This window comes from Xanthomonas sp. WCS2018Noco2-27, from assembly GCF_031843525.1.
Taxonomy (GTDB): Bacteria; Pseudomonadota; Gammaproteobacteria; order Xanthomonadales; family Xanthomonadaceae; genus Xanthomonas.
This window is the reverse complement of record NZ_JAVTIK010000022.1, coordinates 1-57211: the sequence shown is the minus strand read 5'-3', so window position 1 is coordinate 57211 and position 57211 is coordinate 1. Positions and strand designations below refer to the sequence as shown.

Here is a 57211-nt window from a genome sequence, read left to right as displayed (position 1 = left end):
TCGCTGGCTGGAGTCGATGCCGGCCGACATGCAGGCAGAGGTCTTTATCGAAGTGGCCGATGCAGACGAGCGGCAGGAGTTGATCAGCGCCGCCGATGTCGCTGTGTACTGGCTGGAGCGCAACGGCTTCGATGCGGCCAGCAGCACCTTGCTGGAAGACAGCCTGCGCGATTACGAGCCGCACGACGGCGACACGTTTTACTGGATCGGCGCCGAATCGATGCGCGCGCGGGCCATGCGTAAGTTTGTGGAAGAGCACATGGGCGTGGACAAGGAGTGGATCCGCGCGAAGGGATACTGGAAGGCGGATCCGGCCGGGGAGTGAGGCATGTCGTGAGTGCGATCTATCTGGGTATCGCGAACCTGGATCACCCTCATGCGAATGCGCTAGTGCGATGAAGGTTTACTGATTTTGTTGCGTTTCGCGGGTGGGCCTATCGGTAGTGCGTTCGGGGCCGGGGCCGCTCCTACGGGTTGTCACCCCCGGTGCGTGGCATTTGGCGATCACGACGTTGCGTCACGTTTGCAAGAATGCGCGCTTGTGCGATGAAGCCTTATCGACCTGGCGGTGCATCGCCCGCAGGCCTATCGGTAACGCGTTCGCGGCCGGGGCCGCTCCTACAGGTGCAGCTTTTAACGGCAACGTGCTTCAAGCGCACAAACAAAAAGCCCGCCAATTGGCGGGCTTTTGCGTTCCGCAGACCGGTGTGATCGCTCACACCGGTCTGTATTTACCGCACTGCGCGAATTACTTCGCAGCAGCGTCGCCGGCCTTGGCCTGCAGGGCTTCGGTGGTGATGCGGATCTTGACCTCGTCGCTGACGTTCGGGGCGTACTGGCCCACGCCGAAGTCGCTGCGCTTGATCGTGGTGCTAGCGTCGAAACCGGCAGCCGCCACCTTCTTCATCGGGTGCTCGCCGGCACCGTTGAGGGTGACGTCCAGCACGACCGGCTTGGTCTGATCCTTGATGGTCAGGTCGCCGGTGACGGTCAGCTTGTTGGCGCCGGCCGATTCGACCTTGGTGCTCTTGAAGGTGGCGGTCGGGAACTTGGCCGCGTCGAAGAAGTCACCACTCTTCAGGTGCTCGTCGAACTTGGCGGTGAAGCTGTTCAAGCCGGACAGCGGCAGGGTCACCTGCACGGTGGACTTGGTCACGTCGGCCGCGTCGTACACCAGGGTGCCGTCGACATTGCCGAAATGCGCGCTCGGGTTGGAGAAGCCGAAGTGGCTCCACTGCGCCAGCACGTCGGTGTGGCTCGGGTCCAGGGTGTAGGTACCCGAGGCCACTTCCACCGCAGGAGCGGTCGAGGCAGCCGGAGCCGGAGTGGCGGCAGCGGCATCGGCCGGCGCGGTGGCGGCGGGGGTTTCGGTGGCCGGTGCGGCGGCGTTGTCGGCCGGCTTGGAGCAGGCGGCGATGGCCAGGGTCAGGGCGAGCGGCAGCAGCAGTTTGTGGGTGGTTTTCATTGGAACTCCATGTGATGAGAGACGCGTTGGATCAACGCGGATGGGACAGATGCAGACGGACGAGGACTGCAGGAAACTGTAAGCGGCAACCATATCTTGCACACAGTGGTCAGGCGACGAAGAGCGGCCAACACACCGTAGCGAGCAGTCGTTCGTTGGGTGTGGACGGCGCGCTCGGAACCGGAGTGTACCGAGTGGCACATCCCGCACCGAGCACCTGCCGCGCCCGTCTGGCGGCGAGCGCAGCGGTTTTGTTGACGACTCCAAGAACCGCAGGCTCGAAAGCGCAGTGGACATGTGGCATCCACCGTTTCCGAGCATCGGCCGCGCTCACTTGAGGGTGAGCGCAATCGCTTCATCGACGACACACAACAATGCAGAAAAAAAGCAATCGGCACCGGGTAGCCCACATGAGGACGGGCGATGATGCCGTCAGACGCGCCGCAGCGTCGATGTCACAACGCATGCGTCACACACGGCGCTACTCAGTGATGCAGACCATCACTCGAAGCGCGCAGCTTCGTCGAAGCTCAGGCGCGGCGAACGCGGGAACAACCCGGCCGGGTCGCCGTAGCCAAGATTGATCAGGAAGTTGGACTTGATCGGCGTACCGGCGAAGAACGCCGCATCCACCTTGGCGTTGTCGAAGCCCGACATCGGGCCGGCATCCAGACCCAGCGCGCGCGCAGCCAGAATCAGATAGGCGCCCTGCAGCGAGCCGTTGCGGAACGCCGATTCGGTGCGACCCTCGCGTGGGCCGTCGAACCAGCTCTTGGCATCGGCATGCGGGAACAGGTACGGCAGCTTTTCGTGGAAATCTTCGTCGTGCGCCACGATCACCGTGACCGGCGCGGCCAGCGTCTTGGCCGCATTGCCTTCGGACAGCGCCGGCTTGAGCTTGGCCTTGCCTTCGGCGCTGGTCACGAACACAAAGCGCGCCGGCGAGCTATTGGCGGCGGTGGGGCCCCACTTCACCAGCTCATAGAGCTCACGCAGCACGTCCTGGCTGACCGGCGTGTCGGCAAACGCGTTTTGCGTGCGGGCGGTACGGAACAGCTGATCCAGTGCGGCGGCGTTGAGCGAGTCGGACATGAGCACTCCAGAAGAAGGGGTGGCGGGACGGTAAGCTGCGGCGTCGGCACCAGTGTGAAGACCCGCAGTGTAGAGTGGCGCGATTGCCGCCACACGCGTTCAATCTGAAACAAATCTATGTCGGATCTGAAACGATGGCGGTGACCTGGGCGCTGAGCGACGGCCGCGCCGGCAATGCGCGCCAGGCCGAAGCGCTGGCGCGGGCACTGCAACCTGAGGCCTTCCAGCCGATCCATCTGCACACGCAGCCGCCCTGGCGCTGGGCGGCGCCGCGTCTGCTACCCGGCGCACAACGCGCATTTGGCGCAGCGTTTGCCCAGCAACTGCAGCAGCCCCCCGCCCTGGCCATCGGCTGTGGCCGCCAGGCAGCGCTGGCTACCCGGCTGCTGCGCGCGCGCGGCAGCCGTAGCGTGCAGATCCTGGACCCGCGCCTGGATGCCCGCCACTGGGATCTGCTGATCGTGCCCGAGCACGACGCGCTGCGCGGCAGTAACGTGCTCACCCTGCTCGGCAGCCTGCATCCGGTGGACGATGCCTGGCTGGCGGCCGGGCGCGCCGCGTTCCCGGCACTGGGCCGCCTGCCCGGCCCGCGGCTGGCGCTGCTGGTCGGCGGACCCACCGCGCAGGTGCCATGGACAACGCAGGAGCTGACCGCGCTGTGCACGCCACTGCGCGAGCAACTGCGCGCGGCCGGCGGCAGCCTGCTGGTCACCGTCTCACGACGCACCCCACCGGAGGCGATCGCTCCGTTACGTGCGATCTGCAGCGGCTTACCGCATCTGCTGTGGTGCGACGACCGCGACGGCCCCAACCCGTACGCCGGCCTGCTGGGCTGGGCCGATGCGATCGTGGCCAGCGCCGACTCGGTCAACCTGCTCTCCGAAGCCTGCGCCACGCGGGTCCCGGTGATGGCGGCGTTTGACGAACAGGCGCAAGGCCGGGTTGCCACGTACGTGCGGGCACTGCAGTCGCATGGCCGTTTATGCGATGCAGCGGATGTCTTCGTAACGCCGTCGCACCTTCAACCGCTGCGCGAAACTCAGCGCATCGCCGCGCTGGTGCGCGAGCGCCTGCACGTATGATGGTGCAGCCTTGGCTGTCACGGGGCAACCACACGGACGATCGACCCCATGCAACTCGAACACAAGCAGCGCAGGTGGCTTGCAACGGCGTCGTTGCTCATCGCCTTGACGTGCGCACTGCCCGCCATTGCCGCGCCGGTCTGCACCCCGCACTATCCAACCCCCGCCACGCTGGCGGCGATGTTCGACATGGCCAGATCCACCCAGCAGACGCTGGATGCAGTGGACGGTGCGCAGGTGGTGCTGCTGGCACGCGGCGGCCAGGATCTGAGCCGCTATGGGTTGAAACACAGCCATCTGGCCTTCGCCCTACGTGAGGACGACGGCACATGGCGGGTGAAGCACCTGCTCAATCACTGCAAATCGGACAACTCCGCGCTATATCACGAAGGTCTGAGCAACTTCATCGGCGAAACTGCCCTCAGTGCAGATCTGCGCGTCGGCGTGCTGGCACCGGCACTGCAGCGGCAGTTACGCACCTTGCTGCAGGATCCGGCCACGCTGGCGCATGCGCTGCACGAGCCGCGCTACAGCATAATTGCCTACCCGTTCTCCACCGATTATCAGAACTCCAACCAATGGGTGCTCGAGGTGCTGGCGGCGGCAATGGCAGCAACCACGGCAGCAGATGCGACACCTACGCCGGTGAGCGATCGACGCAGCGCGCAAGCCTGGCTCAAGCACAATGGTTACCAACCCACCCGCTTGCATCTCGACCTGAGCAAGCGCATTGGCGCACGTTTTTTCGTCGCCAATGCTGCGGTGACTGACCATCCTGCCAGCGAACGCATCTCCGGCAATTATTCGGTGATCACGGTCGAGTCGGTGTTCGATTTCCTGCAGCAACAAAAGGTGCTGCAGCAGGACCAGTCCATTCCACATCGCGTCGCCACGCACGGAGCGTCTCCATGAACATCCCTTCTCGATTTGCCTTCCTCGGGCTGTTGCTCGCCGTCTCGTTCGGTCAGCCGATGCCGGCCAACGCAGGCTTGACCACGATCACCCGCGGCGATGCCTCTGCGATGTCGGCGATCCTGGTGATCTCCGCACCGTACTTCGTGTCGTTGGCGCTGGGCCATAGCGCGATGGCAGGCTCGCAAGCACTCGGCGATGCATCGAACAAGGCCTCCGCAGGGCCGTTGCCGCCGATGCGGGTCAAGTCGGTGGAAAAAACCACCGACGGCGGTTGCGAAGTGCAGTTGCAGGATCCAGAAAAAGCGGACAACACCGCCCTGCTGCGCTGGCCGGCGCGCGAGGACGACCCGGCTGCGGGCTTTCGCGTTGGCGAGACGGTGACCTTCCAGCCGAGCCCGGCCGGTGCCGGCTGGACGGTGCAGTCGCCACAAGGCCAGGCGCTGGCGTTCGTGCCGACCGCAGATTCCGCTGCGCAGAACAGCAGCAAGACCTGGTGATGCCGGCAAGCTGCTTGTAGACGCTGACGTCGGCCAGGATGGGGCGCTACTGACGCCGCGCCGTCTGCGGATACGGCGCGGCGCGCGGCGCGCGCAGACACATCTTCCACCGTCTGCCGAACTGCCTGCCCGAAGGCGTGTGGATCGTCACCGATGCGTACGGCGTACGCAGTTGTAGACCCGTAGCGCACGATGCCTGGCACGTGCGCAGTTGCCAGCGTGTCAATCGCGCCGCAGGTGGCAACGGTGTGTATGCGAATTGGCGATGTCTCGGTGGCGTGTGCATGCGGGCGTTGCTGGCACTGGTGACGCGCCGCATGCGGTCAAACGACAGTGCTGCGGCACGGTGGATCGATCAGGCATCGCGGTCGCGCGAACGCAAGCGATTCATACGGCGCCACTCCAGCGTGCTGGCGGCCATCCCCTCATCAACACGCCATTTCAACCTGCAGCAGCCGCCGTGGCTTCTAGGCGTGGCTCTGCGCACTGGCCCGCCTGCGCCAACGCGCGGATAATCCGCGTTGTTCTGTCATTGCCGCACCGCCATGTCCAGCACCTCGCCGACGCCGTACACCCCACTCACTGCGCGCGCATTGGCGTGGGCGGTAGTGGCCATGGGCGCGGTGGTGCTGCTGTCCAACATCCTGGTGCAGTACCCGATCAACGACTGGCTGACCTGGGGCGCGTTTTCGTATCCGCTGGCGTTTTTGGTCAGCAATCTGATCAATCGCCGCTTTGGCCCACGCGCAGCGCGCACGGTAGCCTGGTGCGGGTTCGCGCTGGCGGTGCTGTTGTCGATCTGGCTGGCAACACCGCGCATTGCGGCGGCCTCGTGCACGGCCTTTATCGCGGCGCAGTTGCTGGATATCACCGTGTTCGACCGGCTGCGCAATGGCAGCTGGTGGCGTGCGCCGATCGTGGCCACCACCTGCAGCGCCACGCTGGATACCGTACTCTTCTGGAGCATCGCCTTTGCCGGTGCATCGCTGCCGTGGGTGAGCTGGGCCGCGGGCGATCTGGCGGTGAAACTGGGCATGGGCGTGTTCTTGCTCGGGCCGTTCCGCGCGTTGCTCTGGCGCAGTGCGCCTCGGGCGAATAGCTGAATCACGGTTGCGCTCTCTCACCTTGCGCGCATGGGCACCTGCGCTGTAAACGATTCGCCACCGCCGCAGACACCCAGTCTGTGTACGCGTCAGCACATACCGCGTGCATGGCAGCCAAGGCGACCCACGTCGCCATGCGCACGGCACATCACAGCACTCATGAAACGGCCACATGAAGGCATGCACGTGGCGGCAATGCTCTGGCGCATCGCTTGACCTACATTAGGCCACCGCAAGACGCACCACGGCGGCAGCAACGCCCACCGGCTGCAGCAGGTAGGCACGCAAAAAGCGCAGTAAACACAACAGCGGCGTGACGCTGCATGCATCGCGGCGTAGCGCTCGCACACGGTGATGCAGCGCGGTCATCGGCGACATCGCAAAGGGCATTGCTGCAGCCATGCCACTGCCCGCACGGCGTTGCCCGTTGTCCGCACACGTCATCCCTTCATCCACCGGCCAACGCAACCACAGCGGCACATAGCTGCGGGCAGCGTGCAACTCTCATGAGAGCCACACCATGCAACTGCGCATCTTCCTTCTGGTGCTCTTGCTTGTTTCATTCCCAACGCTAGGAGCAGACATGTCCAACGGTGCCGATAACTTCTACACCAGCGAGACGGTGACCATGCAAAAGGTCACCTTCAAGAATCAGTACCAGATGACCGTGGCCGGCAACCTGTTCGTCCCCAAGGGTCTGGACTCCGGCAAGCGGCATCCGGCCATTGTGGTGGGGCATCCCATGGGTGCGACCAAGGAACAGAGCGCCAATCTCTACGCGACCAAACTTGCCGAACAGGGCTTTGTGACGCTGTCCCTGGACCTGTCGTTCTGGGGCGAAAGCGAAGGGCAACCGCGCAACGCAGTGTCGCCGGACATCTATGCCGAAGACTTCAGTGCGGCAGTGGATTTCTTGGAAACGCAGACGTTTGTCGATCGCGAGCAGATCGGTGCGCTGGGTATCTGCGGCAGTGGCAGCTTTGTGATCAGCGCGGCCAAGATCGACCCACGCATGCACGCGATCGCCACGGTGAGCATGTACGACATGGGTGCGGCCAACCGCAACGGCCTGCGTCATGGGCTCAGCCTGGCGCAGCGCAAGCAGATCATCGCCGCGGCCGCCAAACAACGCTCGGTCGAATTCAGCGGCGGGCTGGTGGAATACACCGGCGGCACGGTCCTGGCGCTGACGCCGGAGTCCAACCCGATCGAACGCGAGTTCTACGATTTTTATCGGACACCGCGCGGGCAGTACACGCCCAAGGGCCAGTCGCCCGAGCACACCACACGGCCGACGCTGACCAGCAACGTCAAGTTCATGAACTTCTACCCGTTCAACGACATCGAGACCATCTCGCCGCGGCCGATGCTGTTCATTACCGGCGAGAAGGCGCATTCGCGCGAGTTCAGCGAAGAGGCGTACCGTCTGGCTGGCCAGCCCAAGCGATTGGTGATCGTGCCGGATGCAGGACACGTGGACTTGTACGATCGCGTGGATCTGATTCCGTTCGACACGCTCACCGCGTTCTTCCGCAAGCACCTGCAGTAATCCACGAGGACAGCGCCGATGCCGATCCTTCGCCCCAGCGCCTGCGTGCGCACCCTGTTACTGGGGTGCGCCGTCCTGGTCACCGCCTGCTCGGCTGCAACGCCACCAGCAGCGGCCACCCCACATACACCGGAGCGCACGATGCGTATCACCCTCACTATCGGCGATGACGTCGTCGAAGCGGAGCTGGTTGATCACTCGGCCACGCGCGACCTGCTCGCGCGGTTACCGATGACCGTGCCGTTCGAAGACTTCCATGGCAGCGAAAAGATCAGCTACCTGCCGTCCAAGCTCGACCTGAGTGCGGTTGGCCCTGCCGGCCCGGCACAGGTAGGCGACCTGATGTATTACATGCCATGGGGCAACCTGGCGGTGTTCTACCGCGGCTACACGCCATCGCGCGATCTGGTGCGGCTGGGGCGGATCGTGTCCAACCCGCAAGCGCTGACACGCTCGGCCAGCTTCACCGCGACCATCGCACGTGCGGCGCCCGCGGCTGCGGCACCGCCGCCGCACTGAGGCGGGCGATCACGACACGCATCAGCTGCGCTGCACATGGCGCGCTACCGTTGCTGCAGGCCTTGCCAGACCCGCTTGCCGACGCGGGCCTCAATCTCCTGCTGAGCCACTCCTGCGCCTGGCCTCCTGCGCCAGCGGCAGCACGCAGGTGGCACTGTGAATCACCTGCACACCACGGCGTAATGCCTCACCCACGCGGTGCGTCCCTACCGCGCGGAAACGCCAGGCCTTGCGCCTGCGCAATCGCAAAGATGCTGCCGGTGGCCTGCTGGATGGCGGCAGTTGGCGTGATCAGTCGCGGGCGCCGGTCGAGCGTGCAGGCCAGCCCGGCATCCACCAGCGTGGCATGTGCGTCGTGCAGCGCTTGCGCGGCAGACGCGGGCAACCACTGCGCCTGCACCAGTGCATCGATCAGTGCGGGCGTGTCGCAGACCTGCAGCAACGGCGGATGCTGCGCCGCCTGGCCGAGCACACCGGCCTGCAACAGGAATTCCAGATCGACCAGGCCGCCGGCGCCCTGCTTGAGATCCAGCCGGCCGGCATCGCTGCGATCGAGTTCGGCGCGCATGCGCGCGCGCATCTTGCGCACGTCTTCGTGCAGCAGCGCAATGTCGCGCACGCGCGCCAGGGTCTCGCGGCGTACCTGTGCAAACGCCTCGCACAGCGCGGCGTCGCCTGCGACCGCGCGTGCGCGCACCAGCGCCTGATGCTCCCAGGTCCAGGCGCGTTCGCGCTGGTACTCGCGGTAGCTGGCCAGCGACGACACCAGCGCGCCCTTGCCACCGTCCGGACGCAGCCGCACGTCGATGTCGTACAAACGGCCGGCGCCGGTTTCGGCAGCGAGCAACGCCATCACCTTCTGCGCAAACCGTGCGAACCAGCGCCCGGCTTCCAGCGGCCGCTTGCCGTCGGAGCTTTCCACCGCACGCGGATGATCGTAGAGAAACACCAGGTCCAGATCCGAGCCGAAGCCCAGTTCCAGCCCGCCCAGGCTGCCGTAACCGATGATGGCGAAAGTGCCGCCGGGCACCTGCCCGTGTGCGGCGACCAGCTCGACGCGCGCCAGCTGCAGGACGGTCTGCACCACCGCCTCGGCAAGCCAGGCCAGTTGCCGGGTGCTGTCCACCGCAAGTTGGCGGCCATCGAGCGTGGCCAGCGCGATGCGAAAACTCAGCGCCAACCGGCGCTCGTTGAGTTCGCGCAAGGCCGCTTCGGTATCGTCGATCTGCAGCGTGTCGGCACATGCCGCATGCAGGGCCGCGCGATCGGGCAATGGCCCGCTGATGCGGGTGTCGAGCAACTCGTCCAGCAGAAGCGGATAGGCGGCCAGGCGCTCGGCCAGCAGCGCACTGCGCGAGAGCACATCGACCAGGCGTGCCAGCGCACTGGGTTGTTCGTCCAGCAGCGCCAGATAGCTGGTGCGGCGCAAGGTGGCCTGCAACAGGCCCAGCATGCGCCGCACGGCGGCATCGGGCTGGCTGGCGCGCGTGGCTGCGTGCAGGAGTGCCGGCATGACGCGATCGAGCCTTACGCGCGCACTATCGGACAGTGCATGTACGCCGGACGACTGCGCAAAATCGCTCAACACCTGATGCGCGTTGGCGGGATCGTGCAAGCCGATGCCCAGCAGCGCCGCCGCATCGCCCTCGGGCAATGCGCGCCAGTAATCGGCCAGCGCATCCGGCGCGGTGGCACGCACACGCGGCGCCAGTAACTCGGCAAACTCCGCCGCCACCCGGCTGCGATGCGGGGCCAGCGCGTCCAGCAGCGCCGTCCAGTCCGCATGGCCCAGGCCCAATGCGATCCGCTCGCGGTCCAGCGGCGCCTGCGGCAACGCGTGGGTCTGCGCATCGCGCAACATCTGCAGGCGGTTTTCCAGACGGCGCAAAAAGCGATACGCCTCGGTCAATGCGGCACCGTTGTCCGCTTCGATCTGGCCTGCGGCAACCAGCGCCTGCAACGCAGGCAACAGCCGCCGCTCGCGCAGCGCGGGCTCGCGTCCGGCGCGGATCAGCTGCAGCGACTGCGCAAGAAATTCAATCTCGCGAATGCCGCCGGGCCCGCGCTTGATGTCGTCCAGCCGGTCGTGCCGCGCCACTTCGGCAGTGATGGCGGCTTTCATTTCGCGCAAGCCATCTAGCGCGGTGAAATCCAGATAGCGCCGGTAGACGAACGGCCGCAGCGTTTCCAGCCAGGCCTCGCCGGCAGCGATGTCGCCAGCCACCGCGCGTGCCTTGAGCCAGGCATAGCGTTCCCAGTCGCGGCCTTCGCGCTGAAAATACTGGTCCATGCCGGTGAACGACAACGCCACGCGGCCGGCGGTGCCGAACGGGCGCAGGCGCAAGTCCACGCGGTGGCTGAACCCATCGGCGGTGGTTTCGTCGAGCAACTTGGCCAGTTGCTGGCCCAATCGCGCGAAGTATTCTTCGGCCGCCAACGGGCGCGCACCGGTGGACTGTCCGCCCTGCGGGTAGGCGTAGACCAGATCCACATCCGAAGAAAAATTCAGCTCGCCACCGCCGAGTTTGCCCAGCCCGAAGACCACCAGCTGCTGCACGCTGCCGTCTTCGGCAATCACCTGCCCATGGCGGCTGTCGAACTGCTGCTCCAGCGCCTGCAGCGCACATTGCAGGCAGGCTTCTGCCAACCGGGTCGCACCGGCAAGCGTGGCGTCCACGCTGTCCAGGCCCAGTACGTCGCGCCACACCAGGCGGGTGGATTCAGCGGCGCGGTAACGCCGTAACTGCGCCGCCCAGGCCTGTGGCTGCGCCGGGTCGAGCATTGGCACCGGTAGTGGTGGCGGATCGGCCTGGGCCAGGTGCAGCAGCAGTGCCGGCTGACGCGCCAGGGTTTCCAGCGCGAAGTCACTGACAAGCGCGACCTGTTCGAGCGCTTGCGCAAGATCGCCGCCAGGCCACGGCTGCTCGGCAGGGACAGCCTGGCGGACACGCGCCACGGCCCGCTCGATCAGAGCGGTGAGCGCAGGAGAAGCAGATGTGATGGGCAGCGACATGCGTCGATTCTGGCATCCCTGCACGGTGGCGGCATGTGCGCGCGCCATCATCCGGCTGCGGCTTGCGGCCTGCGCATTCGCCTGCGCGATGCGTAGCGCAGGCGAGTGCGTCTGTAAACGCTGTACGACCAGGCCAGACCAGGCCCGGTGTGATGCGAGGCGCAACGCACGCTGGTGTGGAGCGACGTGGCGGGCCGCCGCGTGCTCGGTTGGCGCGAAGACGGCGCAGTGGACGTATTACTGGAAACCACCGCCTTCACCAACGGCGATGCGGTGGATGCGCAACGGGTGCCTTGCGCGCATGGCCCCCGCGCGATCACCCGCAGCGATGCGGCTGGACGGGCGCATTTCCTGGCCAGCGTTTCGAGGGCAAACGGCTGAAGTCGCCCAACGCGCCGAGCGTGGCGCGCGACGGCGCGATCTGGTTCGCCAACCCACCGTTTGGCCTGCTCAAGCCCAGCCAGGGCTGCCCCAGCCCGCAGGAACTCGACCACCACGGCGTCTACGGCGGCCGCCCGATGCTGGCTCGCTGCAGTGCATGGACAAGCTGGATCACCCCAATGGCCTGGCGTTTTCGCCCGACGCGCGCGTGCTGTAACCCCGGAGGACGGCCCTGGCGAACCGGAGATCACCGCATGGGATTGGTGCGATGGTGCACTGCACGATCGACGCCGCTTTGCAGGGGTGCCGGACGGCCTGGCCGATGCCTTCTGGGTGGACCGGCAAGGATGGCTGTGGAGCAGCGCAGGCGCAGGCGCGTGCATCTTCGTTCCGGAGGGACACCTGTTGGGACTGGTACCGACCCCGCGCACCGCGTCACTGCAGCTTCGATCAGGATCAGCGGCGACTGTTCATCGGCGGCGGCAGCACGCTGTGGATGCGGGAACTGCGGTAAATCCCGGGCCTTACGGAGCTGCAAATGCTTGACTAGTCAAACGTCAGAAAATAAAAAAGCCCGCTTGCAGCGAACTGCCAGCGGGCTTTGCTCCCTCCCCCACGTCGGGATGCAGGATCATAGTGCGCGCCCCGAATCCGACTTGCACGCTGCACTGCAAAACAACACCAGACGGTACAGAACTGGCCCAGTTTTCTTCACGCAACGCTGCCGCGTCCGGTTGTCATCGCAACAGATCCGGCTGCGCCTGATACCACTCCGGTGCCCGTAGCAGATGCCACTCGGGGGTGTCGTTGCGCAGGCCGACTGCCGCACTCACTACACCCCAGCGCGCAAGCAGGCTGCCGCTGCGCTGCGTGCCTTGCAGGCGCAAGCGTGCATCGACCTGGAAACGTGCGTTGCGCGCCTGCAGTCGATCGACGATGACGGTATCGCCTTGCCAATGCACACGACCGACGACCTGCGCCTGCCCTGCATCCACCAACCGCAGCATCCAGTTGGGAATGGAGCGGTCGCGCGCGTACAGCGCCATCAAAAACGCCAGGTCGCGTACCTGGATACGCACGCGTCCATCCACACCGACCGGCTGCCGCCACTGCATACGCGTGTCGTCCAGCACGATGCGTGCCCACCAGCCATCGCGGCGCTGTCCATCCGGACCGGTAAATCCGACATTGCGCAGCTGCACCGTACTGGCATCGAGGCGAAAATTTTCTGCACGCAGATCGCCACGCTGCAGGCGCAGATCGGCATCCACGTCGCCACGCAATGCGAGTCCGGCAAACTGCAAGCGCGCCGCGCGTGCACCGAGACGCAATCCGCCCTTGCCGATACGCCCACCGGGCTCGATCTGCAGATCGCCGCTAAGCACCCCGTTACCACCATCGAACCGCAGCTGCTGCTGCGGCAGATAGCGGTTGTATGCGCGCAAATCAGGCACACGCGCATTGGCAAAGGTCAGATGCGCACGCGTGGCATCACGCAAGGTTGCCAAGTTGCGTGGATCGGCGCGCGTCTGCAGATCCAGACGCAGATCGCGGCCTTGCACGAACGGACGCGTGGGTGCGTCGGTGTGGGCGATCGCAAACTGCTGCATCTGCAACGCGAGCGCGGGCAACAGCTGACCGTTGGCATCGGCATCCACGCGCAGATCCGCACTGGCCTGCCCATCGATCGCGTGCCCCATCACGCCGACATGCGCGCGTACATGCGGCACCCGCAGACGGCTGCCGGCACCGAGCTGGCCATGCGCGATACGCAGGTCCGCATCGACCAGGCCATCGCCCTCCAGGGTGAGCCAGTCCACATCCGGAAATAGCGCGGGAATCCAGCTGAGCGACGCCAGCTGCCAATGCAGCCGTGCATGCCCGGAGGTGCGCGGCAGCAGGTCGCGCAGGGAGCCCAGCGGCAACTGCCGGCCCTGCACGCGCAGGTCGGCATCCAGCGTCAGCCCGGCATCGGCAGGCTCGGGCATGCTCACGGTCAGGCGCATGTTGTCGTCCACCTGCAACTGCGCCGCCAGCTCACCCAACAACGCGGCAGGCGTGCGCGTGCTGTCGTGCAGAGGCGCACGCCAGTGCAGCTGGCTGCCCGGTTGCAACGCGCCGCGCGTCCAGCGCAACTCGCCATCCGCACGCCCCTTGCCCGGCCGCGTGGTCACCGTGTGGCGGCCCTGTGCGGTGCGGGTGACATCCAGCGCTGCGGTGTCGCCGTGCACGGCCACCAGCGCATCGGTCAGCTGCAGCAAGGCCAGTCCGCGCGCCTGGTCGGGCGCATGCCGCGCAATGCTCGCCTCCAGGCGCAGCTGCCCGTTGCGCAGCAGTTCGCTCTTGCCCCAGTGCACGCGTGCGTTGTCGAACACCGCACGCGATGGGAACAGTTCCATGGGCCCGCCGCGCAGCTGCTTGAACAGACCGAGCTGCAGCTGGCCGTCGCCTTCGATCCGCAATTGACGCAGCGATAGCGCGTGTACCTGCGCGGCATCGATGCGGTCGAACTGCAGTGTCCAGGCCGGCGCGGCGGGGTTTGGATTTGCAGGGGGCTTAGCGGATTGCGGACTGCGCGCCTGATCCGATGGAGACGACGCTGTTGCTGTTGTTGCTGTTGTTGCTGTCGGCTTCGCGCGTTCTGCGGCTGGCGCTGTTGTTGCTGTCGAAGGCGCTGCTATCGCGCGCGTTGCATTCGCTGCGGCTTGCTCGGGTGCAGCGGTCGCGGATGCATTCGATGTTGCGTCCATCGTCGTGGTTACCGGCTTTGCACCCACCGCGGCAGCAGCGGGAGCTGCGCCCACGGCATCCGCTATGGACGGGGCCGACTGCAGGCCGGCACGTACACCGTGCACATGCAGTTCCGGCACCAGCAGTTGCCGATGCAGCAAGGGCAATATCCGGATCTGCCCGCTCATGCGCTGCGCACTGACGCTCCAGCGGTTGCGGGTGGAGCGGCCTTGCAGATCGACATCCCACAACATCACCCGTCCCGGCAACCAGGTCAGCCCAGGGCCCCACTGCATGGCAAAGGTGTCTGGCTTGCGATTGAGCGCTGCCGGCCCGAGCGGGGTGTTGAGCAGCAGGTTGCCGAGCAACAGGTAGCACACATACAGCGCGATCACGGCCGATAACGGCCAACGCAGCGCGCGGGGCAATGCGCGCCAGCGGGCGCGAACAGGCATCGTCATGACGTCAGGCTCCTTCAAGACCGCGCAGGCGGCGCCGCGCAGTGTGCCAAGCAGACCGTGAGTGCGGTGCGCATCGTGGGCACATGGCTAAGCACGCGTATGCGCGTGGCGATGGCGACCGCGAGGCCTGGCGCTTGGCGTGGACGCTACGCGTCGAACGCCCCGCTCAATGCTTGATCAGGCAACCGGACGACTTAGGGTGGCTAACAACCCGTAGCGAGCAGCCGTCTGGTGTGTGGACAAAGCACAGGAACCGGAGTGTACGAATGCACCACGCCGACTCCGAGCATCGCCCGCACTCGCCTGGCAGTGAGCGCAGCCGTTTTGTTAGCCGCTCTTCGCCATCTGATGCACACGTCGCGCGGCCCGCACTGTGGTCTACACGGCATCGCCCAAGATGGATGCCACACCCTGCATGACGCCACGCCAGCACGCTTCGCCAAGCGCTTACTTCCGCCTGGATACCGGCGGCAGCAAGCCCGGCTGTTTGTCGTACCACTCGCGCGCGCCGGCCAGATGCCATTGCCGCTGCTTGCCATCCAGTTCGATGCCGGCGCCGAGCACGCCCCAACGCAGATACAGATTGCCGCGCCGCGTGTCGTCGTCCAGCGCCAGGCGCGCGCGCAACGAAAGCCGCGCGTTTTCTGCCTGCAGATCGTCGACCGTGAGTTGCTGCTTACGCCAGCGTACGCGGCCGGTGGCATCGAGCTCGCCCGAATCCAGCAAGCCCACCACCCAGCGCGGATAGTCGGCCCGCTGGGCGAACACCGACAGCAGCGGCGCGGCATCGCGCATGCGCAGTGCTGCGTCGGCATCCAGCTGAAACGGTGCGCTGGCCTGGATGGTGCCGGCACCGACCTGCAGTTCGCCCCACCAGTTGGTATCGGCGGTGTCCTCGCCCACGCGCATGTTGCGCAGACGCACGCGCGTCCCGCTGAGGTCGAAGAACTTGTTCTTGAAGTCGGCGCGTTGCAGCTGCGCCTGCAGGTCGGCATCGCCACGCATCTGCACGCCGGCCAGCGCCAGATGCGCGCCCTGCCCACGCAGATGCGCATGCCCGCTGCCGACATCGCCGGCTGCGTTGAGCGCGACATCGCCGGTCAGGCTGCCGCTGCCGCCGAGCAGGCGTACGGCCTTACCGGAAAGATAGCGGTTGTAGACGGTCAGGTCGGGCACCTTCGCATCGCTGAAACGCAGCTGCGCCTTGAGCGTGTCGCGCAGGCGCGCCAGTTCCGCATCGCCATGCATGGCCAGCTGCAGGTCGCGACCATCCAGCAGGATCTGCTTGGGCGCATCGCGTGGCGCGGCGCGGAACGTGGGAATGCTCACATCCAGATGCGCCTGCGGGGTGGCGGCATCGTCGATGCGGCCGCGCGCCCTGGCGATGCCGGTCAAACGCGTATCGAACACCTGCGCCACTGCCTCCACCCGTGGAATCTCCAGGCTGCTGCCGCTGGTCAGCCGACCTTGCGCCAGGCGTAGGTCGGCTTCTACCAGGCCGCCGCCTTCCAGCTGAAACCACGGCTTACGCACGAACAGCTCGGCGATCCAGTTCAAGGATTCGAACTTCCAGCGCCCCTGCACCTGGGCCGATAGCCGCGGCAAGATCTGCGCCGGCTCCTGGAAGGGGATGCTACGCCCAGCAATGCGCAGATCGGCGTGCAGTTCGCTGCCGGTGTCTGCATCGCGCGGCAAACGCGCCTGCACGCGGATGTCCTGCGCCACGTCCAGCTGTAACGCCAACATGCCGCGGTCAGTCGCACCGACACCGGCCATCAACGGCAGCCGCCACACCGCATGGCTGCCCGGCTGCAGCGCGCCGCGGTCCAGCGTGATGTCGGCCTCCACGCGCGCGACCGATGGTCCGCTGCGGATGTCCACGTGCGGGGCACCGGTATCGATCTTCAATGCCACCGTACTGGCCTTCAACCGCAGGCGCGCATGGGTGATACCGAGCTTGCGCAGGCCGGGCGCTTCATCGCGGTAGTGGCGCGGAAACTGGAACTGCGCATCCAGCTGCGCGCCATTGAAGACCTGCACCCCATCGAAGCTGACCACCGCATCGGTAAAGCCCGCCTCGGATGGAAACAGCTCCGATGGCCCGCCCTTGAGCTGTTTCAGAAAGCCGACCCTGCCGTGGCCGTTGCCTGCGATCAGCAGTTTCCCCACGCGCGCACTGCGGATGCTGTCGCTGCTGATCGCATCGAAGCGCAGGGTCCAGCCCTGGTCGCCACGTGGCGGCGGCGGGATAGGCGTATCGGAGGTTTCCACGTCCGCGCTCAGGCCGGTGGCATGCAGCCACGGCAGACGGACCTCACGCCGGAACAGGGCCAGCAGCGCGATGCGTGCATGCGCGCGATCGGCATGGAAGACATACACGGTGCGGTTGGCCTGCCCGCGCATGCGCACATTCCAGGCCATCACCTCGCCCGGGAACAGCGTCAGTGCCGGGCCCGTCTGCATGGTGAACTTGTGCGGCTGCCGGTTGGTAGTGGCATCGAACAACGGCGTGTTGAGAAACACATTGCCGGCCAGCAGATACAGCGCGTACAGCGCCAACAGCACCAGCAGTGCGAGCCGCCACGGCCGGGGCCAGCGCTGAAAGCGTTCGCGAAGAGAGGGCATGGGCGCAGGCGAGGAAGAGTCTGCCGCCACTATCGGGGGTGCGCCGACGGCGAGGCGTGAACGCTGGGGGTGCGCGACACCGTGGAGGCGCTGTTAGGTGGGTTCTGGAATGCCCGCTGCAGCCGCTGCAGCCGCTGCATGCGCGACACGCAGTGACGCTTCGCGGCCGCGTTCGGCTGACAATGGACGCAGCGATTCCAGATGGCGTGCTCACTGGCAGCAGACGCCAGTGACCATTGCATCAAGGTCGCACGCAGCCAGATGCCTGCAGCGGGCGATAACGGGCATCCCGTTGCCGCTGTGCCCGCCATGTCCGAGCAACGCATCCTGTACGCGCCGCTGCGCGACCGAGGGGTGTCTGCCTTGGCGGCAGCCGCGCTGATTGAGCCTCGCGAGACCGTGGCGATGAGCAGCTTCACCGGCACCGGCTACTTAAGGCGGTGCCGATAGAGATAGCGCAGCGGACCAAAGCGGCGAACCTACAAGGGAAGCAGTGGCCAACCTGCGCGTGCTCACGCCCAATCAGCACGCGCGCCAGTCGCTCGACCATTGCGTGTCCCCGCGCTATCGCAATGCACTGGAACACTAGATGGTACGCGCCAATCACGATAGCGATAGCACGCACACCCCGCATACGCTGACTGAGTCATTGGCGCGGCGCCAGCGCTGGCTCGAGCCTGGCGACATGCGGGGCTGACGTTGCATGCATGCACAGGTTATTGGGTTACATCGCGTGTCCCCGCGCTATCGCAATGCACTGGAACACCAGGTGGCACGCGCCAATCGCGATAGCGATGGCACGCACACCCCGCATACGCTGACTGAGTCATTGCCGCGGCGCCAACGCTGGCTCGACCCTGGCGACATACTGGGCTGACGTTGCATGCATGCATGCACAGGTTATTGGGTTGGGTGGCCATGCGTGCAGCGATGTACGCAAGTGAAGCACCGCCGCGGCGCCGCTTAACTCTTTGGAAACTTCATGTCTGCCGGCGCCACGCAGCGACATGCGCAGGTCATGCCCCGGGGCGATAACGTCCTTACCCGCTCGCTGGCGGTGCAGAACGTCTCTCCCTCCTAGCCACCGCAGCGACGGGTCACCAGTGGGTGGTGTTGTTCAATCCGCCGGACCGGCTCCCTGCGCCGGTCCGGCGTTTTTCTTTGACCGCACGGGTGGCGGCTCAGGCGATGGATGCGTTTTTTCCGCCGCACCGTAGCAATGTCACCCCAACCATCTCCCGCCGGCACAGTGGCTTTGGTTTTCTCGGACGAAAGCCGCTTTCATCATGTCCATGCGCGCTGCTTTCATCCCCCTCAGGATAATCAGCGCTCTCGCCCTTCTCCCATCGGGAGAAGGTGGCGCATCGCGCCCGATGAAGGTCCGGACGACACCTGGTGCCGCATCCGCAAGCCGACCAACCCGCAACCTCAAAATCAGTCAGCGAACGCGATGTCGCACGCTTACGCAGCCTCGGCAATGCGCCGCGCGCGCCGGGCGCGCACTGCAGTCGCCAGGCGATCCAGTACCTGTACCGAAGTGTCCCAATCAAGGCAGCCGTCGGTGATGCTCTGGCCGTAGGTCAGCTCGCAGCCTGCGACAAGTTCCTGGCGGCCGCCGACCAGATGGCTTTCCACCATGACGCCGACGATGCGCGTCTCGCCGCCTTCCAGCTGCCGCGCGATGTCATCGATCACCTTGGGCTGGTTGTCGGGATTCTTGCCGCTGTTGGCGTGGCTGGCGTCGATCATCAACCGTGCCGGCAGACCGGAGGTGTTGAGCACCTGGCTGGCCGATTCCACACTGGCCGCATCGAAGTTGGGCACCTTGCCGCCGCGCAGGATCACATGGCAATCCGGATTGCCCGCCGTGGCTGCCACTGCGGTCTGGCCGTCCTTGGTCACGGCCAGGAAATGATGCGGATGCGAGGCCGCGCCCACCGCGTCCACCGCAATCTTGACGTCGCCACCGGTGCCGTTCTTGAACCCTACCGGGCACGACAGACCCGAGGCCATTTCGCGGTGCACCTGGCTTTCGGTGGTGCGTGCGCCGATTGCGCCCCAGGCCACTAGGTCGGCGATGTATTGCGGCGAAATGATGTCGAGAAACTCCACACCGGCCGGCAATCCAAGGTTGTTGATGTCGCGCAGCAAGCCGCGCGCCACGCGCAGCCCCTTGTTGATCTGGAAGCTGCCATCCAGGTCCGGATCGTTGATCAGGCCCTTCCAGCCAATGGTGGTGCGCGGCTTTTCGAAGTACACCCGCATCACGATCTCCAGCGCATCGCCGAACTGCTCGCGCAGTGGGCGCAGCCGGTGTGCGTACTCCATCGCCGCGACCGGGTCGTGGATCGAGCAGGGCCCGATCACCACCGCCAGGCGGTCGTCGCGCCCATGCAGGATCTCGTGCAGCGCGGCGCGCGAGTTGGTGACGGTTTCGGAGGCGCGCTCATCGCAGGGCAGCAGCGACAGCAGCTGCGAAGGCGGTGCGAGGGCTTCGATCTTGCGGATACGCAGGTCATCGGTCACAGGCGGCATAACAGTGTCTCGGGTCGGCGGTTGCATCGGGGAGCCAGGCGAGGCGGCAACAAAAAAGCCGCCAGTGTGCGCTGGCGGCTTTTCGGGAATGCTGCTGAAGTTTCCTTCAGGGTGAGCGCAATCCTTCCTCCGCCAGCGGCATCGGAAAACCGTAGTACCAAAAATAAAACTGGCTGCGGGGTGCGTTCATGGGATGCATTGATACCACGCGTATTTGCGTGTTGCCACTGTTTCATCGGCAACGGACGTGCGCCCTATCGCAGTCGATGCACTGCCGGGACGCGAGAAAGGCCCACCGGCATATCCCTCGTTGACCACGACGGCGTGGCGCGACGCAATCGATGAGCGATGTGCGACCAGCCCTTTTGGCGCGGCTGTTTCATAAAGCTTGCGGTCCGTAGCTGCGGCGGGACGATTAACGCACTGGTACGCAAGTCCGCTTGTCCGACATCCGATGCGTGGATGCAGATGCGTCGTGACACTCAGCAGATCGTACATAGCGTTCCAAATTCGTATCTCGCTGCGGGCAACGACACATATATTCGCCAGATGACAGTTGAGCAACGGCACCGCCACCAGCAACCCCTCGTTCCTCCAGCATGGAATTGCTATCCGTATCCACGCGAGCGCTGCACTGCGGCCCGTCTAATGTCGGGTTGCAGCCGATCGTCATTGCACTGCTATGCGCCGCGTCCGCTTGCACCTTGCAGCCGCTGTTCACTGCATTGCCGCGCACGCTATCGATGCTTGCACCAAACAGCATCGCGCTAGCTTGATCGACCGCGCCACCGCGCACCACGCCACAGCGATCATGCCGTGACGTGGTGTGCATGCAGCAACCACATCACTCAAAATGTAAACACATACTCCGCTGCGACTTCGCGGCCGATCGGGTTGAACAAGGTGGTGTTGTAGAACCCGTAGCCGTAGAAGCGCTCCTTGTTCTCGTAGCCCACTTCGTTGAACACGTTGTTGACGTAGAAGTTGACCTTGGCGTGGTCGGTGATCTTGTAGCCGGTGCTGAGGTTCCAGTAGATCGCCGGGCCCACGCGACCGAAGTAGCGCTTGCTGCTCTCGCCCAGATGCACGTTGGCGGTGTCGGTTACCAGGCATTGGTCCGATGCGCTGGGCTGGTAGCCATCGTCGAAGCGCGCGCAGGTGCCCCAATTGACCGCACGCATCGAGCCAAGCCGGCGGAAGTACACCGTCCAGTCCCAGGCGCCGCCGTTGTCCCAATGCACGCTGCCACGCACCCGGCTGCGCACGCGTTCGTCGCGGCGGTTTTCGTCGCTGTCGGTGCGGTAGATCTGTTCGCGATAGGCGATCAGGTTGTTGTAATCCAGCGACAGCTGGAAGTTGCCCCAGCCGGCGGTAGCTAGACGATATTTCAGCGATGCATCGATGCCGGAGGTTTCCATCTGCGCCAGGTTGATCGGGCCGCGCTCGATGCTGGCGATGGTGCCGTCGGCATTGCGCACCACGCGCGAAGTAATGGTGTCGCAATAGCCCGCACCGCCGGGATTGTTCCAGGCGCCGCCGCTGACGGTGGTGCCGGTGCGGCAGCCGGCTTCGGCGGACAGGATCTCGTCGCGGTCCAGATCCTTGATCATTTCCTCCAGCTGGATGCGGTAGTAATCCACGCTCAGCGACAACCCTTGCGCGATATCCCACACCACTCCGCCGGTGAACGAGCGGCCGGTTTCCGAGCGTAGATCCGGGGTGCCGCGACGGTTCACATCCACGGTGTAGTAGATGTCGTTGTTTTCGTCGTTGCAGCCGCCGGTGAGATACGCGCCAGAGGAAATGCAGCGGTATTGATCGATCACGGTCTGGTTGGTGGAGCTGGGTTCGCCGAGCACGTAGTGCATGTCCGGCGCGCGGAAGCTGGTGGCCAGCGTGCTACGCAGCAACAGGCTCTCGACCGGGCGCCATTCCAACCCCGCGCTCCAGGTGGTATCGCTTTGCGTGCCGACATCGGTGGCGATGGCGGCCGACGACCGGTAACTGCCATAGCGGTCGTATCGACCGGCCACATTCGCGCTCAACGTGGATAGCAACGGAATCTGGAATTCCAGGCCGGCCGAGCTGCGCACGCGTTCGCCGCCGCCGCTATCGACCACATCCACCGGGTAGCACTCGTTGGCGCACGGGTCCGGCGACAGTTGATAGCCCTGCTTGGCGACTTCGGCCACGGTGGCGAAGCGGATCGGGCCGGCCCAGCCCTGCACCAGATCGCCGCTGAGGCTGAAACTGGCCTGATTTACCCAGGAATACGCAGCGTTGTGCGATTTGGCGACCAGGTCGTCGTACTGGTCCGACGACAGCGGCGCGTACAGGCGCGCTTCGTTGATCGCGTAGATGGGCGAGCCATCGGCGGCGGTGCCGGTGGGGCTGCCGAGAAAGTATTCGGTGGCACGCGCGGTATCCACGGTGCGGATGTATTCGTCCACCGTGTAGCGTGAGCGGCCCACGCTCAACTCCCAATCGAAGCGGTCGGCCCAGACCCCGCGCAGGCCGGCGCTGAGATCCCACGACTGTTCCTTGTTGTAGTTGGCCAGCCGGTCCCAACCGCCGGCTTCGCGCCGGGTGAGCTGACGGATCAGGTTCAACGAACGCCCGGTGGCCGCGTCCTGGAACGGGCCCAGATACGCGTATGGCGGGTCGTAGGTCCAGCGCCCGATGCTGCGGTTGGCCGACAGCGTGGCCCAGGCTTCGGTGGCCTCTCCGAACTTCCAGGTGCCGTAGAGATAGGCCGAATAATCTTCGCTGCCGGTGACCAGGCCCCAGTCGCCGTAATCGCGCGCCACGCCGCAATAGTTGCCGGTATTGGTGAGCGCGCCGCTGTTTTGGTCGTAGCTCAGCCGCTGCGCATCGACGAACTCGCCGCCGAAGCGCGCGCAGGTGCCCGCAGGCGGCGCCAGACGCTGGTTGGTGTTGGCATCGACCAGGCTCAGGCCAGTGAATGGATTGAAGCCGTACAGGCGGTTCTGGCCGGTCCAGTTGGAATAGGACATGTCATCCGAATCGTCCATTTCGGGGCGATCGCGGCCGCTCAAGGGGTCGCGCCGCGTGGCCTGCAGGGCGTAGGTCACGCTCCAGTTTTCGCCGGTGCGCCCGCCCGCCCACGACACATCGAAACTGTCGCGCCCGCCTTCGGTGGCAGTGCCGCCACGCAGGCGCACCTGGTCGCCCTGGTAGTCGCGCTTGAGGATCACGTTGACCACGCCGGCCACCGCATCCGAGCCGTAGATCGCCGAGGCGCCGCCGGTGAGGATCTCGATGCGCTCCACCGCCGCGGACGGGATATTGCTGTAGTTGGAAAAGTTGCTTTCGCCGCCGTAAGGCAGCGGGTAATCGGCGACGCGGTGGCCGTTGACCAGCAGCAGAGTGCGCCCCGGCCCCAGGTCGCGCAGATTGATCGGCGAGGCGTTGGGCGTGTGCGAGCCCCATTGCGTATCGGCTTCCACCGAGCCCTGCTGATTCATGCTGTTGAGCACGTCGTAGACGGTGGCGAAACCTTCCTGCTGGATCTGCTGCGCGGAGATGGTGACCACCGGCTGCGCGCCTTCGACCTGCGCGCGCTTGATGCGCGAGCCGGTGACGCTGACCGCATCCAGGGTGGACGTGGCACGCGGTGTGTCCGGCTCGGTTTGCTGGGCCATGAGCGGCGGCGCTGCGGCAGCCGTCAGTGCAAGAGATACGGAAATCGACAAGGCAAGACGATGACTGCGGCAGTTCATAAGATCCCCGGGAGAAGCCGGACGCGGCCGGCGTGGCAGTGCGCTGCAACGACGTCTGCCAGCGATGCATGCACCGCCGCCCCTTGTCCGATGGCCCCCCGACCACGCGGCGCAAACGCCTGCCCAGCGACGCTAGAGCTGCGATGACATCGGTGTCAACACACTGTCACGCAAGTGTGATCTGGATCGCGGTCCTGGGTTTGCGAACCCACTGGACACGCTTGCGCTCGCATGGCGATTGCGCGAAGTGCGGCGCACTCCGCAAGGGATGCGTCGCACGCTTCGGATTGGTCGGCTGTTTCGTTAGCTTGCCTGATCGACTGGCCGCCTGTTCGCTTGTCCTCTGGGTGACAAGGTTCGATTGATTCCTGATCGCTTGGCGTTTGGCAGTGCGCACGCGACACGCACACCAGCCGGGAGACTGACAGCTCAGCAGTCGGCAATCCCGGTGCGTCGCTTCTGCCGGCAGTCTGGCGTCGTCGCGACAACCCGATGCCTCACAGCCTTAATGTGCCCGCATCGAGCGGCTACGCCAGGGTGCAGGCGCTGGGCCCGGGCAACGAACGCCGCACGGCGACGCGCGCCATCGACTCAGGCCAGATAGCGGCGGAACCACGCAATGGTGCGGTCCCACGCCAGCGTGGCGGCGGCCTTGTCGTAGCGCGGCGTGGAATCGTTATGGAAGCCGTGATTGGTACCAGGGTAGAGATGGGCCTCGTACACCCTGTGCTGTGCCTTGAGCGCGGCCTCATAGGCCGGCCAGCCGGCGTTGACGCGCTCGTCCTGCGCCGCGTAATGCAGCAGCAACGGCGCACGGATGCGTGCGACCTCCTCGGCGGTCGGTTGACGGCCATAGAACGGCACGGCAGCGGCCAACTCGGGATAGGCCACGGCCGCTGCATTGGCCACCCCACCGCCATAACAAAAGCCGGTGATGCCGACCTTGCCGGTGCTGTTCTCGCGGCGCATCAAGAACTCCACGGCGGCGAAGAAATCATTCATCAGCTTGGTGGGATCGACCTGCTGCTGCAACGCGCGGCCCTTCTCGTCGTTACCGGGATACCCGCCGACCGAACTCAGGCCATCCGGCGCCAACGCGACAAAGCCGGCCTTGGCCACGCGCCGCGCCACATCTTCGATATACGGATTCAACCCGCGATTCTCGTGCGCCACCACCACACCCGGCACCGGCGCGCCGGTCTTGGCCGGACGCATCAGATAGCCACGTACGTCGCCATGCCCGTTGGGCGAGGGATACCGGATGTACTCGGCCACGATGTCCGGGTCGGTGAATTCCACCTGGGTGGCCAGCGCGTAGTCGGGACTCATCGATTCCAGGATCGCCGCCGCACTCAACCCTGCCACCGCAAAAGCGGCCGCGCGATCAAGAAACTCGCGCCGGCTCAGCGTGCCGTGCACATAGCCATCGTAGAGCTCGAGCAGTGCGGGATGAACATCCTGGGCGGTCAGACGGGGCATCGGCGTTCTCCTGGAGCTGGCCTGGCGAGCTGGGCGATCACGCCAGGCAGCATACGGTCTGCGCCGACGCTGCCTTCACTTGGTCTGCAGGTCCCTCCCGACAACGGCTTGCGTGCTACTGCGGCAGGACCCGTGCACGGCTAGCACGCGGTCGGATGTGTCGTGGCTGTCCAGTACCCGAAGGCACTGTGCCCGACCAGGCGCCGACCACAAACAGCATTGGATCCCAGCGCTGCTCGGTGCGGGAAACAAGCACGCGCGTTGCGGGTGCCGTAGCCGGCTTGCTAGGGCGTTTGTTCGGCCTGCGACCACAGCCGCCGATTTGCACCTTTGTGTTTCTAAGGCTTGACGTTGCGAGCGCTCACGTTCAACGACATAGACTTCCCCGGATCGGCTGCGTTGTCCGCCAAGCGAACGCTGTATGTGCCTTCCGAAATCGCCCACTGACGCGCTGCGGTGTCGAACCTGGCGAAGAATCTTGGATCGATCTCAAGTTCCAACTTTTTGCTCTCACCCGGCGCAAGCTCGACGCGCTCGAAGGCACAAAGCCGTTTTGGAAACTTAATCACGCCCTCGCCCGCCACATACACCTGCGCTACATACGCTCCGGTCAGGTCGCCGGAATTGCTGACAACAAAGCGAGCGACGAACCTGCCACCTTCGTCACTCACGTGAAAGTCATGGGTTTCAAAGCGCGTATACGACAACCCGTATCCGAACGGGAACAGCGGTGTTAGCGAGCGCGCGTCGAACCAGCGATAGCCTACATCGGCGCCCTCGACGTTGTAATCGATGCAGAAGATCTCGCCCTTGATCGGCTCCCCCGGATTGGACGTCGTGGTCGACGGATCTCGCTGCTCAGGATGCGGCAACTGTTCGACACTCTGTGGGAACGTGATGGGGAGGCGCCCGGAAGGGTTGACGCGGCCAAACAAGATGCCAGCGATGGCCTCTCCGCCGCCTAGGCCAGGATAGAACGCTGCGACCACGCCAACGACGTCGTCTAACCAAGGCATCGTGACCGAGCCACCTGAGATCAGCACGACCACGGTGTTTGCGTTGGCCTTGGCCACGGCAGTGATCAATGCATCCTGATCATCAGGCAACGAGAGACCTTGGGCATCTTGACCTTCCGAGCGCCATTCTTCGGCAACGACGATGACCGCATCGGCACCATGCGCCGCTGTGACGGCTGCGGCTGCATCGTTCGCGCTCACATAAACAACCTGCGCCGCGCAGGCTTCGGCCTTGATGGCGTTCAAGACCGAGCTGGGATGGTAGACCTTCTCCATCACCGTTCCCATGAACTCGAAACCAGGCTTGGTAACGCTGCCGATCGGAGTGACGGCAGACGAGCCGCCGCCCGCCACCACGCCGATGTCCGCCTGCGTGCCGATGACGACGATGCGGTTAGCGCCTCTCGAAAGTGGCAGGACATCTGCCTTGTTCTTGAGCAATACGATGCCTTGCTCAGCAGACCGCTGCGCCAACAGGCGATGTGCGGCGTAGTCGATCGCGGCGCCTGGCTTGGGCGGAGTGTCGATGACGCCGACAGCAAAAAGGCTACGCAGCTGACGGTGCACCATGTCGTCGATACGCGATTGGGGGACCAAGCCATTGCTGACGGCGGTTCGCAGCGGTTCGGCGAAATAGGGTTCAGGGTCCAAGTTCGCTCCGGATTGAACATCCAGCCCGGCAAGTGCGGCCTTCTCCACCGAGTGTGTCGCCCCCCAGTCGGACATCACCCAACCCGGATAGCCCCACTCCCCCTTCAATACGGTGTTGATGAGGTAGGCATTTTCGCTGGCCCACTCTCCGTTGACCAAGTTGTAGCCAGGCATCACGGCGCCTGGTTCACCAATCTCAATCGCGATTTTGAATGCCAGCAGATCCGACTCGTGGAGCGCCTGATCGACGATGTGCGAGTTCACCACTACGCGCCCGGTTTCTTGCGGGTTGATCGCAAAGTGTTTGACAGTCGAAACCACGCCTTGCGACTGAATACCAGCAACGGAGTTGCCAGCGATCACACCAGTGAGTAGCGGGTCTTCGGAGACATATTCGAAGTTGCGTCCACCACGTGGCTCACGCACCAGGTTCGCCCCGCCCGCCAACTGCACATTGAAACCCTTGGCCCTGGCTTCCTGCCCAACCATCGCGCCCGTTTTGCGCGCCATGATTGGATTAAAGCTCGCCCCAAGCAACAACGACGACGGCAGCGCTGTGGCGTTGTCGCCAGGACGTACATTCGCCAAATTGCCTACACCCAGACTTGCATCGGTTTGCTGTTGCGCAGGAATGCCCAAACGCGGCACTGCCGGGTAGTAGGCCGCTGATCCGAGCGCACCTTCCGGTTTGTCACTGCCTGCAATCGGAATTGCCATTGGCCCGGACAACCATGCAAATTTCTCGTCCTCGGTCATCGCCTGAACCACCAGCCACGCGCGCACCTCTGCTGGCAGGCTTGCATCAGACCAAGGGAATTGCTGCGCGTCCGCACAAGCCGATCGAACATGCTCCTCACCGACAATGGGAGCGTTGTCCGTGCCTTCAGGCGTATCGCTGCGAGATGGACTGTGCAAGACAGAACTCCTGAAAATTTTCTGGAAAGATAAATGTTTGAAAGTGTGGATGCGATGAAGCGCTGCGCTCAAATGGGTACGTCGCACGAGCAGCGGATCGCTTGTCACCGAGGCGAAGCTTTCGCGCTTGGCAGTCAATGAAAGATCGATGCCTCAGACATCGCAGAACAGCGGATGGTGAAGGTAATTGGCCACTCAGCGTCACGCCAACTTGCCAGCAACCTCCTATCCAACGCCGCTCTGCTACCGGCTTTTTCGCCGATAGCAGCGTGCTGAAACAGCAGCATCAGTCGATTGCAAGCATGCATCTTCTGCGAGGTCATCCTTACAGCGTTAGCTTGAAGTCTTTTCGAGCTGCGCATTCAAGAATCGCACTGAGCTTGCAAGTGCTTGGCGAGCCTCTGGAAGTGTGTTTGCAAAAAAGTGCCACGCATGGAACATGCCCGGCCAGACTTCAAGATCGACGCGGACACGGTTGTCGCCCAGATGAGTCGCCAGGCGCATCGCGTCGCTCAACATCAACTCGTTCTCGCCGATCTGAATCTGGATCGGTGGCAGGCCAGTGACATCGGCAAACACAGGAGATGCCATCGGATGATTCGGCAATGCATCGCCCAAGAAGGTGCGAGCCAAGAAGCGTAATCCCGCTCCGGTATTCAGCGGATCGAGTCCTTCGCGATTGGTGACCGATGCCCCGGTGTGCTCCAGATTTGCCCAAGGCGAAATCGCAGTGCCGGCTGCAGGAAGAGGCAAGCCTGCGTTGCGTGCCGCCACCATGACGGAAACCACCATCGCGCCGCCAGCCGACTCGCCGGCGAAAACGATTTTTTGGGCTGGGATGCCCAACGCAAGAAGTCCCTTATAGGCCGCTAGCGTGTCGTCAATTGGCGTGGGAAAAGGATACTCGGGGGCAAGCCTGTAATCGGGCATGTAGACCCGTGCACCCAGCATCTGCGCGTAATTTCCGCCTATCCCATGATATCCATCCGGGGCACCGACGATATAGGCGCCGCCGTGAATATAAAACAGGACGGCATCGGTGTTCTGCGTTGCCGGAGTCACCAGTGTCGCGGGCACGCCGTTCAGATCGATCTTCTCGAAACTCACGTCTGCTGGCGGCAACTGCTTGGCCAGCATGTCTACGTAACTGTCGCGGATTTCTTTCATCGTGAGTTCTTTGTTTTCCCCGGTCACTACCGGGGCAAGTTCTGCCAAGCTCTGAGCCCACTCTTTGATGCTTGCCTTGACGTTCTCGTTCACAGAAGCTCCCTCAGTCGATCATTGGTTCTTGAAAACCGGTATGCCAAGATTAGGTGCATGATTGGGGAATGTGGTTCCCCACTGATCCGGTGATCAATCCCTAGAGGCCTCGATGGAACTCACGAACATCAACGACATTGTCGCGTTCGTTACAGTCGTTGATAGCGGTAATTACACGCTGGCCGCCAAACGTTTGGGGTTGACCCGCTCGGCCGTTGGCAAGCGCGTTGTTCGTCTGGAGGAAAGACTGGGTATGCGTCTGTTGAACCGGACGACAAGGAGCTTGAGCCTGACGGACGATGGGCACGTTCTCTATGCGAGAAGCTCTCTGATCCTTGAGGATCTGAAGGAAACAGAGACCGCGATGGCGCTTCGTTCGGAAGCCCCGTATGGCCGCCTAGCCATCAGTGCTCCTGTAACACTGGGAATGAGGTATGTGCTTCCGGTAGTAGAGCAGTTCATCGATACCTGGCCAAACGTCAGCGCAGTTGTGCAGTATTCCGATCGCTTTGTGGATCTGATTGAAGATGGTATCGACATTGCAGTGCGCACCGGACCTGCACGCGAAGACTCGCGCATCTTCAGTCGAACCGTCACGCACCAACGCATGGTGACGTGTGCATCGCCCAGTTACTTAGCGAAGCACAACGCGCCAGAAGCCCCATCCGATCTGTCTCAGCATCATTGCTGTTTCTTTCTAGACGAAGGGCGCCCAAGACCGTGGACGTTCCGAACTGGAAAAAGCGATACATCCTTTTCGGGTGCAAGCAGACTTATCATGGATAGTGGGGAAGCCTTGCAACGTTCAGCCTGTGCAGGGCTGGGCATCGCCCAACTTCCCGACTATCTCATCCGAGATGACCTCGCATTGGGAACGTTGGTCAGGATCTTGGAAACATTCGAGCCCGCTCCTGAGCCTATCCGTGTCGTCTATCCGAGCAAGCGTCACCTGTCGCCCAAGATCCGTCGGTTTATCGACCTGCTGAGCGACGCATGGAGAGCGGATCCACCGGGCGGAAACAGTCAGTGAGCGGCTGACTAATGAAGAGATGCGCGAAGCCATCTTGGTCGGAGCTGCAGCTGGTGAACTGGATGCCGTTAGCGACGAGAACCGTATGCAGGGTGTAAGTCACCGTCTGTTTGCCACCATCTTTTGATTGATTCCGTAGCGGCTTGGAAAGCGCTCTCAGGCTTTTTTGACCACGACTCAGCCCTCATTTCCCGGCTTTCGTCTTACCGAATGCCGTCTCGTCAAAAATACGGTGGTGTGTCGAAACTGCTCGGCTATATTGAAGCGAGGACCGCAAGAATCTTGCGGATGGCCGTCAGGTTGATGCATGAAAGGACGCACGGGTAAATGAAACGCCAGTTACTAGTTGCTCTTTGTATGCTGCCGTTCGCGGCGAACGCAGTTGTCATCCGTAACGATGTTGAAGACTCAAAGTATCGAGTAGATCGATCTGCGTTTGTGGCGCTGGCAGATATGCCAGGCGAAGGGCATGGCGTTCTCATCGCGCCGAAGTGGGTCGTCACCGCCGCACACGCAGCTCCCATGGAAGGCATGGACGCCGAGGTGACCATCGACGGGCACGCATACAAAGTTGCGCGCGTAGTCGTCCATCCAGGCTACAAGCGCATGCCAGACGCGCTGGGCCAGGACGCCTTGAAGACCGGCAATCCTTCCAGGATTCACGCCTTTCTGGCTGGTTCGGATGACATCGCTCTGGTCGAGCTGGAGACGCCAGTGGAGCAAATTGCACCGGTAGCCCTGTATCGCGGCAACGATGAGGTCACGCAAGTCGCCATGTTGGTAGGGAAAGGGGCAACCGGTAATGGCATCGAGGGGCAGATTCCCAATGCGCCACATCGCGGCGTGTTGCGGCGGGCCTACAACTCCATTACTGGAGCAAACGATCGCTATGTCTGGTATCGATTCGATCCCCCCGCACACGGCTTGCCGCTCGAAGGCGTGTTGGGAAGCGGCGACAGCGGCGGCCCGCTGGTTGTGCAGAAGCAGGGCGCCTGGCAACTCATTGGGCTGGGATCGTGGATCACGGCGGTTCCAGAGCACGTCCTGGAGGCGGGTTTCTACGGACAAATGGTCTACAACGTCCGCATATCGCGCTATGTCGCATGGATCGATGGCGTGATGTCGCCATAGCTCTGGCCGCGCAGCCGTCTACGCGCGAAGACCTCGCGACGCAGTGACATCTGACCATGGCTGATGCGCCTGGCGTTACGTGCGCCGCTGATAGCGCATCGGCATGCAAGCGGGATGACCGTCGCGGTGCACGCAAAAAAAGAGCCCCGCATCGCTGCGGGGCTCCTTTTGACTGCGGTGTTGCGTGTCGGCGTAAGCCGGCTGGATCAGAAATCCATGCCGCCCATGCCGCCCATGCCACCGCCGCCCGGCATTGCCGGCTCGTCCTTCTTCGGTGTATCGGCCACCATGGCTTCGGTGGTGATCATCAGGCCGGCGATCGAGGCTGCGTTCTGCAGCGCCGAACGGGTGACCTTGGTCGGGTCCAGGATGCCGAACTCGACCATGTCGCCGAACTCGCCATTGGCGGCGTTGTAGCCGTAGTTGCCGGTGCCTTCCTTGACCTTGTTCAGGATCACGGACGGCTCTTCGCCGGCATTGGCCACGATTTCGCGCAGCGGGGCTTCCATGGCGCGCAGGGCGATCTGGATGCCGTGGGTCTGGTCTTCGTTGGCACCGGTCAGGTTACCGACGGCCACCAGCGCACGCACCAGGGCCACACCGCCGCCCGGGACCACGCCTTCTTCGACGGCTGCACGGGTAGCGTGCAGGGCGTCTTCGACGCGTGCCTTCTTTTCCTTCATTTCGATTTCGGTCGATGCGCCGACCTTGATCACTGCAACGCCACCGGCCAGCTTGGCCACGCGTTCCTGCAGCTTCTCGCGGTCGTAATCGGACGAGGTGTCTTCGATCTGGGTCTTGATCTGGCCGACGCGCGACTCGATCGCGGCCGAATCGCCAGCACCGTCGATGATGATGGTGTTCTCCTTGGAGACCTGCACCTTCTTCGCACGGCCCAGGTCCTTGATCGTGGCCTTCTCCAGCGCCAGACCCACTTCCTCGGAGATCACGGTGCCGCCGGTCAGCACGGCCATGTCTTCCAGCATCGCCTTGCGACGGTCGCCGAAGCCCGGTGCCTTGACGGCCACGACCTTGACGATGCCGCGGATGGTGTTGACCACCAGGGTCGCCAGCGCTTCGCCTTCGACTTCTTCAGCGACGATCAGCAACGGCTTGCCGGCCTTGGCCACGCCTTCCAGCACGGGCAGCAGGTCGCGCACGTTGGAGATCTTCTTGTCGTGCAGCAGGATGAACGGGTCGTCCAGGTCGGCCGACTGGCTCTGCTGGTTGTTGATGAAGTACGGGGACAGGTAGCCGCGATCGAACTGCATGCCCTCGACCACGTCCAGCTCGTTTTCCAGGCCCGAACCTTCTTCAACCGTGATCACGCCTTCCTTGCCGACCTTCTTCATCGCTTCGGCAATGATGTTGCCGATCGATTCGTCCGAGTTGGCCGAGATGGTGCCGACCTGGGCAATCGCCTTGTCGTCGGTGGTCGGCTTGGACAGGTTCTTCAGCTCGACGACCGCAGCCTTGACGGCCTGGTCGATACCGCGCTTCAGATCCATCGGGTTCATGCCGGCAGCCACGGCCTTGACGCCTTCGCGGATCAGGGCCTGAGCCAACACGGTGGCGGTGGTGGTGCCGTCGCCAGCGTTGTCGTTGGTGCGCGAAGCGACTTCCTTCACCATCTGCGCGCCCATGTTCTCGAACTTGTCAGCCAGTTCGATTTCCTTGGCGACGGAGACGCCGTCCTTGGTGATGGTCGGGGCGCCGAAGCTCTTCTCAAGCACGACGTTGCGGCCCTTCGGGCCCAGGGTCGCCTTGACGGCATTGGCAAGAATGTTGACGCCACGCACCATACGGTTGCGTGCATCTTCACCGAAACGAATGTCTTTAGCAGCCATTTGTATGTAACTCCGGAAATGGGGAATAGGGAATGGGGAATCGGTAGATCAACAGCGTGAATCGGGGCGGGGTGGGATGGCGAAGGGCGTTAGCCGCTTTGCCCATTCCCGATTCCCAACTCCCGATTCCCGGCGCATAGCGCCTGATTAGCCGATGACTGCCAGGATGTCGTCTTCGCGCAGCACCTTGTACTCGACGCCTTCGGACTTGTAGCTGCTGCCGGCGTACTGGCCGTAGATGACCTTGTCGCCAACCTTGACCACCGGCGCGCGCAGGCTGCCGTTGTCCAGGGGCTTGCCGGCGCCGATGGCGATGACTTCACCCTTGGTGGACTTTTCCTTGGCGGAGTCAGGAATCACGATGCCGCCGGCGGAAACTTCGTCGGCTTCGATCGGCTTGACTACAACGCGGTCGTGAAGCGGCTTGATGCTCATAGATAAGACCCTCTTAAGTGATTGATTGGTCTGGAAATTATCGGCGATGTTAGCACTCGTATATGACGACTGCCAGCACAGCGCGCGGAAAAAACCCGACAGAGCGGGTGCGGGCCAGAGATTGTGCTGGGCGGGCAGCTTTCAAGGGCTGGCGGCAAAAAATTTTCATCCGGCCGTCTCATCCGGCGGGCGAACCGCGGCGAAAACACCGGGCAAGCCGTCGTCGGGGCGGACGTGAGCGGCACGCAGGAGCTGGATGTTGCGACCCAACGCCAACGAGCGCCGGTGGCTGTCGCCACGTGCCGATTCCGGGCAGCGGCTGCGCCCACCGACCGTACATGCAGCCGTTGCTACTCGCTCTAAAAATGGAACCAGGTTCCACCGTTTGTCATGCACAGGCTCTACAGTCGGAACAGCATTCCCCGATCACAAGGAGCTGTCGATGAGGTTGCCGTTCCGTAGTCTTCCGCTGGCCTGCGCCATTGTCCTGGCCGTCCCCACCGCCCACGCCGCGGTGTTCATCAACGAACTGCATTACGACGACGCGGGCGCCTCCGGCGATACCGGCGAAGGCGTGGAAGTGGTGGCCACCGCCGGCGAATCGCTGAGCGGCTACCGGATCTATCTGTACAACGGCAGTGCGCCCAGCGCAGCGGTGAGCTACGCCAACACGGCGGTGCCGGCCGGCAGCCTGGTCAGCTGCGGTAGCCAGGTGCGCATTGCCACCGTCAGCTACTCCAGCAACGGCGTGCAGAACGGGCCCAACGACGGCGTGGCGCTGGTGGACCCGAGCGGCCAGCTGGTGCAGTTCCTCAGCTACGAAGGCGCCATCACCGGTAGCGGCGGCCCGGCGGCCGGCGTCACCAGCCAGAACCTGCCGGTCAGCGAAAGCAACAGCAGCGCGGTCGGCAGTTCGCTGCAACTCACCGGCACCGGTAGTGCCGCAGCCAACTTCAGCTGGGCGGGCTCGGCGGCACAGACCTTCGGCGCCTGCAACCGCGGCCAGACCTTCAACGGCAGCGGCGGCGGTGGCACCACCGGCGCACCGACGATCACCAGCACCACGCCGACCCAGGGCGCGAGCGGCTTCCCGGCGGCCGGCGATCTGGCGGTGGGCTTCAGCGAGGCGGTGACGCTGAGCAGCGGCGCCTTTGCGCTGAGTTGCGCCAGCTCCGGGACGGTTGCACTGAGCTACCCGACCAGCGGCACCCGCTTCACCCTGTCCACCAACACCGCCTTGGTCGGCGGCGAACGCTGCACCCTGGCGATCACCGCCAGCGCCATCCGCGATGCCAGCGGCTTGAGCCCGGCGGCCAATCAGTCGATCGCCTTCACGGTGGCGACGGCCGGCGGTGGCGGCACCGGCTACTACTCGCGGGTCAACACCACCAGCCCCAGCCAGTTGCGCTGCTCGCTCAATGCCACCATTCGCGGCCACACGGTCTATCCCTACAGCGGGACCGGCACCAGCACCTGGACCATCCTGGAGATGGCCGACGAGGACCCCAACAACAGCGGCCGCATCCTGGACGCCTACCGTAACCGCAGCTACGCCAAAGTCAGCGACCGGGCCGGCACCGGCAGCGGCCTGACCTACAACCGCGAGCACACCTGGCCCAACTCGCTGGGCTTCGGCAGCGCCACCGGCGACCGCGGCCTGCCGTATGCGCCCTACACCGACACCCACATGCTGTATCTGACCGACACCACCTTCAACGCCGACCGTGGCAACAAGCCCTACGCCACCTGCACCAGCAGTTGCGGCGAGCGGGTGACCGAGGTCAACGACGGCAGTGGCGGCGGCAGCGGGCGCTATCCGGGCAATTCCAACTGGGTACGCACGCCCGATGGCAACGGCGGCACCTTCGAGGTGTGGGGCCGGCGCAAGGGCGACATGGCGCGCGCAGTGATGTACATGGCGATCCGCTACGAAGGTGGCACCGACGCGTCCACCGGCCAGTCCGAACCGGATCTGGAGCTCACCGACGATCGCAGCCGGATCGTGCAGACCTCATCCTCGCCCGCGTACATGGGCCTGTTGTCGACGCTGCTGGCCTGGCACCAGGCCGACCCGCCCGACGATGCCGAGCGTGCGCGCAACCAGGTAGTCTTCAGCTTCCAGGGCAACCGCAACCCGTTCGTCGATCACCCCGAATGGGCCACCGCCGGCCTGTTCAATTCGGCCAAGCCGGCCAGCTGCCAGCTGGCCAACTGAGACCCACCGGCCCGGCGCGTGCTGCGTCGGGCCGGTGTGGCTGAAGCGCTTTTCAGCGGAGACCGACAGCGACGGCGCGCTGTCCAGGCGCCATGTGCCAGTGCCCGCGATCATCGACCGGCAGCATCCCGCCAATCGCACGTCCCTTGCCGCCCTGCATTGCACGTTGGCCGATGGCGCAGGTGCCGCGAATACCGGCGTTAGCGCCAGTCGGTCATGCAACTCGCAGACCCGGCGCATCGCCCTGCCGGACCTGGGACGTTAGGCGCTCCAACCCATCTCTGCTACTAGTGCGGGGTTCTCTTGCTGATCGCGGATTAGCGCGGCTAACACCACGTAGCGAACAGTGGTCAGACAGGCGTGGGCGGCGCGCTCAGAACCGGAGTGCACGCGTGGCCCATACCGCACCGCGTAGCGAGCAGCAAGCACCGGCCGCGTCCGCTTGGCGGCGAACACAGTCGGTTTGTCAGCTGTTCGTCGCCTAGCTGTCTCTGCGCGAACCTGGTGTAGGCGCGGCGCGCGGTCAAGGCACGCATCGCACAGCGCTGCATTCGACGCTGACGAGTCATCCGGCGTACTGCGTCCATCGGCGTGCATGCCGATGCCCTTAAAGCATCCCAGCGCGCCGCTTTGGCTACCCAACGACCACGTCGGCGCTAACGCATCGCCCGTCTGCAGCGGCAATCCAGCGAAGTTGACGCCTTGTTCCGGAATGTGCGGTCGATCCCCCGCAGGCAGGGGATTACACTGCCGGGCCGAATGAACGCCTCTTCCCTCCATCTGTTGTTCAGTACCTGCCCGGACGCCGACAGCGCCGACCGCATCGCGCATGCCTTGCTCGACGAACGGCTGGCCGCCTGCGTCACCCAGCTGCCCGGCGCACAATCGCTGTACCGCTGGAACGGGGCGATCGCGCGCAGCACCGAAGTGCAGCTGCTGATCAAGACCTGGGAAGACCGCCTGCCAGACGCCATCGCGCGGCTGCAGGCACTGCATCCGTATGAACTGCCGGAGGCGGTCGCTGTCCAAGCCAGCGCCGGGCTGCCGGCGTATCTCGATTGGGTCCGGGCCGACACCCGCAAGGAAATTTGACGTCCATGAAGTCTTTGTCCCGCTGGATCGCCCGCTGCGCACTGCTGTCCGCTCCTGTCATCGCCGCCTCGCTCGTACTGGTGGCACCTGCCGCGCAGGCGGTCAGCGAGGCCGACCTGCTGCCGGTCAACCAGGCTTTCGTGCTCAGCGCCCAGGCCGACAGCCGCGACAGCATCGGCCTGACCTGGAAAATCGCGCCGGGCTATTACCTGTACCGGCACCGCATCAGCGTCAAATCCGGGCAAGGCTTTTCTGCGGGCGACTTGACCCTGCCGGAAGGCGAGAGCAAGCACGACGAGTTCTTCGGCCAGGTGCAGACCTACCGCAAGCAACTGCAGGCCACCCTGGCCGGCAAGGCCGATCCGGCGCTGAAAACCGCGGTCCTGCAGGTGCAATACCAGGGCTGCGCCGATGCCGGGGTGTGCTACCCGCCGCAACGGCGCGAGATCCGCGTGACCCTGCCCGACGCACAGGCGGGTGGTGCTGCCGCTTCCACGCCGCAACGCGAGAATCTGGGGGCGCTGGTGCCGCGCGCCGCGCCCGGCCCGCGCCTGTTCGGGGCGCCCGGCCAGACTGCCGGTGTAGATGCACTGCCGCTGCCGGCCGAGCAAGCCTTTACCTTCGAAGCCATCGTCGGCGACGGCAACAGCCTGCTGCTGCGCTTCACCCCGGCGCCGGGCTATTACCTCTACCGCGACCGCACCTCGCTGGCGGTGGAAGGCAGCAGTGGCGTGCGCACCGGGCTGCCGCGCTGGCCACAGGGCAAGACCCACCGCGATGAACACTTCGGCGATGTGGTGGTGTATTTCGACCAGGCCGAAGTCACCTTGCCGCTGCTGCGCGAGCGTGCCGACCCGGCGCGGGTGACCCTGGTGGCGACCTTCCAGGGCTGCCAGACCGATGGCATCTGCTATCCGCCGATGACCCGCCGCGTGACGCTGGACCTGCCCGCCGGCACGGTGTCGCCGCAGAACCAGGCGCAAGCCGCTCCGCTGATGATCTCGCCGCTGGCCGCCGGGCAAACGCCGCCCGGGCCCGCCCCGGCAACGGCATCGGGCGGCAAGACGCAGCCCGCGCCGACAGCGGCAGCCGACAACCCGCAGCGCACCCAGCCGCCGCACACCGACAAGGGCCTGCTGGCGATGCTGGCGCTGGCGCTGCTCGGCGGGCTGGTGCTGAACCTGATGCCGTGCGTGCTGCCGATCCTGTCGCTGAAGGTGCTGGGCCTGGCCCACAGCGGCGAGAGTCGCAGCCACGCGCGCAGCCATGCCATCTGGTATTCGCTGGGCGTGCTGGTGTCGTTCGCCGCCATCGGTGGGCTGGTGATCGCCCTGCGTGCGGCCGGCCAGGCGGCCGGCTGGGGCTTCCAGCTGCAACAGCCGTGGTTCGTGGCGGCGCTGGCGTATCTGATGTTTGCGGTGGGCCTGAGCCTGTCGGGCGTGTTCACGCTGGGCAGCAATCTGGGCGGCATCGGCCAGTCGCTGGCCGCGCGCAATGGCCCGCTGGGCGATTTCTTCACCGGTGTGCTGGCCTGTGTGGTCGCCAGCCCCTGCATCGCCCCGTTCATGGGCACCGCCCTGGCCTATGCCTTCACCGCGCCTGCGCCGCTGGCGATGCTGGTGTTTCTGGCGCTGGGCCTGGGCCTGGCGCTGCCGTTCCTGTTGATCGGCTTCATCCCGTCGCTGGCGCGGCGCCTGCCCACGCCCGGTGCGTGGATGGAAACGCTCAAGCAGGTGCTGGCGTTCCCGATGTATCTCACCGCGATCTGGCTGCTGTGGGTGCTGGGCAAACAGCGCGGCGTGGATGCGCTGGCCCTGATGCTGGTCGGCGCCACCCTGCTGGCGCTGGGTCTGTGGTGTTTCGAGCGTAGCCGCTGGAACAGCAACCGCACGGGCATGCGCCTGGCGGTGGCGATGCTGGTGCTGGCCATCGTGCCGGTGGTGGGCGTCACCCGCCTGCGTTTGCCGGCCGCCACCGCTGCCAGCGAAGGCGCGGTCGCGTTCTCGCCGCAGCTGCTGGACCGTCTGCGCGCCGACAACCGGGTGGTGTTCGTCAACATGACCGCGGACTGGTGCGTGACCTGCAAGGCCAACGAAAAGAACGTGCTCAGCAGCGCCGAGTTCCGCGATGCGTTGCGCCGCGTGGATGCGGTCTACATGAAAGGCGACTGGACCAATGTCGACCCGGCCATCAGCACCTTCCTCGACCAGCACCAGGCGGTCGGCGTGCCGCTGTACGTGGTGTACGGCCCTGGCGCCCCGCCGGCCATCCTGCCCACGGTGCTGACCAATGCGATCACCGAGGATGCGTTGCTGCGCGCGGCGCGCTGAAAACAGCCTGCTGCGCCGAAGAAGGCGCTTGATGCGCCCCGCGTGAGCGGCGCAGTGCCCACGTCGGCCGATTCCACGCTCACCCGTCCTGCTGCGTGCCGAGAGCGGCCAGGATGCGCGCGCGGCTGACCTGCAGAATCTCCTCGGCCAGCGCCGAGTCGTCCGGACACGCGCGCGACAACATCACCGCGCCAACCACGCGCGCATACGTGTCGAGCATCGTTTCCCGCGCCTGGCCCGCACCCTGCGGGCCCGCCTCGCTGTCGACAAAGTTCGCCAGGCTGTTCTCGATGCCCTGCGCAAACGTCGCCCGGATGTCCTCGCCCTGGCGCGCAGCGTCACCGCTCAGTGCCGCCATCGTGCAACCCGCACCGCGATCGTCGCGGTGGTCGCGGGACAGGTAGGAATCGACGAATGCCGACAGATCCGCATGTTTGTCGTTGGCCAGGCGCTGCGCAATGCCGCTGGCCGCCGTCTCGGCCATGAGGTCGGCCTTGGAACGGAAGTGTTTGTAGAACCCGCCCTGGGTGAAACCGGCAGCAGACATCAGTTCGGCAATCCCCACCCCGTCGTAGCCCCGCTCCCGGAACAACGCGGCGGCGGTCTGGACAATATGGGCGCGATTTTCCTGCGCCTGGGCCTTGGTGACTTTCATGAGTGGATGTCTCTGCGATGGACGACAAGGGCAGCCAGTATTTCATTGATGTCGATCGTAATCAAACTATTGACAACTTAGATTACTACCGACATCATTAGGCCAACTGAGGTGCTTCGACTCATCCAATCACCTGCGGCGACCCGCTTACCTACATCACTCACCGGACTGGCGTCGCCGCTCCGGAACCACCACACCTCATCCGAGACTCGACAAATGAACAACGCGAAAAATGCAGTTGCCCTGGTCACAGGCGCCTCCTCCGGCATCGGCCAAGTCACCGCCAAGGCACTGGTCACTGCGGGTTACCGCGTCTTCGGAACCAGCCGCAAGCCGGCAACCAGCACGCCGGGCGTGACCATGCTGGTCTGCGACGTCACCGACGAGACCTCGGTGCAGACGCTGATCGAGGAGATCGTCAAACAAGCCGGCCGTATCGATCTGGTGGTCAACAACGCCGGCATCGGCCTGATCGGCGCCGCGGAAGATTCATCCATTGCCCAGGCCCAGCGCCTGTTCGACGTCAACGTGTTCGGCGTTGCCCGTGTGGTCAATGCGGTGCTGCCGATCATGCGTGCGCAGCGCAGCGGCCGCATCATCAATATGAGCTCCATCCTTGGCCTGATCCCCTCGCCGTTCAACGCCTACTACGCGTCGACCAAGCACGCCATTGAGGGCTATACCGAATCGCTCGATCACGAAGTGCGCGCCTTGGGTATCCGCGCCCTGCTCGTGGAGCCCGGCGTGACCCGCACCGCGTTCGAAGAAAACCTGACCCGCGCCGACCAGCCGCTGCCGGTCTACGCCACCGAGCGCGCGCGCAGCGAAACGTTGATGCGCAAGTGGGTGGAATCGGGCGATCTGCCGCAGGTCGTGGCCGACACCGTGGTCAAGGCCGCCACGGCGACCAAACCGAAACTGCGCTACTCGGCCGGCAAGCAATCCACGCAGGTAAGTACGCTGCGCCGCTTCATGCCCGAGCGGATGGTCGACAGCACGCTGCGCAAGTTCAACGAGTTTCCTGCCTGATCTGCAGGCCTATGCGGTAAGTGGTGTTCTCTCAACCTTACGTCCGGGATCGCAACCCAATGAATGCACACCAGCAACCGCATCTGCATGGCCGCTGCGCATGCGGACAGTTTTCGTACGTGGCCAGTCAGGCACCACGCGCCCGTTTCATTTGCCACTGCCTGTTCTGTCAGGACTTCACGGGCGAGGCTTTTTCCGATGTTTCGGTGCTGCTGGCGCATCAGCTCACCATGACCGGCGCCGACGCACTCGTCCACAAGAAGTACCGCCGCCCGCCCAATCTTGATCGCGCCGTCTGCGCCAATTGCAGAAAGCCGGCTATGGAGACGATGGGCGCCGGACCTTTGAAGTTGGTATTTGTGCCATCGCAGCACGTTGTCGAAAAGGCCAGGCTGCCGCCCGTCCAGCTTCATGCGTTTTATAACCGTCGCAAGATCGATGTTGCGGACGATTTGCCTAAGTACTCCCACTACTGGCCAAGCCAGTTCGCCATTGTAAAAACCATCATGGGCCTGTAGGCATCCGCCAGCCAGGCGCCACGCCCCCCTCCCTCCGCTCTAACTGGACATCAAAATGAAAGCATTCCTGACCAAGTGGATCCCGCCACGCGCCGATTTCCTGCCGACGATGACCGAGCAGGAGGCCGGGCAAATGCAAGCGCATGGCGCCTGGCTGGAAGATCATCTGCACAACGGCAGGATCGTTGCGCATGGCCCGGTGCTGGACCCTGCCGGTAGCTATGGCGTGGCACTCTGGCAACTTCAGGACGACCAGGACATCAGCGAGTTGACCGCACAGGACCCGATCATTCGGGCAGGCATTGGTCACTACGCGCATTTCCCGATGCTTCAACTCAAAGCGCACGGCTGACTCCAAGCAAACGTGCGTCAAAGGCAGGCCGCCTTGCCTGCATGAGCATCAGCGATGCAGGCAAGGCGAGACCGAACCACCGGGGCAGTCCCGACTCGTTAAGCTCCGGTGCCGGTGGAGCCGGTGCAAGATTCCAATCAAGCGCGGCATGACGCAGGAAAGCCAGCGGCGCACCGATATCCGTTCCGCGTCAAGCACCCGCACGCCCTGCCAAAGCGACGGTGCTGCGAAATAATCAAACAGATGTTTAAAACAGCTATAACTTCTGCTATCTGGACAGCATCGCCCACATCGCGCAGACTTCCGGCCTTTCCGCTCTGCTGGATCTCATGGCCCACCTGCTGCTGCTGCACGGCCCCAACCTCAACCTGCTCGGTACCCGCGAGCCGGAGGTCTACGGGCGCACCACGCTGGCGCAGATCGATGCAGCCCTGGTGGACCGCGCGCAGGCAGCCGGACACACGTTGGCCTGCCTGCAGTCCAACGCCGAGCATGTGCTGGTGGAGCGCATTCACGCTGCCCGCGAGGACGGCACCGCCTACATCCTGATCAACCCGGCCGCCTTCACCCACACCTCGGTGGCGCTGCGCGACGCGCTGCTGGGCGTGGGCCTGCCGTTCGTGGAGATCCATCTGTCCAATCCGCATGCGCGCGAGCCATTTCGCCACCACAGCTATCTCAGCGACAAGGCCGACGGCGTGATCTGCGGCTTCGGCGCAGACAGCTACCGGTTGGCGCTGGAAGCGGCGATCGCGCGCCTGGAGCGCGACGCATGACACCTGCAGCAACGACCACGGCGCCCACGCCGACGGTCTGACCCCATTCCGCCGGCACCCCGCCGACACTCTCCACCGATTCACCTCAAGAGGCCCTTATGGATCTCCGCAAAATCAAGAAACTGATCGACCTGCTCGAAGAATCCAATCTCGCCGAAATCGAGATCAAGGAAGGCGAAGAAAGCGTGCGTCTGGCGCGTGTGCCCAAGGGCACCCAGGTGGTGAGCGCGCCGATGCAGCAGTACGCACCGGCCCCCGCCGCGCCGCCGCAAGCGGCCTCCATGGCGATGCAGTCGCCCACCGAGGCGTCCACCGGTGGGGCAAAGCAGGCTGCCGCGTTGCCGGAAGGCCATGTGCTGCGCGCGCCGATGGTCGGCACGTTCTACACCTCGCCCTCCCCCGACAAGCCGGTGTTCGTCACCGTGGGCCAAGCCGTCAAGGCCGGCGACACCCTGGCGATCATCGAGGCGATGAAGATGTTCAACCCGATCGAAGCCGACGTCTCCGGCACCATCGTCGCCATCCTCGGCGAAACCGGTCAGCCGGTGGAATTCGATCAGCCGTTGTTTGTGATTGGCTGAGCGGCCGGGAATCGGGAGTGGAGAATCGGGAATCGGCAAAGCGGCCTCATGAACGTCTTGAGGCGTGGCGCGATTCCATGGAGCTTGTCGAAATGATCTATCGGTTCACCGAGTTCTTTCCCGAGCAGGAACGCTACGGCCTGATAGCGCAATTGCGCCGTGCAGCCGTCAGCGTTCCTTCAAATATCGCCGAAGGTGCGGCGAGACGCTCCACCCCCGATTACGCGCGGTTTCTCTCGATTGCGCGCGGCTCGCTCTCCGAACTGGATACACAGGTCCAGATCGCCGGACGACTGGGCTATAGCAACACCGAAGACGAAGACATCGTCAGCCAGCAGGTCGACCAGGTCTTCGCCAAGCTCACCGCATTGATGAATGCCTTACGCAGACGTGGAGCCGCACCATGATGCCCGCATCTACCCATTCCCCATTCCCGACTCCCTATTCCCATGCTAGATAAAGTCGTCATTGCCAACCGAGGCGAAATCGCGCTGCGCATCCTGCGCGCGTGCCATACGCTCGGCATCCGCACGGTCGCGGTGCATTCCACGGTCGACCGCAACCTCAAGCACGTGGCCATGGCCGATGAGTCGGTGTGTATCGGCCCAGCCGCCTCCAGCGACAGTTACCTCAATATCCCGGCGTTGATCGCTGCGGCCGAGGTGACCGATGCGCAGGCCATCCACCCCGGCTACGGTTTTCTGTCGGAAAACGCCGATTTTGCCGAGCGCGTGGAAGAATCCGGTTTCATCTTCATCGGCCCCAGGGCCGACACCATTCGCCTGATGGGCGACAAGGTGGAAGCGATCCGTGCGATGAAGGCCGCCGGCGTACCGTGCGTGCCCGGCTCGGGCGGCCCGTTGGGCGATGACATCGTCGCCAACACCAAGGTAGCGCGCGAGATCGGCTACCCGGTGATCATCAAGGCCGCCGGTGGCGGCGGTGGACGCGGCATGCGCGTGGTGCATTCGGAAGCGGCGTTGAAGGCTGCGATCGAAACCACCAAGTCCGAAGCCAAGGCCGCTTTCAGCAACGATCAGGTGTACATGGAGAAGTTCCTGGAAAATCCGCGTCACGTGGAAATCCAGGTGCTCGCCGATGGCCAGGGCGGTGCGATCCATCTGGGCGAACGCGATTGTTCGATGCAGCGCCGCCATCAGAAAGTGGTGGAAGAAGCGCCGGCACCGGGCATCACCGAAGAACTGCGCGCTGAAATCGGCAAGGTCTGCGTGGATGCCTGCATCCGCATCGGTTATCGCGGTGCGGGCACCTTCGAATTCCTGTTCGAAGGCGGGCGTTTCTACTTCATCGAAATGAACACCCGTATCCAGGTGGAGCACCCGGTCACCGAGCGCATCACCGGCATCGATCTGGTGTGCGAGCAGCTGCGTATCGCCGCCGGCCACAAGCTCAGCATCAAGCAGAGCGACATTGTGCTGCGCGGGCATGCGATCGAGTGCCGCATCAATGCCGAAGACCCGGAAACCTTCATGCCCAATCCGGGCCTGATCACCGCCTTCCATCCGCCCGGTGGCCCGGGTGTGCGCGTGGATACGCACATCTATGCCGGCTACAAGGTGCCGCCGAACTACGACTCGATGATCGGCAAGTTGATCGTGCACGGGCCCGACCGCGAGACCGCGATCGCGCGCATGCGCGTGGCGTTGAGCGAGATGGTGGTGGACGGCATCAAGACCAACATCCCGTTGCAGCAGCGCATCATGCGCGACAAGGGCTTCCAGGCCGGTGGGCAGAACATCCACTACCTGGAAAAACGCCTGGCCGAGCGCAAGAACAAGTCGATTGCACTGACCTGATCGCACTGGCCATTGCACCACGCAACAAGCCCGGGAAACCGGGCTTGTTGCGTTGGATCCCAGTACATCGCGCCGGCAGTGCATCGCGCAGGCCAGTCACGCAGCTCGACGACAGCGCTCACCGGCAAAACCACACGGCCAGCCGCCCGCTGCGTAGGAGCGCACCCGGGCGCGACCGCTCTTTATCGGTGGAACCTCGTCCGCCCGGGTGCGCTCCTACGGGATCCGGGGTGCCACCGGATTCGCTGCGCAGACCTTCAGTCGTCCGCGCGGATGCGCATCACGCTCGCATCGGGGCGCGATGCGACACGCCATTCAACGCCGCGGCGCAGGCGCCTGCTGGCTGCCCGGTACCGGCACGATGCCGCTGGACGATGCCGGGTCGACCACCATCATGGTTTCGGTGGAGCCATCCGGCCAGACCACCTGAAACATCGAGCCGGCCGACAAGGTGGAGAACGGCATCGCGCTGCTGGCGCGATATACCGCGGCCACCTGGCTAGCGCCATGCTGTCGCTGCTGCGCGTCGGCGCCGACCGTGGTCGATTTGATCGACAGCGGCTGGTAGCGGTGATCGGCGGTATCGATCATCACGATGCCCACCGCCGCGGCCGAATACGCCACGAATAACGCCACCCAGAACCAGAACTTGGCGCCATGCGCCAACCGACGGTAATTCATGACTGCGCTCCCGGATCGGACACCAATGTATCGACCATCTCATCCACCCTGTCTGCTCCCTGCCGCGGCACCGCGGCGTCGAATACGAACGACACAAAATCCTGTGCGCTATCGCGCGAGCAGATGCCCGCGTTGGCGCAATAACTGGTGACCAGCGTGCTATCGGCACTGCAGTCCAGACCCAGGCGGCATGCGGCCACCTGCCAGGCGAGTTCGGCGAACTGATCGCCGGCCACATACCCTTCCAGACTGTCATCGCCGCTGGCACGCGCGCCCATCGCAGGCGCCAGCGCCAGATAGGCCTCCGGGTCACGCGAGGCCAGCACGCGCTGCACCAGCGCGCGCTTGTAGGTGGGGGTTGCCTGCAGCGGTTCGCCCAGGGCCAGCAACGCGGCTTCGGCGGCCAGGCTGCCGCCGCGCGCGGCGCGCAGCCGTTGTTGCGCCACCAGGCGCGGGCTCAGCCCATCGCTGGGAGCGAAGCCGGCACAGCGCTGCGCGACACGATCGCGCGCAGCGTGCATCGCGGCCACGCCGGGCGTCTGGTGCGCGGCGATCCAGTCGCTGTCGGCGGCGTAGCCGGCCGGGCTGTCTGCATACGGCGCGCAGTAATCGTAGACCCGGCTCAGGCGCCAGCCGGCCTGCGCATCGCCGGCGCGCACCTTCTGCTGCAACTGCTGCGCGTAGCGATACAGATCCGGCTGCGCATCCACCGCATCGCGATACGGCAGATGCAGCGCGTTGCCGCGTTCGGAAGAGGTGTGGCGCGCTGGCGTTGCAGCAGCAGCGCGCGCGGAAGTGGCGCTGGCGGCGGGCACTGCAGTGGCGAGCGCCGTCGGTTGCGCGCGCAGCTGCCACCAGGCTGCCGCCGCGAGCGCGACGGGAGCGAGCAACAGCCAGAGATGGCGGGCACGGACAAGCGGCATGACAGCGGCAACCCAGCTGCGGAAGACGCCCGCAGCAACGGCGCGGAGTCTAGCACCCGGCTGTGTCGGCAGCGGCCGCCAAGCGGGCGCTGCCAGCGCGTGCGGTACCGATGGGCAGTACCTGCAGTGATGGCCAGCGCGACCGATGACAACGACTACGGGACCAACAACCGGGCGCGGCCGGTGCTGGGTGCGGCAGGCACCACGCGTACACACCGGTTTATGCGCAGCGCCCAGATCCGCCTGTCAGCCACTCGCTGCACTTCTTGGCGCTCTTCGCACGATGCGCCTGTTGCGTGCGCGCCGCGGATGTCTGGCCGCATCGCGCTCCTTGCGCAGGTGCAGGTGCAGGTGCAGGTACGTATTGCATGTAGACACGTCGCGATACGAGCGCGGCGTGGTTGCGACGTGCGTGCAGCACCCTTCAAGCACACATTGCCATCTGGTGCCCACAGCAACGCAGATCGGTCGCTGGCCTTGATCGGCCGATCTTGCGCATCGCTGCTTGATTCCGGTGCCGCCATCCTCCACAAAACCGTGCGCCCCGCCTGGGGCACCGTGTCAGCCCGCCGGCGCGAATCGTCTACGATGCACGCCTTGATGATTGCCGACTGCCACGATGCCGTTTCTTGAACTGACCCTGCCCTGCTCCGATACCACTCAGCCCCGCTTCCAGACCGCGCTGGAGGAAGTCGGCGCGCTGGCGGTGACCCTGCTCGATGCCGATGCCGATACCAGCAACGAGCGCGCCATCCTGGAGCCCGGCGTGGGTGAGATGCCGCTCTGGAATGCGCTGGTGCTGACCGCGCTGTTCGATGGCGAGAGCGACGCGCTGGAGGTGCTTGCGGCGCTGGAAGCGTTCGACCCGGAGCTGGACTGGAGCCAGGTGGCGCTGCGCATGGTCGAAGACAGCGACTGGGAACGCGCGTGGATGGATCTGTTCAAGCCGATGCAGTTCGGTGCGCGCACCTTCATTGTGCCGTGGAATCACGACCTGCCCGAGGCGGCCGACACAGCGGAGGCCGCCGTGGTGCGGCTGGATCCGGGCCTGGCGTTCGGGTCGGGCACGCATCAGACCACCGCGCTGTGCCTGCGCTGGCTGGATCGCCTGGCCGGCAGCGGCGAGTTGCAGGGGCGCAGCGTGCTGGACTTCGGGTGCGGCTCTGGGATTCTGGCGGTCGCCGCGCTGAAGCTGGGTGCCAGCAGCGCCGTGGGGGTGGACAACGACCCGCAGGCGCTGCTGGCAACGGCCGACAATGCCGAACGCAACGCCGTGGCCGCGCAGCTGGCGGTGTATCTGCCCCAGGACGAGCCGGTGCAGACCTATCCGGTGGTGGTCGCCAACATCCTGGCCTCGGCGCTGGATGCGCTGGCCGACACCCTGGCCGCGCGCGTGGCGCCGGGTGGCCGCATTGCCCTGTCGGGCATCCTGCACGGCCAGGAAGACGACCTGCTGCAGCGCTATGCACCGTGGTTCGATCAGCTGCGCTGCGAGCGCGACGAAGACTGGATGCGCATCGACGGCGTTCGCCGCAGCTGATCCTGGGCCGGCTCACCGGCGCGGGCGGCCGGCGCGAATCTGCGCGGTGGTCACCGCATCGGCCACGCTGATCGCACGCAGGCGGGTCACCGCCTGCCAGCCGGCACGCTGCAACGCCGCACTGCGCCAGCGCTCGGCATGCCGGGCCGCATACACACGCAGCACCAGCTCGGCCAGCAACAGCGCCCCCCAGACGCCCGCCGACCACGCCTGCGCACCGGCCAGCGCCATGCCTGCGGCCAAACCAGCGAGCGTCGCCCCCATCCCCAGCAACGGCCAGTGCCGATAGCGCAACGCCCAGACCCGTGGCGCCAGCGCCGCTGACCAGTGCACGCCCTCGACGATGGCGGCCCAGTCCTGGGCGCGTCGCCAGACTTGGTAGCAGGCCGCACCGCGAAAGCGCCTGACCGCCGGATCCAGCGGCGAATCGGCGGGCCACGGCGCGCTCGGCGGCGGTATCCGGCCACCGCGATGGTCCGGTGTTGGAGTGACAGGCTCGACCATGAACATCCTCCTTGAGTTCGCTGCGATCACGTCATCGATGTCATCACGACAGTATCGCAAACATATGCCGATATGAAAGACATACGAACTATCCCCAAGTGCTGCTAGGGCTATATCTCCCGGCCCTGCCTGCCTCCCATCCGGTGCCGTGTGAGCAAGCTGTACGAACGAGTACGCGAAGCCCGCAGCTTCACCAAGCTGACCCAGGAAGCCCTGGCCGGCGAGCTGGGCGTTACCCGCAGCGCGGTGGCGCAGTGGGAAATGGCCGAAGGCACCGCCCCGTCGGTGGAGAACCTGATCGGCCTGGCCAAGCGCAGCGGCATGGCGTTCGAATACCTGGCCACCGGCCGCGGCGATCGCGTGTTCGGCCCGCCGGTCTCGGCGATTGCCGAGGAACCGGCCCAGTACCGCCGCCTGGACGACCAGCAACGCGTGCTATTGGCGCGCTTCGACACCCTGGCGCCGCGGCAGCGCAGCGGGCTGCTGGATCTGTTGCTGGCCGAGGGCAAGACACGGCGCAGGCGGTGAGGCTGGGAATCGGGAATCGGGAATCGGGATTGGGGAATCGGGAATCGGGAATCGAAACAGCGGGCTTGCTGCGCTCTCGCGTGAGCTGCGGTGGTGTTGGCGTTTCCCGTAGGCGGACAGCGACTTTCCGTGCCTCCATTGCTCGTTAGCATCGCCGCCAAGGCGCTGGCCGCAGACACCTACTTTCGGTGAATCTGTCTTCCTGGGTAGCGTCGCGGCATCGTTGCCAAGGCACTGCGCCAGGAAGCACGCGTCGCACTTCCCCATCCGGGCGTTCGCCCATCGCTGCGCACGTGGTTGAATAGCGGTCTTCCCGCTGCACGCCTGCCGATGTCAGAGACTCCGCCACCGCGCCGCCCCCTTGCCACCTTTCTGCGGGCAACGCCGCCGCCTGCACCGACGTTGATTCAACCGCCGGTGCTGCCGGCCACCGCGCCTGCGGAGCAGGTGGTGCCGATGCCCGCGACTGAGACGCCAGCTGCGCCCGTGCTGCAACCGGTGCCTGCGCCGCCGACGTCCGAGGCCGCTGCACCAGGCGGGCCGGCCGTGAGCGCGCCACGCACCGCGCTGCCGCAGACGCCGCCACCCACCAACGAACACGGCAGCACTGCTGCAGACGACGCCGGGCTGCAGGACACCGCGCCGATTGAACGCGGGGCACCGCAGCTGCCGGTCGAGCGGCAGCCGGCCGACGAAACGCGCTACGAGCCCGCTGCCGAGACCGCGTCCAACAGCGCACGCGACGCCGCAGACCGGCAGGACAGTGAGGCGCTCGATGACGACAGCAACGCCACGTCCACTGCCGACATCGCAGACCACGCGCAGCGCGACACCAGCGCCAGCGAGGCGCACGCCCACCCAGCGCAATTACACCCTTTGCCCACCGCTGCGGTGGCAGCGCCTGCCTTTGCACGCCGCGGGCTAAGCCGCCCACGGCTGCGCGCCAGCGGGCGGCAGTGGGTGCTGTTGATCGGTCTGGTCGGGCTGCTGGGACTGCAGATCGTCATTGCCGACCGTGCGCATCTGGCCGGCGACGCGCGTTGGCGGCCGCTGGTCACCGCTGCCTGCGCGGTGATGCGTTGCACGCTGCCGGCGTGGCGCGAACCGGCCACCCTGACCCTGCTCAATCGCGATGTGCGCCCGCTGCCGGGCCTCGCCGGCGTGCTGCAGATCCAGGCCAGTTTCCGCAACGATGCGCGTTGGGCGCAGGCCTGGCCCTGGTTGCAGCTGTCGCTGTCCGATGCCGATGGGCGGGTGATCGGCACCCGGGTGCTGTCGCCGCAGGAGTACCTGGGCCAGGCGCCAGCCGAGCACGACACGCTGGCGCCGGGTCAAGCCGTGCAGGTGGCGTTTCGCGTGCGCGAACCGGCTGCCAGTACCGCTGCCTTCAGTTTCGACTTCCGCTAAGCGGACACAACCTCGTCCGATAGCCACATGGGCGTGGCGAGCGGTGAGGTCACGCGCTAGACTCACTCCCCCTCGCCGGCCCGCGCCCCGGCCTCGTGACACTGGGAACTTTCTTTGAACGCAGCCCCCTCTCGTCCTGACACCAGTCGTGGCGCCCCGAAGTCGCCGCTGCGCGAACACGTGGCCCAGTCCGTTCGCCGTTACCTACGCGATCTGGACGGCAGCGACGCGGACGATGTGTACGAAATCGTGCTGCGCGAAATGGAGATCCCGTTGTTCGTCGAAGTGCTCAATCACTGCGAAGGCAACCAGAGCCGCGCCGCGGCGATGCTGGGCATCCACCGCGCCACCTTGCGCAAGAAGTTGAAAGAGTACGGGCTGACGTAAGCCGGGAATCGGGATTGGCGAATCGTGAGAGCAGTGCCGCGTTGCTGACCTGCGAGGTGCGCAATTTTTTGCTGCGCGATTACGCCCAGCCGTAGCGGATCAGATGGAAGAACACCGGTGCGGCAAAGCACACCGAGTCCAGCCGATCCAGCACGCCGCCGTGGCCTTCGATCATGTGGCCCCAGTCCTTGATGCCGCGGTCGCGTTTGATCGCCGACATCACCAGACCGCCGAAGAACCCCATCAGATTGGCCACCAGCGCCAGCGCGAACGCGTGCCACGGCGCGAACGGGGTGATCCACCACAGCGCCATGCCGAGCAGGCTGGCCGACAGCACGCCGCCGATGAAGCCTTCCACCGTTTTGGACGGCGACAATTTCGGCGCGATCAGATGGCGGCCGGCCAACTTGCCCCAAACGTACTGCAACACGTCCGACGACTGCACCACGATCACCAGGAACGCGATCAACAACAGATTGCGCCCGGCATACCCGGGGATTTCCAGATTCAGCAATGCGGGCACGTGCGAGATGCAGAACACGCTGATCATCAAGCCCCACTGCACCTTGGCCGTGCGTTCCAGATAGCGCGTGGTATCGCCGCCGATGGTGGCCAGGATCGGCAACACCAAGAACGCGTAGACCGGAATCAGCAGCGTGTACATGCCGTACCAGCCGGTCCACACCAACCCGTATTGCCACGGCAGCACGATGTAGAACGCGGCCAACAACGCGTAGTAATCGCCGCGCCGCGTCGGTGTGAGGGTGATGAACTCGCGCAACGCGAACAACGACACCAGTGCGAACAAGCCGATGACACCGGCGCGCCCAAACACGAACGCGATGCCGACCACTGCCGCCATCACCCACCACGCACGGATCCGCGCCACCAGGTTGTCCAGCACCGCGCTCGGGCGTTCGCGCGCACGCCAACGCAGCGTTTCGGAAATCAGCGTGGCGATGATCAGCACCAGTGCGATACCGCTGAATAACCACAGCGTCTGCTGATGCATCGAGGACTGCTGCAACTGCCCGCTGAAGGCATAAGGATTCATGCGCGCGCCTCCAGTTGGTCCGGCGACAACGCCAGCAACGCCTCGCGTGCGCGCGCCAGGAACGCGTCCTTGTCTTCATCGGCATCCAGCCGCAACGGTGCGCCAAACGTGGTGGTGCACAACAGCGGCAACGGAAGCCATTTGCCCTTGGGCATCACGCGTTTGAGGTTGTCGATCCACACCGGCACGAACTCCAGTTCTGGGCGTTGCCGCGCCAGGTGATACAGCCCGCTTTTGAACGGCAACACGCCTTCGTCCGGGTTGCGCGTGCCTTCGGGAAACAGGATCAGCGAATCGCCGGCATCCACCGCGTCGCACAGGCATTCGATCGGGTCGCGGGTGCGTTGCGCCGGGTTGCGTTCGACCAGCACGCCATTGAACACCGCATGGATCAGGTAGCGCCGCAACGCGGTGCGTTGCCAGTAATCGGCCGCGGCCACCGGGCGCACTTCGTGGCGCAGGCTGGCCGGCAACGAGGACCAGATCAGCACGAAATCGCCATGGCTGGCGTGGTTGCCGTAATACACGCGGCGCTCGTTGGACGGTGCACAGCCGCGCCACAACGCACGCGCGCCGGTCAAGGTACGGATGGCGCCGCTGCAGGCACGCGCAATCAAACGGGCAATCATGTCCACTCCAATGTGCGCACGATCATGCGCAGCCGCAGCACCACCGTCAGCACCGCACCGGCGATCAACACCGCCAGCGCGCCGATCAACACCCAGGCCGCTGCCTGCGGCTGGCCCATCCACTGCAACGGCATCGCCAGCACGGTCATCAGCGACAACCAGTGCATGCGCTGCACGCGCGCCATCGGCCCCTGCCGTGGCTCGGCGGTGCCACAGGCCAGGCCGAGCATGCGCACGTAGGCGGTGGCCACACAGCACAATGCCGCCGCCCAGCCCAGTTGCGCGGCCCACGGCACGCTGGCTTGCAAACCGTAGCCCAGCCCGACGCAGACCAGTACATCCGACAGCCGGTCCGGCGCATCGTTGTAGACCTCGCCGGCGCGCGACACCAGCCGCGCCTGTCGCGCCAGCACGCCATCCAGGCGGTTGCACCACAGCCGCCCCTGCAGGCCGAGCAAGGCCAGCAGCAAGGGGGCGGCGCCTTCGCGCGCCGGTGCACTCAAGGCGATGTAGAACATCACGCCGGCCAGCGCGGCGAAGGCGATGCCGGCCCACGACACGCCATTGGGCGTTGCGCCGCGTCCACGCAAGGCGCGTGCCCAGCGCTGGCGTCGTTGCAACAGGGTCTGCTTGCGTTGCATCAGTCGCCTCCTCCACCGCAACCACCACATCCACCGCCACCGTCTCCACCGCTATCGCCGCCACCACTGTCGCCGCCACCGCCGCAACTGCTGCCGCTGCTGTCGGTGTTGCTGGTCGTTGGCGCGCGCAGCGTGTGGTAGCTCACCCAGGGCGTACCCACCAAGGCGACGGTGCCGTACAACGCCACCGCTTCGCCGGGGTCGTTGCCAGTGCGCGCCGCATCGGGCCGGACTTCCGATCTGCGCTCGTGCAGGCGCGCGTCGCCGGCCCCGCTGCGGCGCACCGGCACCAGCAAAAATCCCAGCAGCAGCATGCTGACCAGCACCATCAACGCCAGCAGATAGCCCACCGGATACCCACCCTGCAGCCCGATCACCAGCTTGCACGCGCCCAGGGTCCACAGTGCGGCTACCGGCACGGCGCTTATCCCGCGCACCAGCAGCGCCATACGCCGATCCAGCAACAGCCCCTTGTCGATCAGCCGCTGCTGCACCGGTGCGGCCAGCGTGCGCAGCGTCTGCCATGCCAGCACCGGATCTTCTCCATCGCGCACGCACTGCAGTGCCGGTTGCAGCGCCGCCGGCACTGCAACGGTGGGATCGCAATGCACCCACTTGCGCGCCTGCGCATCTTCATCGCGCTGCAGATGCACCGCATCGCAGACCAGCAAGCGGGCAAACAGCAGATCGGCCACACGCCCGGCGCCACCGCTCAGGCAGGCCAGTTCCATCGTATCGACCGCGTGCACCGGCGAGGTGCGTCCGATGCTGCGCAATTGGCGGCGCAACCACGCCGATGTAGACCAGGCCAGGCCGATGCCCACCACAAACACCGCCAGAAAACTGCTGCCGCGCCAGTGCAGCGGCGAGGCGGCCTCCCCGTTGCCGGCAACCACGCCAATCACCAGCGTCGCCACGGCCCAGACCAGCAGCGTACCGAGGCCGGCACCGCGCCGCGCGCGCATCGGCTCGCCGCGCAGGGCGCGCAAGCTGGCTTCGGCATCGTGCTGCTGCGCCGGCGTGGCTGCAGACTGCGGCGGTGGCGCAGGCCAGACCTGCGTCGGCGGCACGCCGAAGTGCGTGCTGTACCGCTCAAGGGTCTGCCGATACTGCGTCTGGAAACGCGCAGCGTCGTCGCTGTCGCCACGTCCGGGCTGATGATGCAGCGTGGTCTGCAACACCTGCGGGCAGAACTGCTGCCAATACTCGCGGGTGTCGGTGAGATGGGTGTGCCAGACCTGATCGACCAAGGGGCTGGGCGTGACATCGTGGGTGTCGCTGCAGGCCAGAAAACAGAACCGTCGGTACTCGTCCACCGCCAGCTGCGCCTGCGCCACGCTGCAGTGGGCCTGCTTGGCGACACGCCGCACGAACGCCGGCAACGCATCGGCATCGCTGCCGAAACGATACGCCTGCAAGCGCTGCCACAGCGCCAGCTGCGCCGCGGTGGCCTGCATCGGTTCGGGCTGACCGGAGGCGTGCGTGTTGCTCATCCGAACACCCGCAGTGCCAGTGCTGCGACCATCCACAGCAACTGCGCTGCCACGCTCACCAGTTGCCAGCGCAGCAAGCGGCGCATGCCGCTCCAGCGTGCCGACCAATCGCGGGTGGGTGGCAGCGTCGCGCGCAGGCCGATGGCATGCAGGGCCGTATCGAGTTGTTGCGCAGCCTGTGTCTCGTCGTTGCCGCGCGCGATCTGTGCGATCACGGCTTCCAGCAGGTCGACATCCAGGCCGACGCGGAATGCCCAATAGCGTTGCACCAGCCCCGCCGCTGCGCTGAGCGCAAAGCTCAGTTGTATCGATGGCGGCGCTTCGGCAACGCCCAGCAAGGCAATCGCGGCGGCCAGCAGCAGCAACGAGAACCGGTCCAGTGCCGCGCCCTGGCGCAACACCGCGCGCATGGCTGCCAAGGTCATCAGAGAGGTGTTCATTGGAGGCTCCGCACGGCCGCGCCGTCGTTCTCTAGCTGACCCGTGCACGCCGCCACGATGGCAGCGCGATGCTGTGCGCCCAGCACGATCGAAGCGCGCGCGGTACGCAGTTGCGCTATGGCCGCGTCCACATCGTTACTGCGGCCACTGCGCACCAACCAGGTCGCAACGCTGGCGGCGCTGCGCGAGTAACCCAGTGCGCAGCACACCAGCACCGGGCCATGCACGCGCGCGGATTCGATTGCGTCGGCGGCGGCGCGTAGCTGCGCGGGCGTGGGCGCCACCAGATCCAGCATCGGCAGCGTGCGGTCGTGTGGACGCGCTGCGTACAAGGACAACTCCGCACTCACGTCCACCACTGCGGCGAACGCAGCGCGCTGGCCGGGCAGCGGAATGCGGCCCAGCCACACGCCATCGCAGACCACGCGCGGCAGTGGGTCGCGGCGGGTCCATAGCCGCGAGTTGCACCAGGCTGCCAGCAGATACGGTGCATACAACCAGCGCGCGGCCAGGCTCAAGCCACCATCGGCGCGTTTCTGGAAGCCAAGCGCACCAAGCAGTGCATAGTTCAGCGCGACCAGGCCCAGCGACAGACTCACCCACAGCATCCACAACCCGACGCCGCCGATGTACAACGCCGCCACGGCGCTGGCGACTGCACCGACCAGGTACAACGCGGCCAAACGCCAACGCCGCGGATCGCGCGCCAGGTGCGCCTGCGCAAACGGTGCGGCAATCCGCTCCGGCCACAGCCACACGCACAGCCAACCCGCTGCAAGGCCGGTGGGGATATCCAGAAAATGGTGTTGATACGTGGTCAGCACCGACACGCCGATCAAGCCGAACCAACCGTGCAACAGCCAGCGCCACACACCGGACAGATGCTGCGCGTAACGCACCCACAGCACCACCAGCAACACGATGTGCAGCGACGGCGCCTGATTGAACGGCTTGTCGAAGCCCAGCAGCACGGCGAACAACCAGCCGAACACACCGTCCGTATCCGGGCGCACGAAGCTGTACCGCAACGGCCACAGCACAAAACAGGCCACGCACAGCACTTGCGCGCTGAGCAGACGCAACGCATGCGTATCCAGTTCGCGGCGGGTCCGGCAGACGAAGAACGAGGCGGCGTAGAACAGATCGATCGTCCAATACGGCACGATGGTCCACGGCCAGAACGGCATGCCGTGTTCCCAGCCGAACACCACCGACGGCACCTGCACCGCACGCCCGGCCAGCGTATTGGCCAGGCCATAACTGAGGAAGAAAAACGGCCCCAGGAGCGCCAACCACAGCGCGGCACGACCGCTCGGGCGCGCGCCGTGCGTCATGCGTCGATCCGCTGCGCCATCGACACGGTAAAGATGCCGAATGCATCGATCCGCTGCGCCACCTTGCGGAAGCCTGCCGCCTCTACCAGCGCATCCATCTCCTGCTGGCTGCGCCGGCGCATCACCCAGGCCACGCCATCGCGGTGACTGGTGAGCGCGCGCGCGATGAATTCCAGCTGCGGATGCCACGGCTGGCCGGTGTAGAGCAGATAGCCGCCCGGCTGCACCGCAGCGGCCAGGCCGGCCAGCGAGCGCGCCACCTGGTCGTTGTCGGCAAACAGTTCGTACAACCCCGACACCACCGCCAGGGTGGGCGCCGGCTGCACCGCCGCCAAGGCGGCCGGGTCGAACGCATCGCCTTGTTCGAAGCGGGCAATGTCGCCGGCGCCGAGCGTGCCAATCAGCGCACCGCCCTGGGTGACGTTGAGCGCGCTGAAATCGCGCAGCACGATGGCATCGGCACGTTGCGTACCACTGCCCAGCGCTTCCAGCACGTAACGGCCGTGGCCTGCGGCCACATCGAGCACGCGCACCGGCTGGCCGGCCTGGCGCAAGCGGCCTGCCGCATCGCGCAGTAGTTCGCCCAGATGCGCGCCACGGATGCGGATGCCACGCCAGCCGATCGCATCGAGATAATTACGGTCGATCATGCGCCCCAGCGGGCCACGTCCACGCGCCTGGTTACGGTAGATGTAATCCAGCGTGCTGCCGGAATCGAAGCCGGTCTGCAAGCCCAAGGCAATGCCCTCGGACAACGTGCCGCCCAGACGCAACCCGGCACGCACGCCGCGCCAGCGCAGGTCCTGCAGGCTGT

At 65.1% G+C, this 57211-nt stretch carries 48 protein-coding genes, 3 other RNA genes and 2 pseudogenes (1 of these 53 cut by a window edge); 26 read left to right on the top strand and 27 right to left on the bottom strand.

Features of this window, described 5'->3' with window-relative positions; genetic code table 11:
• Nucleotides 1–325, top strand: the 3' portion of a protein-coding gene (locus tag RQH86_RS22240; protein WP_311239414.1) for a siderophore-interacting protein. It extends 464 nt beyond the left edge of the window; only the last 325 of its 789 coding nucleotides appear in the window; its start codon lies beyond the left edge, outside the window; it ends in the stop codon at nucleotides 323–325.
• A gap of 423 nt (nucleotides 326–748) precedes the next feature.
• Here the strand turns inward: RQH86_RS22240 and RQH86_RS22235 are convergent, their stop codons facing one another.
• From RQH86_RS22235 to RQH86_RS22225, 3 genes are all read right to left on the bottom strand, one after another.
• Nucleotides 749–1465, bottom strand: coding sequence for a YceI family protein (locus RQH86_RS22235; protein WP_311239413.1), 717 nt, complete (start codon nucleotides 1463–1465; stop codon nucleotides 749–751).
• Nucleotides 1466–1590: 125 nt separating this feature from the next.
• Nucleotides 1591–1668, bottom strand: a non-coding RNA gene (locus tag RQH86_RS22230) — sX9 sRNA.
• A 298-nt stretch (nucleotides 1669–1966) separates the two neighbouring features.
• Nucleotides 1967–2557, bottom strand: a complete 591-nt coding sequence (locus RQH86_RS22225) for a malonic semialdehyde reductase (RefSeq protein WP_039424579.1) — start codon at nucleotides 2555–2557, stop codon at nucleotides 1967–1969.
• A 134-nt stretch (nucleotides 2558–2691) separates the two neighbouring features.
• Here RQH86_RS22225 and RQH86_RS22220 point away from each other — a divergent pair, with 134 nt between their 5' ends.
• The 4 genes from RQH86_RS22220 to RQH86_RS22205 all read left to right on the top strand — a co-directional run bounded on the left by RQH86_RS22220 (nucleotide 2692) and on the right by RQH86_RS22205 (nucleotide 6154).
• On the top strand, nucleotides 2692–3639 hold the full coding sequence (locus tag RQH86_RS22220; protein ID WP_311239412.1) for an ELM1/GtrOC1 family putative glycosyltransferase: 948 nt from the start codon (nucleotides 2692–2694) through the stop codon (nucleotides 3637–3639).
• A 48-nt stretch (nucleotides 3640–3687) separates the two neighbouring features.
• On the top strand, nucleotides 3688–4551 hold the full coding sequence (locus tag RQH86_RS22215) for a DUF2145 domain-containing protein (protein ID WP_311239411.1): 864 nt from the start codon (nucleotides 3688–3690) through the stop codon (nucleotides 4549–4551).
• The gene (locus RQH86_RS22210) at nucleotides 4548–5051 is read left to right on the top strand and encodes a hypothetical protein (RefSeq protein ID WP_311239410.1); all 504 of its coding nucleotides are present in this window, start codon (nucleotides 4548–4550) and stop codon (nucleotides 5049–5051) included. Before RQH86_RS22215 ends, RQH86_RS22210 begins: the two co-directional genes overlap by 4 nt.
• A gap of 545 nt (nucleotides 5052–5596) precedes the next feature.
• Nucleotides 5597–6154, top strand: a complete 558-nt coding sequence (locus RQH86_RS22205; protein WP_311239409.1) for a VUT family protein — start codon at nucleotides 5597–5599, stop codon at nucleotides 6152–6154.
• 222 nt (nucleotides 6155–6376) lie between these two features.
• Here RQH86_RS22205 and RQH86_RS22200 read toward each other — a convergent pair whose 3' ends face one another.
• A complete protein-coding gene (locus tag RQH86_RS22200; protein WP_311239408.1) occupies nucleotides 6377–6544 on the bottom strand; it encodes a hypothetical protein in 168 nt (55 codons plus the stop codon).
• Nucleotides 6545–6674: 130 nt separating this feature from the next.
• Here RQH86_RS22200 and RQH86_RS22195 point away from each other — a divergent pair, with 130 nt between their 5' ends.
• Complete coding sequence (locus RQH86_RS22195; RefSeq protein ID WP_311239407.1) at nucleotides 6675–7703, top strand: alpha/beta hydrolase; 1029 nt, start codon at nucleotides 6675–6677, stop codon at nucleotides 7701–7703.
• Nucleotides 7704–7844: 141 nt separating this feature from the next.
• Complete coding sequence (locus tag RQH86_RS22190; RefSeq protein WP_311239406.1) at nucleotides 7845–8222, top strand: cyclophilin-like fold protein; 378 nt, start codon at nucleotides 7845–7847, stop codon at nucleotides 8220–8222.
• A 187-nt stretch (nucleotides 8223–8409) separates the two neighbouring features.
• Here the strand turns inward: RQH86_RS22190 and glnE are convergent, their stop codons facing one another.
• The gene (gene glnE, locus RQH86_RS22185; RefSeq protein WP_311239405.1) at nucleotides 8410–11235 is read right to left on the bottom strand and encodes a bifunctional [glutamate--ammonia ligase]-adenylyl-L-tyrosine phosphorylase/[glutamate--ammonia-ligase] adenylyltransferase; all 2826 of its coding nucleotides are present in this window, start codon (nucleotides 11233–11235) and stop codon (nucleotides 8410–8412) included.
• 108 nt (nucleotides 11236–11343) lie between these two features.
• Between glnE and RQH86_RS22180 the strand changes: the two are divergent.
• Nucleotides 11344–12130, top strand: a pseudogene (locus tag RQH86_RS22180) (SMP-30/gluconolactonase/LRE family protein); the annotation flags it as partial.
• A gap of 223 nt (nucleotides 12131–12353) precedes the next feature.
• Here the strand turns inward: RQH86_RS22180 and RQH86_RS22175 are convergent.
• The 3 genes from RQH86_RS22175 to RQH86_RS22165 form a co-directional block, all read right to left on the bottom strand.
• A complete protein-coding gene (locus tag RQH86_RS22175) occupies nucleotides 12354–14807 on the bottom strand; it encodes a hypothetical protein (RefSeq protein WP_311239404.1) in 2454 nt (817 codons plus the stop codon).
• Nucleotides 14808–15008: 201 nt separating this feature from the next.
• Nucleotides 15009–15081, bottom strand: a non-coding RNA gene (locus tag RQH86_RS22170) — sX9 sRNA.
• Between the two features lie 173 nt (nucleotides 15082–15254).
• Entirely contained in the window at nucleotides 15255–17432 is a 2178-nt protein-coding gene (locus RQH86_RS22165; RefSeq protein ID WP_311239403.1) for a hypothetical protein, read from the bottom strand.
• Nucleotides 17433–17741: 309 nt separating this feature from the next.
• Here RQH86_RS22165 and RQH86_RS22160 point away from each other — a divergent pair.
• A pseudogene (locus RQH86_RS22160) lies at nucleotides 17742–17920 on the top strand (propionyl-CoA--succinate CoA transferase); the annotation flags it as partial.
• A 973-nt stretch (nucleotides 17921–18893) separates the two neighbouring features.
• On the opposite strand, the gene RQH86_RS22155 reads toward RQH86_RS22160, so the two are convergent.
• From RQH86_RS22155 to RQH86_RS22135, 5 genes are all read right to left on the bottom strand, one after another.
• The gene (locus tag RQH86_RS22155) at nucleotides 18894–19967 is read right to left on the bottom strand and encodes a 3-deoxy-7-phosphoheptulonate synthase (protein ID WP_055853104.1); all 1074 of its coding nucleotides are present in this window, start codon (nucleotides 19965–19967) and stop codon (nucleotides 18894–18896) included.
• Nucleotides 19968–20815: 848 nt separating this feature from the next.
• Nucleotides 20816–23629: a TonB-dependent receptor gene (locus tag RQH86_RS22150; protein WP_311239402.1), complete on the bottom strand. Its 2814-nt coding sequence runs from the start codon at nucleotides 23627–23629 to the stop codon at nucleotides 20816–20818.
• A gap of 669 nt (nucleotides 23630–24298) precedes the next feature.
• On the bottom strand, nucleotides 24299–25186 hold the full coding sequence (gene yghX / locus RQH86_RS22145) for a YghX family hydrolase (RefSeq protein ID WP_311239401.1): 888 nt from the start codon (nucleotides 25184–25186) through the stop codon (nucleotides 24299–24301).
• A gap of 338 nt (nucleotides 25187–25524) precedes the next feature.
• On the bottom strand, nucleotides 25525–27906 hold the full coding sequence (locus RQH86_RS22140) for a beta-glucosidase (RefSeq protein WP_311239400.1): 2382 nt from the start codon (nucleotides 27904–27906) through the stop codon (nucleotides 25525–25527).
• 195 nt (nucleotides 27907–28101) lie between these two features.
• Complete coding sequence (locus tag RQH86_RS22135; RefSeq protein WP_311239399.1) at nucleotides 28102–29028, bottom strand: alpha/beta hydrolase; 927 nt, start codon at nucleotides 29026–29028, stop codon at nucleotides 28102–28104.
• A 112-nt stretch (nucleotides 29029–29140) separates the two neighbouring features.
• On the opposite strand from RQH86_RS22135, the gene RQH86_RS22130 reads away from it, so the two are divergent.
• Both RQH86_RS22130 and RQH86_RS22125 read left to right on the top strand, forming a co-directional pair.
• On the top strand, nucleotides 29141–30058 hold the full coding sequence (locus RQH86_RS22130; RefSeq protein WP_311239398.1) for a LysR family transcriptional regulator: 918 nt from the start codon (nucleotides 29141–29143) through the stop codon (nucleotides 30056–30058).
• Nucleotides 30059–30385: 327 nt separating this feature from the next.
• Nucleotides 30386–31189, top strand: a complete 804-nt coding sequence (locus tag RQH86_RS22125) for a trypsin-like serine protease (protein ID WP_311239397.1) — start codon at nucleotides 30386–30388, stop codon at nucleotides 31187–31189.
• Between the two features lie 206 nt (nucleotides 31190–31395).
• On the opposite strand, the gene groL is transcribed toward RQH86_RS22125, so the two are convergent.
• Together groL and RQH86_RS22115 are read right to left on the bottom strand one after the other, a co-directional pair.
• The gene (groL, locus tag RQH86_RS22120) at nucleotides 31396–33036 is read right to left on the bottom strand and encodes a chaperonin GroEL (RefSeq protein WP_115512709.1); all 1641 of its coding nucleotides are present in this window, start codon (nucleotides 33034–33036) and stop codon (nucleotides 31396–31398) included.
• A gap of 147 nt (nucleotides 33037–33183) precedes the next feature.
• Entirely contained in the window at nucleotides 33184–33471 is a 288-nt protein-coding gene (locus tag RQH86_RS22115) for a co-chaperone GroES (RefSeq protein ID WP_055853130.1), read from the bottom strand.
• Between the two features lie 442 nt (nucleotides 33472–33913).
• On the opposite strand from RQH86_RS22115, the gene RQH86_RS22110 reads away from it, so the two are divergent.
• Nucleotides 33914–35686 carry an endonuclease gene (locus tag RQH86_RS22110; RefSeq protein WP_311239396.1) on the top strand — a complete coding sequence of 591 codons (1773 nt, stop codon included), beginning with the start codon at nucleotides 33914–33916 and terminating at the stop codon, nucleotides 35684–35686.
• Between the two features lie 324 nt (nucleotides 35687–36010).
• Here RQH86_RS22110 and RQH86_RS22105 read toward each other — a convergent pair.
• A non-coding RNA gene (locus RQH86_RS22105) (sX9 sRNA) lies at nucleotides 36011–36087 on the bottom strand.
• Nucleotides 36088–36445: 358 nt separating this feature from the next.
• Between RQH86_RS22105 and cutA the strand changes: the two genes are divergently transcribed.
• On the top strand, nucleotides 36446–36778 hold the full coding sequence (cutA, locus tag RQH86_RS22100; protein ID WP_055853136.1) for a divalent-cation tolerance protein CutA: 333 nt from the start codon (nucleotides 36446–36448) through the stop codon (nucleotides 36776–36778).
• A 5-nt stretch (nucleotides 36779–36783) separates the two neighbouring features.
• On the top strand, nucleotides 36784–39108 hold the full coding sequence (locus RQH86_RS22095) for a protein-disulfide reductase DsbD (protein ID WP_311239395.1): 2325 nt from the start codon (nucleotides 36784–36786) through the stop codon (nucleotides 39106–39108).
• 79 nt (nucleotides 39109–39187) lie between these two features.
• Here RQH86_RS22095 and RQH86_RS22090 read toward each other — a convergent pair whose 3' ends face one another.
• A complete protein-coding gene (locus tag RQH86_RS22090; protein ID WP_311239394.1) occupies nucleotides 39188–39763 on the bottom strand; it encodes a TetR family transcriptional regulator in 576 nt (191 codons plus the stop codon).
• 216 nt (nucleotides 39764–39979) lie between these two features.
• On the opposite strand from RQH86_RS22090, the gene RQH86_RS22085 reads away from it, so the two are divergent.
• From RQH86_RS22085 to accC, 7 genes are all read left to right on the top strand, one after another.
• Nucleotides 39980–40792: an oxidoreductase gene (locus RQH86_RS22085; RefSeq protein ID WP_311239393.1), complete on the top strand. Its 813-nt coding sequence runs from the start codon at nucleotides 39980–39982 to the stop codon at nucleotides 40790–40792.
• A 59-nt stretch (nucleotides 40793–40851) separates the two neighbouring features.
• Nucleotides 40852–41310 carry a GFA family protein gene (locus RQH86_RS22080; protein WP_115561130.1) on the top strand — a complete coding sequence of 153 codons (459 nt, stop codon included), beginning with the start codon at nucleotides 40852–40854 and terminating at the stop codon, nucleotides 41308–41310.
• Nucleotides 41311–41365: 55 nt separating this feature from the next.
• Entirely contained in the window at nucleotides 41366–41662 is a 297-nt protein-coding gene (locus tag RQH86_RS22075; RefSeq protein ID WP_115512714.1) for a YciI family protein, read from the top strand.
• Between the two features lie 329 nt (nucleotides 41663–41991).
• Entirely contained in the window at nucleotides 41992–42438 is a 447-nt protein-coding gene (gene aroQ, locus RQH86_RS22070) for a type II 3-dehydroquinate dehydratase (RefSeq protein WP_055853151.1), read from the top strand.
• Nucleotides 42439–42536: 98 nt separating this feature from the next.
• Nucleotides 42537–43019: an acetyl-CoA carboxylase biotin carboxyl carrier protein gene (gene accB, locus RQH86_RS22065; protein ID WP_055853153.1), complete on the top strand. Its 483-nt coding sequence runs from the start codon at nucleotides 42537–42539 to the stop codon at nucleotides 43017–43019.
• 77 nt (nucleotides 43020–43096) lie between these two features.
• Nucleotides 43097–43426, top strand: coding sequence for a four helix bundle protein (locus RQH86_RS22060; protein ID WP_236699304.1), 330 nt, complete (start codon nucleotides 43097–43099; stop codon nucleotides 43424–43426).
• A 42-nt stretch (nucleotides 43427–43468) separates the two neighbouring features.
• On the top strand, nucleotides 43469–44836 hold the full coding sequence (gene accC / locus RQH86_RS22055; RefSeq protein ID WP_055853158.1) for an acetyl-CoA carboxylase biotin carboxylase subunit: 1368 nt from the start codon (nucleotides 43469–43471) through the stop codon (nucleotides 44834–44836).
• Between the two features lie 315 nt (nucleotides 44837–45151).
• On the opposite strand, the gene RQH86_RS22050 is transcribed toward accC, so the two are convergent.
• Complete coding sequence (locus tag RQH86_RS22050) at nucleotides 45152–45517, bottom strand: hypothetical protein (RefSeq protein ID WP_311239392.1); 366 nt, start codon at nucleotides 45515–45517, stop codon at nucleotides 45152–45154.
• Entirely contained in the window at nucleotides 45514–46440 is a 927-nt protein-coding gene (locus RQH86_RS22045) for a hypothetical protein (RefSeq protein ID WP_115552796.1), read from the bottom strand. The genes RQH86_RS22050 and RQH86_RS22045 overlap by 4 nt, the downstream gene beginning before the upstream one ends.
• A 129-nt stretch (nucleotides 46441–46569) precedes the next feature.
• Between RQH86_RS22045 and RQH86_RS22040 the strand changes: the two genes are divergently transcribed.
• Entirely contained in the window at nucleotides 46570–47073 is a 504-nt protein-coding gene (locus tag RQH86_RS22040) for a hypothetical protein (protein ID WP_311239391.1), read from the top strand.
• Nucleotides 47060–47980: a 50S ribosomal protein L11 methyltransferase gene (gene prmA / locus RQH86_RS22035; RefSeq protein WP_115552795.1), complete on the top strand. Its 921-nt coding sequence runs from the start codon at nucleotides 47060–47062 to the stop codon at nucleotides 47978–47980. The genes RQH86_RS22040 and prmA overlap by 14 nt, the downstream gene beginning before the upstream one ends.
• Before the next feature lie 12 nt (nucleotides 47981–47992).
• Here the strand turns inward: prmA and RQH86_RS22030 are convergent, their stop codons facing one another.
• Nucleotides 47993–48490, bottom strand: coding sequence for a hypothetical protein (locus tag RQH86_RS22030; RefSeq protein WP_311239390.1), 498 nt, complete (start codon nucleotides 48488–48490; stop codon nucleotides 47993–47995).
• A 144-nt stretch (nucleotides 48491–48634) separates the two neighbouring features.
• Between RQH86_RS22030 and RQH86_RS22025 the strand changes: the two genes are divergently transcribed.
• The 3 genes from RQH86_RS22025 to fis all read left to right on the top strand — a co-directional run bounded on the left by RQH86_RS22025 (nucleotide 48635) and on the right by fis (nucleotide 50806).
• Entirely contained in the window at nucleotides 48635–49012 is a 378-nt protein-coding gene (locus RQH86_RS22025) for a helix-turn-helix domain-containing protein (protein WP_055853170.1), read from the top strand.
• A 330-nt stretch (nucleotides 49013–49342) separates the two neighbouring features.
• Nucleotides 49343–50419 carry a DUF3426 domain-containing protein gene (locus RQH86_RS22020; RefSeq protein ID WP_311239389.1) on the top strand — a complete coding sequence of 359 codons (1077 nt, stop codon included), beginning with the start codon at nucleotides 49343–49345 and terminating at the stop codon, nucleotides 50417–50419.
• 114 nt (nucleotides 50420–50533) lie between these two features.
• Nucleotides 50534–50806, top strand: coding sequence for a DNA-binding transcriptional regulator Fis (fis, locus tag RQH86_RS22015; RefSeq protein WP_002804983.1), 273 nt, complete (start codon nucleotides 50534–50536; stop codon nucleotides 50804–50806).
• A 79-nt stretch (nucleotides 50807–50885) separates the two neighbouring features.
• Here fis and RQH86_RS22010 read toward each other — a convergent pair whose 3' ends face one another.
• From RQH86_RS22010 to RQH86_RS21980, 7 genes are all read right to left on the bottom strand, one after another.
• Nucleotides 50886–51860 (bottom strand): phosphatidate cytidylyltransferase, encoded by a 975-nt coding sequence (locus tag RQH86_RS22010; protein WP_055853171.1) that lies wholly within the window; start codon nucleotides 51858–51860, stop codon nucleotides 50886–50888.
• On the bottom strand, nucleotides 51857–52489 hold the full coding sequence (locus RQH86_RS22005; RefSeq protein WP_055853173.1) for a lysophospholipid acyltransferase family protein: 633 nt from the start codon (nucleotides 52487–52489) through the stop codon (nucleotides 51857–51859). Before RQH86_RS22005 ends, RQH86_RS22010 begins: the two co-directional genes overlap by 4 nt.
• On the bottom strand, nucleotides 52486–53130 hold the full coding sequence (locus RQH86_RS22000; protein ID WP_055853175.1) for a CDP-alcohol phosphatidyltransferase family protein: 645 nt from the start codon (nucleotides 53128–53130) through the stop codon (nucleotides 52486–52488). The genes RQH86_RS22005 and RQH86_RS22000 overlap by 4 nt, the downstream gene beginning before the upstream one ends.
• Nucleotides 53130–54623 (bottom strand): TIGR04222 domain-containing membrane protein, encoded by a 1494-nt coding sequence (locus tag RQH86_RS21995; protein WP_311239388.1) that lies wholly within the window; start codon nucleotides 54621–54623, stop codon nucleotides 53130–53132. The genes RQH86_RS22000 and RQH86_RS21995 overlap by 1 nt, the downstream gene beginning before the upstream one ends.
• Nucleotides 54620–55063, bottom strand: a complete 444-nt coding sequence (locus tag RQH86_RS21990) for a hypothetical protein (RefSeq protein ID WP_115552790.1) — start codon at nucleotides 55061–55063, stop codon at nucleotides 54620–54622. Before RQH86_RS21990 ends, RQH86_RS21995 begins: the two co-directional genes overlap by 4 nt.
• The gene (locus RQH86_RS21985; protein WP_311239387.1) at nucleotides 55060–56397 is read right to left on the bottom strand and encodes a phosphatase PAP2/dual specificity phosphatase family protein; all 1338 of its coding nucleotides are present in this window, start codon (nucleotides 56395–56397) and stop codon (nucleotides 55060–55062) included. The genes RQH86_RS21990 and RQH86_RS21985 overlap by 4 nt, the downstream gene beginning before the upstream one ends.
• Nucleotides 56394–57211, bottom strand: an 818-nt coding sequence (locus RQH86_RS21980; RefSeq protein ID WP_311260740.1) for a class I SAM-dependent methyltransferase family protein, incomplete at its 5' end; no start/stop codon positions are given. The genes RQH86_RS21985 and RQH86_RS21980, both read right to left, overlap by 4 nt.

Bases quoted from the DNA above. Each gene is read 5' to 3' on its own strand.
- RQH86_RS22235 (WP_311239413.1), bottom strand. From the start codon at position 1,465: ATGAAAACCACCCACAAACTGCTGCTGCCGCTCGCCCTGACCCTGGCC.
- RQH86_RS22225 (WP_039424579.1), bottom strand. From the start codon at position 2,557: ATGTCCGACTCGCTCAACGCCGCCGCACTGGATCAGCTGTTCCGTACC.
- RQH86_RS22220 (WP_311239412.1), top strand. From the start codon at position 2,692: ATGGCGGTGACCTGGGCGCTGAGCGACGGCCGCGCCGGCAATGCGCGC.
- RQH86_RS22215 (WP_311239411.1), top strand. From the start codon at position 3,688: ATGCAACTCGAACACAAGCAGCGCAGGTGGCTTGCAACGGCGTCGTTG.
- RQH86_RS22210 (WP_311239410.1), top strand. From the start codon at position 4,548: ATGAACATCCCTTCTCGATTTGCCTTCCTCGGGCTGTTGCTCGCCGTC.
- RQH86_RS22205 (WP_311239409.1), top strand. From the start codon at position 5,597: ATGTCCAGCACCTCGCCGACGCCGTACACCCCACTCACTGCGCGCGCA.
- RQH86_RS22200 (WP_311239408.1), bottom strand. From the start codon at position 6,544: ATGCCCTTTGCGATGTCGCCGATGACCGCGCTGCATCACCGTGTGCGA.
- RQH86_RS22195 (WP_311239407.1), top strand. From the start codon at position 6,675: ATGCAACTGCGCATCTTCCTTCTGGTGCTCTTGCTTGTTTCATTCCCA.
- RQH86_RS22190 (WP_311239406.1), top strand. From the start codon at position 7,845: ATGCGTATCACCCTCACTATCGGCGATGACGTCGTCGAAGCGGAGCTG.
- glnE (WP_311239405.1), bottom strand. From the start codon at position 11,235: ATGTCGCTGCCCATCACATCTGCTTCTCCTGCGCTCACCGCTCTGATC.
- RQH86_RS22175 (WP_311239404.1), bottom strand. From the start codon at position 14,807: ATGACGATGCCTGTTCGCGCCCGCTGGCGCGCATTGCCCCGCGCGCTG.
- RQH86_RS22165 (WP_311239403.1), bottom strand. From the start codon at position 17,432: ATGCCCTCTCTTCGCGAACGCTTTCAGCGCTGGCCCCGGCCGTGGCGG.
- RQH86_RS22155 (WP_055853104.1), bottom strand. From the start codon at position 19,967: ATGCCGCCTGTGACCGATGACCTGCGTATCCGCAAGATCGAAGCCCTC.
- RQH86_RS22150 (WP_311239402.1), bottom strand. From the start codon at position 23,629: ATGGCCCAGCAAACCGAGCCGGACACACCGCGTGCCACGTCCACCCTG.
- yghX (WP_311239401.1), bottom strand. From the start codon at position 25,186: ATGCCCCGTCTGACCGCCCAGGATGTTCATCCCGCACTGCTCGAGCTC.
- RQH86_RS22130 (WP_311239398.1), top strand. From the start codon at position 29,141: ATGGAACTCACGAACATCAACGACATTGTCGCGTTCGTTACAGTCGTT.
- RQH86_RS22125 (WP_311239397.1), top strand. From the start codon at position 30,386: ATGAAACGCCAGTTACTAGTTGCTCTTTGTATGCTGCCGTTCGCGGCG.
- groL (WP_115512709.1), bottom strand. From the start codon at position 33,036: ATGGCTGCTAAAGACATTCGTTTCGGTGAAGATGCACGCAACCGTATG.
- RQH86_RS22115 (WP_055853130.1), bottom strand. From the start codon at position 33,471: ATGAGCATCAAGCCGCTTCACGACCGCGTTGTAGTCAAGCCGATCGAA.
- RQH86_RS22110 (WP_311239396.1), top strand. From the start codon at position 33,914: ATGAGGTTGCCGTTCCGTAGTCTTCCGCTGGCCTGCGCCATTGTCCTG.
- cutA (WP_055853136.1), top strand. From the start codon at position 36,446: ATGAACGCCTCTTCCCTCCATCTGTTGTTCAGTACCTGCCCGGACGCC.
- RQH86_RS22095 (WP_311239395.1), top strand. From the start codon at position 36,784: ATGAAGTCTTTGTCCCGCTGGATCGCCCGCTGCGCACTGCTGTCCGCT.
- RQH86_RS22090 (WP_311239394.1), bottom strand. From the start codon at position 39,763: ATGAAAGTCACCAAGGCCCAGGCGCAGGAAAATCGCGCCCATATTGTC.
- RQH86_RS22085 (WP_311239393.1), top strand. From the start codon at position 39,980: ATGAACAACGCGAAAAATGCAGTTGCCCTGGTCACAGGCGCCTCCTCC.
- RQH86_RS22080 (WP_115561130.1), top strand. From the start codon at position 40,852: ATGAATGCACACCAGCAACCGCATCTGCATGGCCGCTGCGCATGCGGA.
- RQH86_RS22075 (WP_115512714.1), top strand. From the start codon at position 41,366: ATGAAAGCATTCCTGACCAAGTGGATCCCGCCACGCGCCGATTTCCTG.
- aroQ (WP_055853151.1), top strand. From the start codon at position 41,992: ATGGCCCACCTGCTGCTGCTGCACGGCCCCAACCTCAACCTGCTCGGT.
- accB (WP_055853153.1), top strand. From the start codon at position 42,537: ATGGATCTCCGCAAAATCAAGAAACTGATCGACCTGCTCGAAGAATCC.
- RQH86_RS22060 (WP_236699304.1), top strand. From the start codon at position 43,097: ATGGAGCTTGTCGAAATGATCTATCGGTTCACCGAGTTCTTTCCCGAG.
- accC (WP_055853158.1), top strand. From the start codon at position 43,469: ATGCTAGATAAAGTCGTCATTGCCAACCGAGGCGAAATCGCGCTGCGC.
- RQH86_RS22050 (WP_311239392.1), bottom strand. From the start codon at position 45,517: ATGAATTACCGTCGGTTGGCGCATGGCGCCAAGTTCTGGTTCTGGGTG.
- RQH86_RS22045 (WP_115552796.1), bottom strand. From the start codon at position 46,440: ATGCCGCTTGTCCGTGCCCGCCATCTCTGGCTGTTGCTCGCTCCCGTC.
- RQH86_RS22040 (WP_311239391.1), top strand. From the start codon at position 46,570: ATGGCCAGCGCGACCGATGACAACGACTACGGGACCAACAACCGGGCG.
- prmA (WP_115552795.1), top strand. From the start codon at position 47,060: ATGCCGTTTCTTGAACTGACCCTGCCCTGCTCCGATACCACTCAGCCC.
- RQH86_RS22030 (WP_311239390.1), bottom strand. From the start codon at position 48,490: ATGTTCATGGTCGAGCCTGTCACTCCAACACCGGACCATCGCGGTGGC.
- RQH86_RS22020 (WP_311239389.1), top strand. From the start codon at position 49,343: ATGTCAGAGACTCCGCCACCGCGCCGCCCCCTTGCCACCTTTCTGCGG.
- RQH86_RS22010 (WP_055853171.1), bottom strand. From the start codon at position 51,860: ATGAATCCTTATGCCTTCAGCGGGCAGTTGCAGCAGTCCTCGATGCAT.
- RQH86_RS22005 (WP_055853173.1), bottom strand. From the start codon at position 52,489: ATGATTGCCCGTTTGATTGCGCGTGCCTGCAGCGGCGCCATCCGTACC.
- RQH86_RS22000 (WP_055853175.1), bottom strand. From the start codon at position 53,130: ATGCAACGCAAGCAGACCCTGTTGCAACGACGCCAGCGCTGGGCACGC.
- RQH86_RS21995 (WP_311239388.1), bottom strand. From the start codon at position 54,623: ATGAGCAACACGCACGCCTCCGGTCAGCCCGAACCGATGCAGGCCACC.
- RQH86_RS21990 (WP_115552790.1), bottom strand. From the start codon at position 55,063: ATGAACACCTCTCTGATGACCTTGGCAGCCATGCGCGCGGTGTTGCGC.
- RQH86_RS21985 (WP_311239387.1), bottom strand. From the start codon at position 56,397: ATGACGCACGGCGCGCGCCCGAGCGGTCGTGCCGCGCTGTGGTTGGCG.